The organism is Nocardia sp. NPDC004860 (assembly GCF_040609015.1).
In the GTDB taxonomy this organism is placed as follows: Bacteria; Actinomycetota; Actinomycetes; order Mycobacteriales; family Mycobacteriaceae; genus Nocardia.
This window is the reverse complement of sequence record NZ_JBEXJI010000005.1, coordinates 230,198-287,868: the sequence shown is the minus strand read 5'-3', so window position 1 is coordinate 287,868 and position 57,671 is coordinate 230,198. Positions and strand designations below refer to the sequence as shown.

The 57,671-nt window shown below is 68.6% G+C and carries 45 protein-coding genes (2 of these 45 running past the window's edge); 25 read left to right on the top strand and 20 right to left on the bottom strand.

The genetic code is table 11. From position 1 onward, the window contains the following. The 3 genes in view from ABZV44_RS14015 to ABZV44_RS14005 are tightly spaced (each overlapping or abutting the next) and all read right to left on the bottom strand, a layout consistent with a single transcriptional unit that may run on beyond the window. Positions 1-227 carry the 5' end (the start) of a polysaccharide deacetylase gene (locus ABZV44_RS14015; protein WP_354835824.1) on the bottom strand. It extends 643 nt beyond the left edge of the window, so only the first 227 of its 870 coding nucleotides appear in the window; the start codon lies at positions 225-227; its stop codon lies off the left edge, out of view. Next, positions 224-1,345 (bottom strand): NADH:flavin oxidoreductase, encoded by a 1,122-nt coding sequence (locus ABZV44_RS14010; protein ID WP_354835822.1) that lies wholly within the window; start codon positions 1,343-1,345, stop codon positions 224-226. Before ABZV44_RS14010 ends, ABZV44_RS14015 begins: the two co-directional genes overlap by 4 nt. Continuing rightward, positions 1,342-1,974: an urea carboxylase-associated family protein gene (locus tag ABZV44_RS14005; protein WP_354835820.1), complete on the bottom strand. Its 633-nt coding sequence runs from the start codon at positions 1,972-1,974 to the stop codon at positions 1,342-1,344. Before ABZV44_RS14005 ends, ABZV44_RS14010 begins: the two co-directional genes overlap by 4 nt. A 119-nt stretch (positions 1,975-2,093) precedes the next feature. Between ABZV44_RS14005 and ABZV44_RS14000 the strand changes: the two genes are divergently transcribed. From ABZV44_RS14000 to ABZV44_RS13985, 4 genes are all read left to right on the top strand, one after another. Then, on the top strand, positions 2,094-3,419 hold the full coding sequence (locus ABZV44_RS14000) for an amidase family protein (protein ID WP_354835818.1): 1,326 nt from the start codon (positions 2,094-2,096) through the stop codon (positions 3,417-3,419). A 255-nt stretch (positions 3,420-3,674) separates the two neighbouring features. Continuing rightward, positions 3,675-5,207, top strand: coding sequence for a GAF domain-containing protein (locus tag ABZV44_RS13995; RefSeq protein ID WP_354835816.1), 1,533 nt, complete (start codon positions 3,675-3,677; stop codon positions 5,205-5,207). A gap of 233 nt (positions 5,208-5,440) precedes the next feature. Then, complete coding sequence (locus ABZV44_RS13990; protein WP_354835814.1) at positions 5,441-5,671, top strand: hypothetical protein; 231 nt, start codon at positions 5,441-5,443, stop codon at positions 5,669-5,671. Beyond that, a complete protein-coding gene (locus tag ABZV44_RS13985) occupies positions 5,665-5,910 on the top strand; it encodes a hypothetical protein (protein ID WP_354835812.1) in 246 nt (81 codons plus the stop codon). Before ABZV44_RS13990 ends, ABZV44_RS13985 begins: the two co-directional genes overlap by 7 nt. 14 nt (positions 5,911-5,924) lie before the next feature. Here ABZV44_RS13985 and ABZV44_RS13980 read toward each other — a convergent pair whose 3' ends face one another. From ABZV44_RS13980 to ABZV44_RS13925, 12 genes are all read right to left on the bottom strand, one after another. Next, a complete protein-coding gene (locus ABZV44_RS13980) occupies positions 5,925-9,164 on the bottom strand; it encodes a protein kinase (protein WP_354835810.1) in 3,240 nt (1,079 codons plus the stop codon). 94 nt (positions 9,165-9,258) lie between these two features. Beyond that, positions 9,259-10,419 (bottom strand): zinc-binding dehydrogenase, encoded by a 1,161-nt coding sequence (locus ABZV44_RS13975; RefSeq protein ID WP_354835808.1) that lies wholly within the window; start codon positions 10,417-10,419, stop codon positions 9,259-9,261. Positions 10,420-10,594: 175 nt separating this feature from the next. Next, the gene (locus ABZV44_RS13970) at positions 10,595-11,587 is read right to left on the bottom strand and encodes an alpha/beta hydrolase (RefSeq protein WP_354835806.1); all 993 of its coding nucleotides are present in this window, start codon (positions 11,585-11,587) and stop codon (positions 10,595-10,597) included. Between the two features lie 78 nt (positions 11,588-11,665). After that, positions 11,666-12,718: a hypothetical protein gene (locus ABZV44_RS13965; RefSeq protein ID WP_354835804.1), complete on the bottom strand. Its 1,053-nt coding sequence runs from the start codon at positions 12,716-12,718 to the stop codon at positions 11,666-11,668. Continuing rightward, entirely contained in the window at positions 12,703-13,386 is a 684-nt protein-coding gene (locus ABZV44_RS13960; RefSeq protein ID WP_354835802.1) for a TetR family transcriptional regulator, read from the bottom strand. The genes ABZV44_RS13965 and ABZV44_RS13960 overlap by 16 nt, the downstream gene beginning before the upstream one ends. 165 nt (positions 13,387-13,551) lie before the next feature. Further along, the gene (locus ABZV44_RS13955; protein WP_354835800.1) at positions 13,552-14,058 is read right to left on the bottom strand and encodes a hypothetical protein; all 507 of its coding nucleotides are present in this window, start codon (positions 14,056-14,058) and stop codon (positions 13,552-13,554) included. A 129-nt stretch (positions 14,059-14,187) separates the two neighbouring features. Further along, complete coding sequence (locus ABZV44_RS13950) at positions 14,188-15,177, bottom strand: oxidoreductase (protein ID WP_354835798.1); 990 nt, start codon at positions 15,175-15,177, stop codon at positions 14,188-14,190. A 189-nt stretch (positions 15,178-15,366) separates the two neighbouring features. After that, positions 15,367-16,548, bottom strand: a complete 1,182-nt coding sequence (locus ABZV44_RS13945; RefSeq protein ID WP_354835796.1) for an acyl-CoA dehydrogenase family protein — start codon at positions 16,546-16,548, stop codon at positions 15,367-15,369. Then, positions 16,541-17,734 (bottom strand): acyl-CoA dehydrogenase family protein, encoded by a 1,194-nt coding sequence (locus ABZV44_RS13940; protein WP_354835794.1) that lies wholly within the window; start codon positions 17,732-17,734, stop codon positions 16,541-16,543. The genes ABZV44_RS13945 and ABZV44_RS13940 overlap by 8 nt, the downstream gene beginning before the upstream one ends. A 241-nt stretch (positions 17,735-17,975) precedes the next feature. Further along, entirely contained in the window at positions 17,976-18,230 is a 255-nt protein-coding gene (locus tag ABZV44_RS13935) for a hypothetical protein (protein WP_354835792.1), read from the bottom strand. 9 nt (positions 18,231-18,239) lie between these two features. Beyond that, positions 18,240-20,198: an acetate--CoA ligase gene (acs, locus tag ABZV44_RS13930; RefSeq protein ID WP_354835790.1), complete on the bottom strand. Its 1,959-nt coding sequence runs from the start codon at positions 20,196-20,198 to the stop codon at positions 18,240-18,242. A 29-nt stretch (positions 20,199-20,227) separates the two neighbouring features. Continuing rightward, complete coding sequence (locus ABZV44_RS13925) at positions 20,228-21,220, bottom strand: alpha/beta hydrolase (protein WP_354835788.1); 993 nt, start codon at positions 21,218-21,220, stop codon at positions 20,228-20,230. 388 nt (positions 21,221-21,608) lie between these two features. On the opposite strand from ABZV44_RS13925, the gene ABZV44_RS13920 reads away from it, so the two are divergent. Both ABZV44_RS13920 and ABZV44_RS13915 read left to right on the top strand, forming a co-directional pair. After that, on the top strand, positions 21,609-22,106 hold the full coding sequence (locus tag ABZV44_RS13920; protein WP_354836006.1) for a flavin reductase family protein: 498 nt from the start codon (positions 21,609-21,611) through the stop codon (positions 22,104-22,106). 51 nt (positions 22,107-22,157) lie between these two features. Continuing rightward, entirely contained in the window at positions 22,158-22,661 is a 504-nt protein-coding gene (locus ABZV44_RS13915; protein WP_354835786.1) for a hypothetical protein, read from the top strand. 63 nt (positions 22,662-22,724) lie between these two features. On the opposite strand, the gene ABZV44_RS13910 is transcribed toward ABZV44_RS13915, so the two are convergent. Both ABZV44_RS13910 and ABZV44_RS13905 read right to left on the bottom strand, forming a co-directional pair. Beyond that, complete coding sequence (locus tag ABZV44_RS13910; RefSeq protein WP_354835784.1) at positions 22,725-23,492, bottom strand: SDR family oxidoreductase; 768 nt, start codon at positions 23,490-23,492, stop codon at positions 22,725-22,727. A 30-nt stretch (positions 23,493-23,522) separates the two neighbouring features. Continuing rightward, positions 23,523-23,861 (bottom strand): NIPSNAP family protein, encoded by a 339-nt coding sequence (locus ABZV44_RS13905; protein ID WP_354835782.1) that lies wholly within the window; start codon positions 23,859-23,861, stop codon positions 23,523-23,525. 280 nt (positions 23,862-24,141) lie between these two features. Between ABZV44_RS13905 and ABZV44_RS13900 the strand changes: the two genes are divergently transcribed. After that, positions 24,142-24,783, top strand: a complete 642-nt coding sequence (locus ABZV44_RS13900; protein ID WP_354835780.1) for a TetR/AcrR family transcriptional regulator — start codon at positions 24,142-24,144, stop codon at positions 24,781-24,783. Positions 24,784-24,854: 71 nt separating this feature from the next. On the opposite strand, the gene ABZV44_RS13895 is transcribed toward ABZV44_RS13900, so the two are convergent. Then, the gene (locus tag ABZV44_RS13895) at positions 24,855-25,016 is read right to left on the bottom strand and encodes a hypothetical protein (protein WP_354835778.1); all 162 of its coding nucleotides are present in this window, start codon (positions 25,014-25,016) and stop codon (positions 24,855-24,857) included. A 523-nt stretch (positions 25,017-25,539) separates the two neighbouring features. Between ABZV44_RS13895 and ABZV44_RS13890 the strand changes: the two genes are divergently transcribed. From ABZV44_RS13890 to ABZV44_RS13835, 12 genes are all read left to right on the top strand, one after another. Beyond that, complete coding sequence (locus ABZV44_RS13890; protein WP_354835776.1) at positions 25,540-26,034, top strand: VOC family protein; 495 nt, start codon at positions 25,540-25,542, stop codon at positions 26,032-26,034. 93 nt (positions 26,035-26,127) lie between these two features. After that, the gene (locus tag ABZV44_RS13885; RefSeq protein WP_354835774.1) at positions 26,128-27,324 is read left to right on the top strand and encodes an amidohydrolase family protein; all 1,197 of its coding nucleotides are present in this window, start codon (positions 26,128-26,130) and stop codon (positions 27,322-27,324) included. Then, positions 27,321-28,253: a TIGR03620 family F420-dependent LLM class oxidoreductase gene (locus ABZV44_RS13880; protein WP_354835772.1), complete on the top strand. Its 933-nt coding sequence runs from the start codon at positions 27,321-27,323 to the stop codon at positions 28,251-28,253. The genes ABZV44_RS13885 and ABZV44_RS13880 overlap by 4 nt, the downstream gene beginning before the upstream one ends. Before the next feature lie 32 nt (positions 28,254-28,285). After that, a complete protein-coding gene (locus tag ABZV44_RS13875; protein ID WP_354835770.1) occupies positions 28,286-29,983 on the top strand; it encodes a thiamine pyrophosphate-requiring protein in 1,698 nt (565 codons plus the stop codon). A gap of 87 nt (positions 29,984-30,070) precedes the next feature. Further along, on the top strand, positions 30,071-31,741 hold the full coding sequence (locus tag ABZV44_RS13870) for an AMP-binding protein (RefSeq protein WP_354835768.1): 1,671 nt from the start codon (positions 30,071-30,073) through the stop codon (positions 31,739-31,741). Continuing rightward, the gene (locus ABZV44_RS13865) at positions 31,738-33,240 is read left to right on the top strand and encodes an aldehyde dehydrogenase family protein (protein WP_354835766.1); all 1,503 of its coding nucleotides are present in this window, start codon (positions 31,738-31,740) and stop codon (positions 33,238-33,240) included. Before ABZV44_RS13870 ends, ABZV44_RS13865 begins: the two co-directional genes overlap by 4 nt. Next, complete coding sequence (locus ABZV44_RS13860; protein WP_354835764.1) at positions 33,237-34,091, top strand: enoyl-CoA hydratase; 855 nt, start codon at positions 33,237-33,239, stop codon at positions 34,089-34,091. The genes ABZV44_RS13865 and ABZV44_RS13860 overlap by 4 nt, the downstream gene beginning before the upstream one ends. 30 nt (positions 34,092-34,121) lie before the next feature. After that, positions 34,122-35,216 (top strand): hypothetical protein, encoded by a 1,095-nt coding sequence (locus tag ABZV44_RS13855; protein ID WP_354835762.1) that lies wholly within the window; start codon positions 34,122-34,124, stop codon positions 35,214-35,216. Positions 35,217-35,358: 142 nt separating this feature from the next. Continuing rightward, on the top strand, positions 35,359-35,751 hold the full coding sequence (locus tag ABZV44_RS13850; RefSeq protein WP_354835760.1) for a hypothetical protein: 393 nt from the start codon (positions 35,359-35,361) through the stop codon (positions 35,749-35,751). Positions 35,752-35,804: 53 nt separating this feature from the next. Then, positions 35,805-37,016, top strand: a complete 1,212-nt coding sequence (locus ABZV44_RS13845) for an acetyl-CoA C-acetyltransferase (protein WP_354835758.1) — start codon at positions 35,805-35,807, stop codon at positions 37,014-37,016. 4 nt (positions 37,017-37,020) lie between these two features. Continuing rightward, complete coding sequence (locus ABZV44_RS13840; RefSeq protein WP_354835756.1) at positions 37,021-39,180, top strand: 3-hydroxyacyl-CoA dehydrogenase NAD-binding domain-containing protein; 2,160 nt, start codon at positions 37,021-37,023, stop codon at positions 39,178-39,180. Between the two features lie 34 nt (positions 39,181-39,214). Continuing rightward, positions 39,215-40,513 carry an acyl-CoA dehydrogenase gene (locus ABZV44_RS13835; RefSeq protein ID WP_354835754.1) on the top strand — a complete coding sequence of 433 codons (1,299 nt, stop codon included), beginning with the start codon at positions 39,215-39,217 and terminating at the stop codon, positions 40,511-40,513. Between the two features lie 12 nt (positions 40,514-40,525). Here ABZV44_RS13835 and ABZV44_RS13830 read toward each other — a convergent pair whose 3' ends face one another. Then, positions 40,526-41,530, bottom strand: a complete 1,005-nt coding sequence (locus tag ABZV44_RS13830; protein WP_354835752.1) for an ABC transporter substrate-binding protein — start codon at positions 41,528-41,530, stop codon at positions 40,526-40,528. A 498-nt stretch (positions 41,531-42,028) separates the two neighbouring features. Between ABZV44_RS13830 and ABZV44_RS13825 the strand changes: the two genes are divergently transcribed. Together ABZV44_RS13825 and ABZV44_RS13820 are read left to right on the top strand one after the other, a co-directional pair. Then, positions 42,029-43,087, top strand: a complete 1,059-nt coding sequence (locus tag ABZV44_RS13825) for an ATP-binding protein (RefSeq protein WP_354835750.1) — start codon at positions 42,029-42,031, stop codon at positions 43,085-43,087. Positions 43,088-43,104: 17 nt separating this feature from the next. After that, on the top strand, positions 43,105-43,743 hold the full coding sequence (locus ABZV44_RS13820) for a response regulator transcription factor (protein WP_354835747.1): 639 nt from the start codon (positions 43,105-43,107) through the stop codon (positions 43,741-43,743). On the opposite strand, the gene ABZV44_RS13815 is transcribed toward ABZV44_RS13820, so the two are convergent. Further along, positions 43,744-44,568: a UbiA family prenyltransferase gene (locus ABZV44_RS13815; protein WP_354835745.1), complete on the bottom strand. Its 825-nt coding sequence runs from the start codon at positions 44,566-44,568 to the stop codon at positions 43,744-43,746. A gap of 256 nt (positions 44,569-44,824) precedes the next feature. On the opposite strand from ABZV44_RS13815, the gene ABZV44_RS13810 reads away from it, so the two are divergent. The 4 genes in view from ABZV44_RS13810 to ABZV44_RS13795 are tightly spaced (at most 33 nt apart) and all read left to right on the top strand, a layout consistent with a single transcriptional unit that may run on beyond the window. Then, a complete protein-coding gene (locus tag ABZV44_RS13810) occupies positions 44,825-46,126 on the top strand; it encodes an FAD-dependent oxidoreductase (RefSeq protein ID WP_354835742.1) in 1,302 nt (433 codons plus the stop codon). A gap of 33 nt (positions 46,127-46,159) precedes the next feature. Then, positions 46,160-46,441: an acyl carrier protein gene (locus ABZV44_RS13805; protein WP_354835740.1), complete on the top strand. Its 282-nt coding sequence runs from the start codon at positions 46,160-46,162 to the stop codon at positions 46,439-46,441. 28 nt (positions 46,442-46,469) lie between these two features. Continuing rightward, on the top strand, positions 46,470-52,517 hold the full coding sequence (locus ABZV44_RS13800) for an SDR family NAD(P)-dependent oxidoreductase (RefSeq protein ID WP_354835738.1): 6,048 nt from the start codon (positions 46,470-46,472) through the stop codon (positions 52,515-52,517). Between the two features lie 31 nt (positions 52,518-52,548). Continuing rightward, positions 52,549-57,671: the 5' portion of a beta-ketoacyl synthase N-terminal-like domain-containing protein gene (locus ABZV44_RS13795; RefSeq protein WP_354835735.1), read on the top strand. 1,870 nt of this gene lie beyond the right edge of the window; 5,123 of the gene's 6,993 nt are visible here — the first part of the coding sequence; its start codon is at positions 52,549-52,551; its stop codon lies beyond the right edge, outside the window.

Here is a 57,671-nt window from a genome sequence, read left to right as displayed (position 1 = left end):
TGCTCGGCGACCCAACCGGGTACGAAGAACGTTGCGGGAACACCCATCTCGTCGAGCAGGTCGAGAATGCGCGGCACCCCCACATCCGGTCCGTAGGCCTGGTGTGACATCACCATGGGGTGCTCGGCGTAGTGCCGGCCCTCGGCGAGGATCGGCGTCTCGGCGTCCACGTCGAAGGTCAGCGTCGCCACCGCGGCCCCGCCGCGGGTCCAGGTCCGAGCGCTCATTCGCCGGTGCGCTCGCGCCAGGCCGCGGCACAGTCCAGGGTTGCCATGGGGTGCAGCATCTCATGGTCGAACGAGGAGAGTGCAGCGCCGGTCTCGACCCGGCGCGGCAGGTCCGGATTGGCCAGTGCGCCCGTACCCAGCGACAGGATGTCGGCGTGTCCGCCGGTCAGCACTTCGGCGGCCTGGGGCAGGTTGTGCATGCCCCCGTTGGCGATGACCGGGCGGCCGGACACCTCCCGAGCCAGCTGGGTGACGGTCGTGCCGCCGGGAAGTTTCGCGGTCTCGAGGAAGTCCCGGCCCTCGCTGGCGATGTGCAGGTACGTCGCCTCGGTCAAGGCCGCGAAGATGGTGCGCGCGTCGGCCTCACCCTCCGGCCAGCGGTAGGTGAAGTCGTTGACCTTGGTCTGCGACAGCCGGACTCCGATCGGGAAGTCGCCGAGGGCATCACGAATCGCACCCAGCACCCGCGCGGTGAGCCGGATGCGATTCCGCATCGGCCCGCCGTATTCGTCGGTGCGCCGGTTGGTGTAGTCGGTCAGGAACTGATCGAGCAGATAGCCGTTGGCCCCATGGATCTCGACGCCGTCGAAACCAGCCGCACGGGCATTCTCCGCCGCCGCGACGAAACCGGCCACGACATCGTCGATGTCGTGCGCGGTCATCTCCCGGGGCGCGTTCCACGCTCCGCCGACCCCGCCGTAATCGACCATCATCTGCCCGCGCGGCGCTACCGCGGACGGCCCGATGGTCTCGAAACCGTGCGCATTGCCCTGGGAAATGGCTCCGGCGTGCATCAGCTGCGCGACGATCGGAGTCCCGGCCGCGTGCACGGCGTCGACCACCGCGCGCCAGCCCGCGACGTGCTGTTCGGTGACCAGGCCGGGCTGATTGAAGTAACCCTGGCTGTGGGCGGCGTCCGGATAGATGCCCTCGGTGATGATCAGGCCGAATCCGCCCAGCGCGTATTCGCGGTAATACGCGGCCATCTGCTCGGTGGGAGTGCCGTCGGAGGTGGCCGAGACCCGGGTCATCGGCGCCACGGCGAATCGGTTGCGTAGTTTCAGGGTGTCCAGCCCGAACGGTTCGAGTGCGGGGTGGGCGAGTTCGGTGGTGGTCATCGGTGGTTCTCCTCGCTGGTCGGGGGAAGGACGGTCAGGGCCAGTGGCGTGGGCCGCGCCCCATTGATGGGGTTGTGGTCTTGCGGACAGGCGGAAACCACCACCAGGCAGTCCATTTCGGCGCGGAAGGTGATGGCGTCCCCGGGCGCGGTGGCGGCCTCGAGCCAGGTCAGGCTCTCGTCCGCGGCTACCGGAATGCGCATGAACACATTGATCGGTTGCGGAATGAACGGCGGCGCACCGTATCCCAGCTCGGTCAACAGGTGGCGCAGATTGTCGGCGCAGTTTGCGTGTCCCGGATCCCCGTACGCCGCATAGCGTTCCGGGTCGCAGGCGGCGATCAGCATGTCGTGCACACCCGGCGAGGTGTCGTCGGCATACGTGAGGATCGGTCGCCGCCGGTTGGTCACGAATGACTCGCCGAGCGCGGGAAACAGTCGCGCGGTGTGGGTGCGCGTGTGAGAGGCGCTGTGGTGCTCGGTGAGGTCGTGGGCGTTGTAGGCGAACACATCACCCACCTGGCCGCCATCGACGTCGGTGATCCGCAACCGCTCACCGGCGCTCAGGGTCACCGCTCGGGCTCGCCTCGCCGGCACGGTAATCGGCTCCAGATGGCTCAACACTGTCATGGAGGTCAGTCAACCGAACGACCGGGCGCTGTTGAAATGGATGATCACACAGCATCATTGGAATTCGGTGGATCTTCCTACATACCGAAGCGGAAATACTGCTGGGTAGCGTCCTGTCCATGACCACCGCCACCGCCATGGCTCAGGCACTCGCAGCGGGCGGCACGACCGCGGCCCACCTGGCCGCCGTCGCCGTCGACCGGGCCCAGCAATCGGATTCGACCGCGGTACTCATCACCGTCATCGCCGAGCGCGCCGGATACCAGGCCGCGGCTGCCGATCGCCGCCGCCTGCGCGGTACCCGGCGCGGTCCGCTCGACGGAGTCCCGATCGCGTGGAAGGACGTCTTCGATATCCAGGGCACGGTCACGACCAGCGGCTCGGCCGGCCACCTGCACGACGAACCCGCCGCGGTGGACAGCCGCCTCGTCCGGCGCGCCCATGACAGCGGGCTGGTCACCATCGGCAAGACCAACCTCAGCGAGTTCGCCTTCTCCGGTCTCGGGATCAACCTCCACTTCGGCACCCCGGCCAATCCCGTCGACCCGGAGCTGGTCCCCGGCGGCTCCTCATCCGGATCCGCGGTGGCGGTCGCGCGCGGCATCGTCCCGCTGGCGGTCGGCACCGACACCTCGGGATCGGTACGGGTGCCCGCCGCCTACTGCGGAATCGTCGGGTATCGCGCCAGCCCGGGACGCTACGGTGCGAACGACTTCGCGCCCCTGTCCAGCACACTCGACAGCACCGGCATCCTCGCCACCAGCGTGAACGACATCATCGCTCTCGACCGGATTTTCGCGCCCATTCGACACGGCGAGCACACGCCGCTTCGTCGATTCGTCGTTCCCGGCGGCGAGTGGACAGAAGACGTCACGCCTGGGATCGCCGCCGATTTCGAGGCCGCACTTGCCGAAATCCGCCGCGCCGGAGCTGATATTCGCAGGCGCGACATGGCATCGCTGAGTGCTGCACAGGAATTGATGGACGGTGGCGGCACCATCGTGGGCGCGGAGGCATACCGTCTGCACCGTCACCGTCTCGGCTCCGGCCTGCCGATCGAGCCCGCCACCCGGCGAAGGCTCGAAAGCAACTCGCACACAGCGGATTCCATCGCCCCGGTGTACGCCAGGATGCGCGCCCTGCGCGCGGAATTCGCCGCTGAACTCGACGGAGCGGCACTGCTGTGCCCCACCGTGCGTCACCCACCGCCACGCCTGGCCGATCTCCGCGACCCGGCCGGCTACGACAGCGCGAATGCCGCCACTCTGCGCACCACGATGGTCCTCAGCTACCTGGGCACCTGCGGAATTACGCTGCCTGTCGGGACTTCGGCAGGCGGGCCCGCGTGTGGGCTGCTGCTGTCGCTGCCGTCTGGGCGCGACGACGACCTGCTGGCGCACGCCGAGTGGGCGCGGCGCATCTTCGTGAATGCGCGGACGCCGTGACGGCCGTGCGTGCCGTCCCGGACCGCGTCGCGAGCCGCTGACCCGCCACTCCGATGTCCATCGCCGAACAGGTGCCGGGCGGTGCGTAGGCTGCAAGGTGACGATCGAGATCCAATTCGAGGACCTTGTCCGAGCCCGTCGGCTTGACGTGAACGCTGGGTGATGATGTGGAAACGGTCTGAGGTGCACGGCTGGCCAACTTCCACGCCAGGTGCAGAATCCGCGCGCCACCAACCCGATAAGCCGCTCTTCTCGATGCGTGCGCATGTGCTGTCGTGGTCGATGCGCCCGACGACCCCGCTCCTGCCGTTGGGCGTCGCGGTGGCCGCGTTCTTCATTGCGGCGGAGTCGGTTCTCGTCCTCTGGCTCGGGCAGATCGCTCCCGGCAATGCCTTCGGTGTCGTCTATCTGCTGGGTGTTCTGGTGGTGTCGACGGTGTGGGGACTCGGCCTGGCGGTGACGACATCGGTCGCCAGCGCCATCGCCTTCGGCTATTTCCAGAACTGGCCGGGGCAATCCAGCCCGACCGCAGTCCAGAACGGCGTCACCATCGCGGTCTTTCTCTGCGTGGCGCTGCTGGCCAATACCCTTGCGGCAGTGGCCCGATCGCATGCCTCGGAGGCGAATCGCCGTCGCCGTGCCGCCGACCTCGTCGCCCAGCAGCAAGCCGCGTTGCGGCGGGTCGCCACCCTGGTCGCGCGCGGTGCGACATCGTCGGAGGTGTTCTCCGCGGTGGCGTACGAGTCGGCCAGGTGTCTGGGCGTGGTCAACGCCTCCCTGTTCCGCTACGCACCCGATGGCTCGGGCAGGTTCGTCGCGGCACGCGACGAACCCGGACTGCCCAGGATGCCGGTCGGCGAGCGGTTCACACTCGAGGGCGAGAACATCGCGGCGATGGTGCTGCGCACCGGCGGCACCGCCCGGATGGACAGCCACGACCAGGCGACTGGTTCCGCCGCCGCGCGCATCCGTGAGCTGGGTCTGCGCTCGGGCGTCGGGGCGCCGATCGTCGTCGACGGCCACCTCTGGGGCTCGATCGTCGCCGGATCGTCGCGCCGCGGGCCCCTGCCGGCCGACACCGAGGAGCGCCTCGCCGAATTCGCGGACCTCGTCGCGACCGCGATCGCGAATACCGAGGCCCGGGCCGAACTCACCGCATCCCGCGCCCGCATCGTCGCGGCCGCCGACGAGGCACGGCGCCGGATCGAACGTGATCTGCACGACGGCGCGCAACAACGCCTCGTCTCGCTGGGACTCGCGCTCCGCACCGCCGAGGCATCGGTGCCACCCGAGCTGACCACGCTCGAAGCGCAACTTTCCGACGTCGTGCAGGGCCTGGTCGGCGTCTCGGACGAACTCCGCGAGATCTGCCGCGGGATCCATCCGGCGATCCTGTCGAAGGGCGGACTCGGCCCGGCGCTGAAGGCGCTCGCCCGCCGCTGCACCGTTCCGGTGAACCTCGACCTGAACCTCGGCACGCCCATGCCCGAATCCACCGAAACAGCCGCCTATTACATCGCGGCAGAGGCGCTGACGAACACCGCCAAACACGCTCAGGCCACCGAAGTGACCGTGCGCATCACCACCGTCGGTCACCAGCTCCAGCTTTCGATCCGAGACGACGGAATCGGCGGCGCCGACCCGGCCAAGGGCTCCGGGCTGGTCGGTCTGCGAGATCGCATCGAAGCCCTCGGCGGCCGGATGGAGCTGACCAGCCATCCGGGCGAGGGGACGTCGCTGCAGGCCGGCATCCCGTTCGCGACCTCGGCTGCGATATCCGAGGAATAGCCTCGTCTGGGCCCGATCGTGCAGAAAACAGGTATGGGGGTAGGTAGATATCCCGTCGTCCGAGCGGCGCTTCCCGAAGAAGGTGGTGGGGGACAGGTCAGCCACTACCGCTCGGGAACATCATGGATGGACGGAATCAGCAGCGAGGTCGCGACGCGTTCTGGGTTCGGTCGGCGCTGAGTCAGCTGGCGTTTCTCACGTCCGGCAGATCGATCGAACCGGACGCGAGGTCGGTGATCGAATTCGCGATCCGGTGGGCGCCGTTCGGTGGTGCGAGCGCGGGCGAGCTGTTGGTGGCATTCGGTGTCGACCGGCGGCGGTTCATGACGCTGCTCGAGGAAGGGCTGCGGACCCGGCGATCCGACAATTCGGAGCAGCGGTGGTTCAAGCAGCGATTGTCGGACGCGTTGACATCGGCGTGGCGCGTTGATGGCCGCATCAGGGCTGGTGATCTTCGATGCTGACCCGTGCGGAGGAAGCCCGGTTGTCGGCCCAGGGCGATGTGCACGTGCGGATCTGGTTGGGCGGAACGGTGTTCGACTACCGGGCAACCTTGGCCGCCGCGCGGAATCTGATTCATGATTGTCGCCGAAAGTGCTGGTGTGCAATCGAATTGATCATGCAGGAGCTCGAGGAATCGCTGCCGGAAACGCGCCTGCCGAATGAGCGATTGTTCCTCGATCCGCAACCTGTCGGGTGGTAACCGAGTGAGCGGATTCAGGATTCGGGCTGCTCGGCCGCCCATGTCGCGATCTGCAAGCGCGAAGTGAAGCCGAGCTTGGTCAGGATATGTTCGACGTGACCTTCCGCGGTGCGCTGTGAGATCACGAGCTGGGCGGCGATCGCCCTGTTGGACAAACCTCGGGCAACGAGCTCGGCGACCTGGCGCTCCCGTTTCGTCAGGGTCGCACCGGGACCCTGGGCGGGTGCGGCGGCGCTGGATTGCTCGCCGAGCGCAAAGGCCACAGCGGAATCGAACGTCATGGCGGCGCCTTCCTGGCGGGCCGCCTCGAATGCTCTCGCACCGAGCGCCTCCCGGGTGGTGCGCACGCAGTCGTCGCGGTGAACGCGCAGAACGGGAAACACGAATGCGGAGCTGCCGGCAACGCTCACCAGCGAATCGGCGGCACCCATCAGCACAGCTGCGCGTCGATCAGGGTGTTGCCCGGCCGTGACCCAGGCCAGTGCCTCCATACAGGCCGCGGCGACGAGTGGATCCGCCGCCAGCCGGGCCAGCCGAATGCCCTCCTCCAGCAAGCGCGCAGCGCGGTCGGGCTCGCCCCCGCGCCAAGCGGTGTACCCCGCTGCCCACAATGCCCAGGACCGGAGCATCGTTTCGTGGGCGGATTCGGTGATTGCGAGCACCCGCTCGAAGCATTGGATGGCCCGCGACATGTCACCCAGGAGCGCGCAAGACCATCCGAGGGAGATCAGCGCATCCAATTGCAGGCTGAGCTCACCGAATGCTTCGTAGATCTCGACGGCTTCGGCCACGAGCTTGTGCGCGTGATCCACGTCGGCGTCGCCCCTCATCAGAACGGTGTTTCCGGCGGAGTGAGCGAGCAGAGCCCCCACCACGGGTTCGGTGGTCTGTTCGGCCACGTGCCTGAGTTGTGCCAGTTTGTCGGTGGCGTCGGCGAAATCGCCCTGCAGCGTGGCCATTGCCTCGGCGGCATGGAGCGCCTTGGCCCGATCAATGGTCCGCGCCCCGGTCGTGTGGGTGAGTGCGCGAGCAGCCCAGCGGCGACCCTCGCTGAGCCGTCCGCGCATTATCCAGAACGGGTAGAGGGCCATGGTCATCCGCAACGCCGCCTCGTTCGCCTCGGACAGCGCGAATTCCAGTGCTTTGCGGAGATTCGGCAGTTCCCGCTCCAGCCTGGCAACCCACTGCATCTGGTGCGGTCCGATCCATTCCGCCTCTGCCCGCAGCGCCAGACCGAAGCACCAATCCTGGTGTCGCCGAACGGAATCCATGTACTCGCCGGCGTCCTCGGCCTGGTGCCTACCGTATTCCTGGACGGTCTCGAGCATCCGGAAGCGGACAGTTCGATCGACTTCCTCGCGGATCAGAATCGACTTGTCGACCAGTGCGGACAAGGAGTCGAGCAGCTCCGATTGCGTCAGATCGTCACCGCATATCTGTTCGGCGGCGTCGAGCTCGAAACCGCCTGCGAAGACCGACAATCGGGTCCACAACCGTTGTTCGTCCGGAGTGCACAGGTCATAGCTCCAGCCGATGCACCAGGCCAGAGTCTGCTGCCGCATCGGGGCGCCGCGACGTCCGCGAGTCAGCAGACCGTAGCGGTCGTCGAGCCGGGTCAGAATCTGGTCGAGTGACATCGTGCGCAGCCGGGCCGCCGCAAGTTCGATCGCCAGCGGGAGTCCGTCCAAGCGAGCACAGATCCGGGTCACGCTGGCTCTGTTGTCGTCGTCGACTTCGAAGCCGGGTACCACCGCGGCGGCTCGTTCGGCGAACAGGGCCACGGCGTCTTCACGAGCAACTCTCGATGCCGACTTGACCGCTGGATCGGGAATCGTCAACGGGGGCACCGTGAGCACCGATTCTCCGCTGACATTGAGAGCCTCGCGGCTGGTCGCCAGAATCCGCACGTCCGGACAGGCCCGCAGCAGCGATTCGGTCAGTGCCGTAACCGCGTCGATCACCTGCTCGCAGTTGTCCAGCACCACCAGCACGTTGCGGGTGGACAGATATCCGACCAGCACGCCGAGCATCGGTCCGCCCCCTCTGCTGCGGAGGCCGAGCGCAGTGGCGACGATGTCGATCAGTAATGCCGGATCCCGCATATCGCCCAGCTCGACCAGCCACACGCCGTCGGTGAACTCTCCGGTCACCTTGTGCGCGACACGCAGTGCGAGCCGCGACTTACCGACCCCGCCGATCCCGGTCAGCGTCACCAGACGCGAACCGGCGAGCAGGTTCTTGACCTCGGTCACCTGGATGCGGCGATCCACGAAACTGGTCAACTCGAGCGGCAGATTCCCGGCGCCGTTCGGTGCCGTGTCCGCCGATGTCGCCACCGAGTAGGACTCGGCTCCAGGTTCGGCCAGCAGGGGCATGCGGTCGACCAGGAAACCGTACCGGCGCTGGAGCTCCCGGAGTTGGTCTCCCAGCTCCGCGGCGGTGGGGCGGTCGAGCGGGTTGCGCGCCATCGCACCCTCGATCAGCGTGCACACATCCTCGGGAATGTCGTTGTCGCGCAGATCCGGAATCGGTTGCTGGGTGATGCGCAGAAACTGAGCGACCACCTGTTCACCGCTGCGGCGCTCGAAGGCCGCGTGACCGGTCAGCGCGCAGAACAATGTGGCTCCCAGCCCGTAGACATCCGAGGCCCGGCTCGGAGCCTCCCCACTGAGCACCTCGGGTGCGGTGAAAGCCGGAGAAGCGGTGATCGTGCCGGTCGTGGTCTCGAAACCGCCGGTGATGTGCGCGATCCCGAAATCCGTCAACGCCGGCTCACCGTAGTCGGTCAGCAGAATGTTCCCCGGCTTGATATCGCGGTGCAGAACGCCGGTGCGATGCGACGTTTCGAGCGCACCGGCGATCTTCACCCCGAGGTGCAGGACCTCCGGCAGCGGCAACGGGCCGTCGCGCTGAATGCGCGTCTGCAGCGAGCCGAACGAGTGGTACGGCATCACCAGGTAGGGATGACCGCTGCCGGTGGCACCGACCTCCAGCATGCCGACGATGTTAGGGTGTCCGGTCAACCGACCCATCGCTCGCTGCTCGCGCAGGAACCGCTCGCGATTCTCGTCGAATTCCTCGGTCAGCACCTTCACCGCCACCGTGCGATCCACACCGACCTGGCGACACCGGTACACCGCTCCGAACCCGCCCCGCCCGATCTCCACCGCGTCCTCGAAACCGGCAGTTCTCAGCTCCGTGATGACATCGACACCGACATCACGCTGGGTCTTGCAGGGATCGTTCTCGACCATCGGATACTCGTGATCTACCAGCGGGCACCAGCCAGAATATCTCCGTCGGCGCTCGTCCGGACCGGATGTTCGTACGCTGCCGCCAGGCCCCCGGTCAGGGGAGGGTGGCCGCGCTCGCGGGATCGACGAGGATCTTGGCGTGTTCCTCGGGGTTACCGAGGGCGGTGAAGGCCGCGTCCACACCGGAGAGCCCGACCGTCCCGGTGATGAGGGGAGCCGGGTCGACCGCTCCGTCGGCGAGCATGTGCAGGGTGTCGCGGAATTCGCCCGGGTCGTAGCCGGTGGAGAAACGGATGTCGATCTCCTTGTTGATGGCCATCCCGGGGTGGAAGGTATCGGCCTCGAGGCAGGCGCCGACGACGATCAGCCGGCTCATCATGGGCACGCTCGTGAGCAGTCTGTCGATCATGCCCGGCACGCCCACACATTCGAAGACGATCGGGCCCGAGGGTGCGATGTTCAATGTGTGCGCCGCGCGAAAGGCATACCACCACGGCACATTCGGGACCCGGCGCAATTTCTCCATGGTGTCGAAGCCGAGGTTGAGCAGATCCGGGACATTGGTGAGCCGATTCGGGTACGGGGAGGAGGAGAACGGATCGGACTCGCGCGGATCGACCACCACGTCGGCGCCACAGCGGGCGGCCAGCTCCCGGCGCCGCGGGGAGTAGTCGGAGGCCACGACGGAGCGCACTCCCGCCGCCTTCAGCATCGCGATCACGGCCAGTCCGATCGGACCGCAGCCGATGACGTACGCGTTCTGCTTCTTACCGATTCGACTGCGGCGCACCGCATGCCAGGCGACCGCCATCGGTTCGGTCAGGGCCGCGTGCGCGGCCGGCAGTCCGTTCGGCACCGCGAACGTCATCGACTCCTGCACGACGATCTGCTCGGCGTACCCGCCCGGCACCTGCGTCGAGGTCCCGATGATCTGGACGTCCTTGCCGTCGCGGCACATGGGCATCGCCACCACCGGGGTACCCGGCTTCCAGCGGCGCCGGGTGTCGCGACCGTATTCGACGACCTCCCCGCAGAATTCGTGACCGAAAACGACCTTGTCCTCGTGGCGCGGCATTTGGTGGTAGCCGACGGTTGCGGCCATATCGGCGAGTTCGTCACTGTGGACGCGTGCGTGCAGATCCGAACCGCATATCCCGCAACGGGACACATTGATCAATACCTGCCCCGGCCCCGGTCGCGGATTCGGGACATCGGTGACTTCGAGTTTTCCAGCGCTACATACGACTGCCTTCATATCCGCAGCGTATTTCCTGCATGCTGACCGGATAACCCGCCATCCGGCGGGATATGGACGCCGTTCTCACCGGGTTTGGCGGGTGCCGTCACATTCCCCTGAATACGGCACGGCTGTGCCACCGGCGGAATCCGCCGGTGGCACAGCCGGGTCGGGTGAGAATTGTTGTGGGCGTTCAGCGTTTCAGCGCGCGGCGAAAGAACTCGGTACGGGTCGAGAACGAGGACTGGGCGATCGCCGCCGGCGCGATGTTCTCGAAGCCGTGGAAACCACCGCCCCACATGTGCAGGTCCACGCTCACCCCGGCCTGGCTCAGGCCCATCGCGTAGACGATGACCTCGTCGCGAAAGCCCTCCGCGGACCCGACGTCGATGAAGGTGCGTGGCAGCCCGGACAGATCCTTCGCGCGCGCGGGCGCCGCGTAGTAGGAGACGTCCTCGGTGCCGCGCCGGTCACCGAGCAGTGCGGTCCAGCCGTACAGGTTGCCGTTGCGGTCCCAGGTCCCGTCGTCGTCGAGCATGCGGGAACTGTGGGTTTCGAACCGGTCGTCGAGCATCGGGCAGACGAGCACCTGGTGGCTCACCGCCGGGAAGCCCGAGTCACGCGCCATCAGCGTGACGCCCGCGGCCAGTCCACCGCCGGCACTGGTCCCGGTGACGATGATGTGCGACGGGTCGATCCGCAGTTGCCGGGCGTTCTCGGCGCACCAGCGCAGGCCGTCATAGCAGTCCGTGATCGGGGCCGGGTCGGGATGTTCGGGCGCGAGCCGGTATTCGATCGACACCACGACCGCACTGCCGTCCGCCACGTGCGAGATGAGGTCGTCCAGACCCAGGTGGCGGCCGCCCGCGACCATTCCGCCGCCGTGCACGTAATAGATCAACGGCCACGGTCCCTGCCCCTCGGCCGGACTGAGCACGACGAGCGGGAGCTCGGCCTCCGCGGACGTGATGGTCAGCTCTTCGACCCGGACTCGGCCGCCCGCGGTCAGATCGATCGGGTCGCGTCCGGGCACCGCCGCCTTCGTGATCTCGCGCACGAGCTCCAGGGTGTCGTCGCTGAGCGCCGGCGTGGCGGCTCGAATCGCGGCGAGTCCGGGGACCAATTCGGGATCGTAGGGCGGCCGCACCGGTGCGGGGCCGAAAGTGAATGCGTCGTTCTGGGTCATGGGACCTCCTTCGGCATTCAGTGAACCGGCCTTATGAGGCGGGTCACAGCCGCCATCTCGACGCGACTACCGCCCCGATCACCGACAAACGGCGGGCACCGGCAGCAGCGAACTGCGCGGCCGCTCAGCGGCCCTCGCGATCCGCCACAGCATCAGCGTGGTGCTCGCGCGCGTGTATCCGCCGCTGCTGAGCGGGGTGTATCCGAGCTGGCGTTCGAGCCAGTCGATGCGCTGGCGCATGGTGGAGTGGTGCAGATTCTGCAGGCGGGCGGCCTCGCGAATGCTGCTGTGACTCAGTACCGCCTCGATCGTCGGAACCACCCACGGCCGCTGGGCCTGCAGCTCGACCACCCGGCGCACATCGGGTGCGCGCGCGGCGGTATCCGCATCGACGCTCTCCACGACGGTGGCGATGCAGCCGAGCTGGTCGTAGCGCACATGCGTGGGTTCGCCGGTGGTGAGATCGATGGCGATGCGCAGCGCGGTGCGGGCGTGCTGCCACGCCAGGTGGACCTCGGCGCCGGCACAGGCGTGGATTCCGGCGGCGATGTCGCGCGGGATCGTGTTCTGGGCCGGCGCTGCGGGGAAGAGATGGATCTGGTGCTCATCGAGGACGAGCCCCGGGGGCATCCGCCGCGCGTCGGACAGATGGGTGGCCACCACCGTGACCGTCGACCCCAGGCCCAGCTGCCGCAGCGCATTCTGACGGTCCGCGGGGGCGACGTCCGGATCACAGGCGATACGGGTCGCGGCCACCGCCGGCGAGGTGTCACGAGTCTTCTTGACCGCGTGCAGGCTCCGGGCGAATCGTTCGAGAATCAGGTGGTCCAGGGGCCAGAGCGGACCCTCCCGGTCCAGCCAGACGGTGATCTCCTCGAATCGCTCCGTCTGACGTGACGCCGTCCCGGCGCCGAGGTCGGAGATGGTCCGGCCGGCCGCATCCACACCGACCCGGAGGCCGCGTTCCGGATCCTCGAGCCCGACCGGGCAATCGGCCAGCGCCGCGGCCGCCCGCAGCATGGCCAGCGCCGAGGACCGCTGGTCGACCAGCGTGTCGAAATGCTCGATCACTCGCAGGGCTTCCGCCGCGCCGCCGTCGATCGTATTGAGCTTGACTATCCACTCCCGCACGAACGGACTCCTCGATCCTCATGCACAGCCGTCGGGCTCCGGCCGTCGATGTCAGGGCTGGTGGGTGACGCGGCCGCCGCGGGGAACAGGCCCGCCACGGCGGCGACGATCGCGGCGCGCCGCGCCGCATTGGAAGGGTCGCGAACCTGTCCCTCGGCGAGGTCGACGAGATCGGGCTGCTCGGCCCAGGACAGCGCGATCTGATTGACCACGACCATGACGTCGATCGGGTCCCACGCCGGATCCAGGTGCCCGGCCAGCTGTGCCCGCCGCACCTGCTCGACACCACGTCGCACGGTCTGCCGCACGGCCACCTGGAAGGGATCACCGGGAGTCTCGTTGCCGGCGACGTCCAACCGGCCCCAGTGCATCAGGCGCAGGTGGTCGGGATGGGCCATGAAGTAGTCGTGCACCCGCCCGGCATAGCCGGGCAGGTCGGTCGCGTCGAGGCGGGTGGCGGCGGTCATCGCGGCCAGCTCGCGTTCCGCGACGAACCGATAGAGCTCCTGCTTGCTGCGAAAGTACGCGTACAGCCGTTCCTTGCTCGACTTCGCCCGGCGGGCGATCCGATCGATGCGCGCACCCGCCACGCCGTACTGGGCGAACTCGTCCGTCGCGGCGGTGAGGATGCGGTCGAGAGTGGTATCGGCACCGGGGGGAGTGGTCACGCTCACATCATACCAAACCAAACTGTTTGGTTCGGTCCCATTGAGTGGAAAATCTGCGGGGAGGATGCTCTCGGGTCCACCACCCGGTCGTGGGTGACCCGAGAGACCGGCTCCGTGGCCGCGCGCCGATGTCCGGCGGCGCGCGGAGCCGTCAGAGCTGCCGGATCAGTGGTTCGGATTGGCGGCGTGCTCCGCCGCGCGATCCAGCCGCGGCACGGGCGGCGGACTCATGTCCTCCAGCCTCGACACTCCCGGGACGTCGCCGAAGTCGGGCCCGAGAATTTCGGTCATCGCCTTGGCGAAAGCGGTGTCCATGTACATCCGCTCGCCGGAAATCCGATTGCCCTCGAAAGCCATCACCACAAAGTATCGGCCGGTAACACGACCGTTTTCGGTGTCGAAGTACACGTAGGCTTCGCGGCACAGCTCGTTTTCGGAAACCGCATGCACTCGCTTGTCGGCCCAGATATTCCGCTTGTCACTGCCCGGGAGCATGCGCGCGTATGTCTCGCGAACGGCACTCTGCCCCTCGATGTGCCATCCGAGGGTTGGGAGCTCGTACACCGGATTATCGACGAGCGTCGCCATCGTTGCATCGAGATCGAGATTGAACTCGGCCATTTCATGAACCGCGAGCAACTCTTCCATCTGTTGCAGGGTGAATTTCTCCATTGATTTCAGTCCTCTCAACTGAGCTCGACACCGACCGAGACGACCTGGCCGGTCCGCGAGAATTCGTCGTAGCCGACGGCGTTTGCCACCCGAGGGGAGTCGTCACCGCGGTTACGGGGGTGCGAGTCGCTACAGCCGCACGATAGTGCGGCCCTTGACGGAACCTGCGAGGATCGCGCCGGTGACCGCCGGGACCTCGTCCAGGCCGATTTCGTGAGAAATGCTCTCCGCCAGGTTCTTCGGCTTCAGGTCCGTACCCAGGCGCAGCCACACCGCGGCGCGCACATCCGCCGGGCACATGACGGAGTCGATCCCGAGCAGGTTGACGCCGCGCAGAATGAAGGGGAGCACGGTGGTCGACAGCATCGGACCGCCGGTGAGGCCACAGTTCGCCACGGAGCCCCGATAGCGGGTGGTACGCAGCAGGTAAGCGAGGGTGTCTCCGCCCACCGGATCCACCCCGGCCGCCCACCGCTCGGCCTCCACCGGGGCGCCCTGCGCGGAAACCTCATCGCGGCCGAGGATCTCGGTCGCGCCCAGCCCGCGGAGAAAGTCGTGCTCCTCGGTCTTGCCGGTGCTGGCCGAGACCTCGTAGCCGAGGCCGGCGAGCATGTTCACCGCCGTGCTGCCCACGCCGCCGGTGGCGCCCGTGACGAGCACGCGGCCGTCGCCCGGCTTCAGGCCGTTCTCCTCCAGTCGCTGAATCGACAGCGCCGCAGTGAACCCGGCCGTGCCCAGCGCCATCGCCTCCTTCAGGGTGAGGCCCGACGGGAGCGGCTCCAGCCAATCGCCGGTCAGCCGCGCGTACTCGGCGAAGCCGCCGAAGTGCGAGATGCCCAGCTCGCGGCCGATCGCGACCACCTCTTGGCCGGGCGTGAAGCGCGGGTCGCTCGACTCGACGACGGTGCCGGCGAGGTCGATGCCCGGCACCATCGGGTAGGAGCCCACGACCGGGCTCTCGGGAAGGCAGGCGAGGCCGTCCTTGTAGTTGACGCTCGAGTACTGCACACGCACGGTGACGTCGCCCGCGGGCAGGTCGTCGAGCGTGAGTTCCTGCACGCCGGCGCTGAAGCCGGCGTCGCTCTTGTTGATGACGAAAGCGTTGAAGGACTTGGACATGACACCTTCCTGGATCGGATCACCCGCATTCAGAAACCTTGTTCGACAGCGGTGAGCTCCCGAACCGGCAATACGACCGATTTGATAGATTGATCTAATAGAGAGCGTAGACGCAGGTCTCCCGCCTCGTCAACGGCCGGAGGGCGATTGTGGAGCGGGGCGGGGAGTCCTCCCGCCCCACTCCGGGGCTCAACCGGTCGCGACCGGGACTTCGTATCGGGCCGGGGCGGCGTCGAGCACGAGTTCGGCGATCCGGGCCCGGTGTTCCTCGGCGCTGCCCAGGAGGACGGCATCGGTGAATGCGCGCTTGAAGTACAGGTGCGTCCGGTGTTCCCAGGTGAATCCGATGCCGCCGTGCACCTGGACGGTGTCGGCCGCGATGCGGGTGAAGGCGGTCGAGCAGGTCGCCTGCGCGATCGACGCCGCGAGCTCCCGGTCGTCGGTGCCGTCCTGCAGCGTCCAGGCGGCGTAATAGGCCGCGGTGCGGGCGTGCTCCTGATCGACGAGCATGTCGGCGAGCCGGTGTTTGACGGCCTGGAACGAACCGATGGGCCGGCCGAACTGCAGCCGCTCCTTCGCGTACGCGACGCTCAGGTCGAGCAGGTGCTGGGCGCCGCCGACCTGCTCGGCGGCCAGCAGCACCGCGCCGACCTGCAGCGCGTGCCGGCAGACGGGGGCCGTCTCCGCCGGGCCTGCGAGTAGCCGGGCCGGAGCGCCGGCGAAACGGACCGTGGCCTGCGGGCGGGTCAGGTCCAGAGTGGACAGCGGGGTGCGTTCCACCCCGGACCCGGTGGCGTCGACGACGAACAGGGCCACCCCGTCCGGTCCGGTCGCGGCGACGAGCAGGTCGTCCGCGGCGCCGGCGTCGACGACGCGCTCGACGGTCCCGGAGACGGTCCACTCGTCGCCCGAGCCGATGGCCCGTACGGTCACGGCGTCGGCGGCGAAGCGCCCGCCCCGGTCCGGGACGGCGAAGGCGGCGGTCCGGACACCCGCGACGAGCGGGCCCAGTGTCTCGGCGCGCACCGGTGTGTCCGGCGCGGCGACGAGAGCGGGGATCGACAGTGCGAGGGTGCCGAAGACCGGTCCGCAGAACAGGGCGGCGCCGAGCTCCTCGACGGCGATCGCGGCGTCGACGATGCCGCCGCCCGAGCCGTCGAGGTCCTCCGGTACGCCGAGCCCGAGCACGCCCAGTTCGGATCCGAGCCTGGCCCAAGCCTTTTGGTCGAACCGAGGCGTGGACTCCATCAGCCGCCGCACGGCCGCCTCGTCGGAGTGTTCGGCGCCGAAGCGGCGCACCGCGGTGCGCAGCTCCCCCTGCTCCGGTGTGAACACGAATTGCCCGCTCGGGGTCGGGTTCTGGTCAGCCACGGGGCACCTCACGCCAGGGTCGTCCGGAGTCGGCGCGCAGATCGCCGGGCAGCCCCAGAATCCGCTCGCCGAGAATGTTGCGCAGCACCTCGGAGGTGCCGCCCTCGATGGTGTTGGCGCGTGAGCGCAGGAAGCGCTGCTGCACCGGACCGAGTTCGTCCTCGCCGGGGCCCACGTCGCGCATGGTGTAGTCGCCGTAGAGGAGCCCCTCCGGTCCGAGCAGGTCCATGCAGAACTCGTAGATCTGCTTGTTCAGTTCGGCGCCGACGAGCTTGCCGATCGATCCCTCCGGGCCGGGGCCGCTGAGGGTCGTGGTGGCGCGGGAGCGCTCCGAGGTGAGCCGCTGTGCCTCCGAACGCAACCAGAGCTGGGTGAGGCGGTCGCGGCGCACCGGGGTGTGGCGATCCGGGCGCCGCGCCCACAGCGCGACGGCGTCCGCGATGGTGCCGTCACCGCGACGGGTACCACTCGCGCCGATCGAGCTGCGTTCGTTCATCAGCGTGGTCATCGCGACCTGCCAGCCCGCGCCGACCGCGCCCAGCCGGTGCGCGTCCGGGATCCGGACGTTCTCGAGATAGACCTCGTTGAACTCGGCCTGACCGGTCATCTGACGCAGCGGGCGGGTTTCGACACCAGGGGCGCGCATGTCGACCACGAAATAGGTGAGGCCCTTGTGCTTCGGGAGGTCCGGGTCGGTGCGGGCGAGCAGCAGCGCCCAGCTGGCGTGGTGGGCGAGGGTGGTCCACACCTTCTGCCCGTTCACCACCCAGTCGTCACCGTCGCGGACGGCCGAGGTCGCGAGCCCGGCCAGATCGGACCCGGCGCCCGGCTCGGAGAACAGCTGGCACCAGATGTTCTCGTTGGTGGCGAGCGGGCGCAACCACTTTCGCTTCAGCTCTGCTGTCTGCGCGTGCTCCTGCACGGTCGGCGCGGCCATGCCGTAGCCGATGGGGTTCAGGCCGAAGGGTGCGGGGGCGCCCGCCTCCTGGAAGATCGCGTCCGCCACGGCCTGCAGGCCGCGCGAGACGCCGAGCCCGCCGTGGCCCGCGGGGAAGTGCACCCAGGACAGGCCGGCGTCGAAGCAGGCCCCGAAGAACTCGGTGAGGGGAACGGAGCGAGGGTCGTGCTCCTGCACGACCGTGCGCGCGGCTTCCGCTACCCGTGCGGATTCGGCATCAATGCTCAACTTCGGCTCCGGTGATCACGGCGTGCTTGCCAAAAAATCGCATGGGTGTCCCCTTCGTCATGGAAAACATGTCGCCCTGGCAATCCAGGTGTGGGCCGGGGCATGGTGAGATCGCGGTAGATAGAATGATCTAATAGACCACGCTAAGGCCGTGCCCTCCCGCCTGTCAACGTGAGAACCGTGCACAGCAGCGCAGGCCGTGGGGAGGATGCCCCCACCCCGGCCCGCGCTGCAATTCGAGTCAGGATGCGATCGGATTCGTCCCGCTGACCAGCATTCGCGCCGAGATGTCGGGTCCGTGCCGGCCATCGAGTTCCACGGTGGTGACGACGCCCCCGGCGGCGGTCGGTTCGCTGGCGGCATCGGCGCGCCGCGCGCGGTCGATGTCCGCGAGTGCGACCCGCGCTCCCGCCGCGACCAGCGCCCGTGGGAGGTCGAGGCCGACGCGCGATGCGGCACCGGTGACGAATGCCGCTTCCCCTGCCGGTCGAACCATCGTGTGCTCCTATCGCTGTCCGAAAGCGCCCGAGCGCCGGACGGTTTCGAGGACGGCGGGGTCGACGAGGGTGGAGGTGTCGCCGAGTTCGCGGCCTTCGGCGGTGTCCCGCAGCAGCCGGCGCATGATCTTGCCGGAGCGGGTCTTGGGCAGCTCGGGCACGATGGTGATCTCGCGCGGTTTGGCGATCGGTGAGATCTCCAGGGTGACCAGGTTGCGCAGTTCGGCGACGAGATTGTCGACGGCGTGCTCGCTGCCGGTGCGGAGCACGACGAACGCGACGATCGCCTGCCCGGTGGTCTCGTCGGCGGTGCCGACAACCGCGGCTTCGGCGACCGCGGGGTGGCCGACCAGCGCGGATTCGACTTCGGCGGTGGAGATCCGGTGGCCGGAGACGTTCATGACGTCATCGACGCGGCCCAGCACGTGCAGTGCGTGATCGGCGTCGTAGCGGGCGCCGTCCCCGGCGAAATACCAGCCCTGTTCGGCGAACCGTGACCAGTAGGTGTCGCGGAATCGTTCGGCGTCGCCCCAGACTCCCCGCAGCATCGCCGGCCAGGGCTGGTCGAGGACCAGGTAACCCGCCTCGCCGGCGGCGACCGGTTCCCCGTGGTCGTCGACGATGGCGGCGCTGATCCCGGGCAGCGGTGCCATGGCCGCGCCCGGTTTGGTCGCGGTGACGCCGGGTAGCGGGGAGATCATGATGGCGCCGGTCTCGGTCTGCCACCAGGTGTCGACGATCGGGCAGCGGCCGCCGCCGATGACCTCGTGGTACCACCTCCAGGCTTCGGGGTTGATCGGTTCGCCGACCGAACCGAGCAGGCGCAGCGAACTCAGGTCGTGGCTGTCGGGGATCTCGCGGCCCCACTTCATGAAGGTGCGGATCAGCGTCGGCGCGATGTAATAGGTTGTGACGCCGTACTTTTCGATGATCTGGAAGTGGCGGTGTTCGTCCGGGGTGTTCGGTGTGCCCTCGTAGAGGACCGTGGTGGCGCCGTTGGACAGGGGTCCGTACACGAGGTAGGAGTGGCCGGTGATCCAGCCGATGTCCGCACCGCACCAGAAGACGTCGCGGCCCTCCTTGTGGTCGAACACGTAATGGAAGGTGTAGGCGGCCTGGGTCAGGTAGCCGCCGGACGAGTGCACGATGCCCTTGGGACTGCCGGTCGTGCCGGAGGTGTAGAGCAGGAACAGCGGATGCTCGGCGCCGAAGGCCACGGGTTCGTGGCTGTCGGGCGCCGCGCCGACGGTGTCGTCCCACCATGCGTCGCGGCCCTCGACCCAGTTCAGGTCCGGATCGTGGCCGGTGCGGCGCACGACCAGCACCTTGTCGACGGATGCGGCGGCGGTCGAGCCGCTGCCGAGCGCGGTGTCGACGTTCGCCTTCAATGCGGCCGGCAGGCCGCGGCGGTACTGCCCGTCGGTGGTGATGACGAGCTTGGCTTCGGCGTCGTCGATCCGCGAGCGCAGTGCGGCGGCCGAGAAGCCGGCGAACACCACCGAGTGGGTCAGGCCCAGCCGGGCGCACGCCAGCATGGCGACGATCGCCTCGGGCACCATCGGCATGTAGATGGCGACACGATCGCCGGCCGTCAGGCCGATCGAGGTGAAGTAGTTGGCGGCCCGGCACACCTCGCTGAGCAGCTGCCGATAGGTGAGGTCGCGGCTGTCGCCGGGTTCGCCGACCCAGTGGATCGCCACCCGATCACCCTTGCCGGCGGCGACGTGCCGGTCGAGGCAGTTGACCGCGACGTTCAGGGTGCCGTCGGCGAACCATGTCGCGAACGGGGCGTCCGACCAGTCCAACACCTCGGTGAAGTCGGTTGCCCAGTCCAGGCGCCGGGCCTGCTCGGCCCAGAACGCGAGCCGATCGGCCGCGGCCCGGTCGTACAGCGCCGCGTCGGAATTCGCCTGCGCGGCAAAGGCTTCGGACGGCGCGTACACCGCCGGTGACGAATTGCTGGTCATCGATGAATGCTCTTCCACGGTCCCGGTTGCTAGCGTTCCAAGGCCCGGCGGATGAATTCGTCCCGGACCGTGAGGGACGCCTGGGTGACCGCCGGCTGCCGGATGCCGATGTCGAATCCGTGGAATCCGCCACCCCACACATGGAGATCGACGTTGACTCCGGCCTGGGACAGGCGCTGGGCGTAGTCGATGGCTTCATCGCGGAAGCCCTCGACCGAGCCGACATCGATGAAGGTGCGCGGCAGGCCGGCCAGATTCTCCGCGCGCGCGGGTGCCGCGTACGGGCTGACGTCGTCGGTGCCCCGCCGGTCGCCGAGCAGGGCGGTCCACGCCCACAGGTTCTCGTTGCGATCCCACACACCTTCCCGGTCGAGCATCTGGGCGCTGTGGGTCTGCAGGCGGTCGTCGAGCATCGGGCAGCCGAGGATCTGATGGGTGAGCGCCGGGAAGCCGCGGTCACGGGCCAGCAATGCGACGCCCGCGGCGAGGTTCCCGCCGCCGCTGAACCCGATGGCGATGATGTGATCGGCATCGATGTGCAACAGGTTCGCGTTCTCGGCGGCCCAGCGCAGGCCGGCGTAGCAGTCCTCGACCGGCGCCGGGTGGGGGTGCTCGGGGGCGAGCCGATATTCGATCGACGCCACGACCGCGCTGCCCTCGGCGACATAGGGCAGCATCTCGTCGAGCGCGCTGAAACGGTTGCCGGAAACCACGCCACCACCGTGGATGTAGTACAGCAGCGGCCACGGGCCCGTCCCGGCCGCCGGGGTGAGCACCGTCAGGTTCAGCTCCTGATCCGGGCCGGGGATCGTCCGCTCGTCGACGTGCACCTTGCCCCCGACGGTCAGGTCGGGCGCGGGCCGGCCGGGCAGGCCCGTGGTCGACAGTTCGCGAACGCCGGCGAGGGTGTCGGCGGTGAGCCAGGGAATGTCGGAACGGAAGGCTTGCAACACGGGAGCCAACTCGGCGTCGAACGGCGGCCGGGCGGGGATGCTGCCGGTGAATGGGGTGGTCTGCGTCATGGATTCAGTCAATCCGCCGGCGGAGTGCGGTCGTAGCCACCAAACGACGTGATTGCCGCGCGGTACATCCGCCATATGGCGGTGTCCGGAAGCGACGTTCTCGCTGCCCTGGACTTCACCCGGCGACCTGGCGCTGGGTCTGCCTTTCAACTGTTGACGAGGTGGGAGACGCGCACCTAGTCTCGATATAGATCAATCAATCTAACATCAGTTGCGGCCCGCTGTGTGGCCCTGGCGTCGTAGATGAGCGATGCACCGCCGCGCCCGCTCGCGGCCCCAATGTCTTGGAGATCCCGTGAACCAGCCCGCCCCCGTTGTCGCCATGTCGCCCACAGTCCGGCAGCCGGTGAGTGCCGCGCCCAACCCGGACGAAAAGTCCACCGGAACGATGATCGCTTTCGAACCGATGACCGCCGACTCGAGTGTGCTGCGCCGGGCGTTCGGGTGCTTCCCTTCCGGGGTCACCGCCGTGTGCGCGATGGTCGGCGACGAACCGATCGGCATGGCCGCCAGCTCGTTCACGTCGGTGTCGGTCGCACCGCCACTGGTCTCGGTGTGCTTCCAGGCCTCCTCGTCCACCTGGCCGAGGCTGCGGGACGTTCCCCGGCTGGGCATCAGCGTGCTGGCGGAGGGACACGACGAGATCTGCATGAGCCTCGCCCGGAAGTCCGCCGACCGCTTCGCCGACATCGGCTGGGACCGTGCCTCCGGGGGAGGGGTTTTCGTGCACGGGGCCACCGCGTGGCTGGAATGTTCCCTGCACGCCGAGGTTCCGGCCGGCGACCATGCCGTCGCGCTGCTCGAGATCCACGGCCTGTGGGCGGATCCCGAGGCCGCGCCGCTCGTGTTCCACGGCAGCCGGTTCCGCCGGCTCGCCGCCATCTGATCAGGGGACCGCACGGCTCCAGGCATCCGCTCTCGACGAAGTGAGTACACAATGATTGATTCGCAACAGCTTTCGCACGTGCAGCGCAACACGAACGCGCTGCTGGTGATCAGCGCCGCCGCGATCTGGCTGGCATTGTTCGGCCCCGCGTGGACGTATTTGCCGGCCACCGCCACGACTCCCGCCACCACCTTGAACTTCGCGGATCTGGCAGCGTTGAACGCCGCCAACCCCAGTGGCCTGCAGGCCGCCTTCTACGACTGGGTCGCATGGGCTTTCGCGGCACTGACGACGGTCGCGGTCATCGTCGCCTTCCGGTCCGGTAGGCGAGTGACGGGTGCGGTATGCGCACTGATCGGCGTGCTGCAACTGCTGATCACCGTGGTCGTGACCGTGAAAGCAGCGCCGGATCTGTCCGTTCTGTTCTCGAGCCTGCCGAATACCCGGTTGGGCACGGTGCTGTTTCTCGGCTCCATGCTGGCTCTGATTCTCGCGGGCTTCCAGCGGCTGCGCTTCACGCGGCTCGACCGCCGAGCGGATCTGCTTGCGGCGTAAATGATTCGGCCTGTGGGGTGGTGACGGCCAGTTCGTCACCACCCCACAGGCCGGCGCGGGTGGTCAGAAGATGGAGTATCCGCCATCGATCACGATCTCGTCGCCGGTCTGGAACCCGCCGATGCCGCCGGCCAGATACACGGCGAGCCGCGCGAAGTCGCCAGGCTCGCCCCAGCGGCGCTGCGGCATCCGCTTCATGACGTGCTGCCCCCACACCGCGTTCTCCATCTCCCGGGAGATCAGCGGTGTCTCGGTCCAGCCGACCACGAGCGAGTGCGCGTTGATCCGGTGCCGCGCCAACTCCACCGCGCAACCCCGGATCAGGGCCGACAGGCCGGCCTTGCTCGCGGAGTAGGCCTGACCGCGGGGGGTGCCGTGCAGGGACGAGACACTCGACGTGCCCACGAGCACGCCCCCGCCGCCGCGCTCCACCATGTGCCTCGCCGCGGCGCGCAGGGTGAGGAACGCGCCCTCCAGATTCACCCGGGTGGCCGATCGGAAGTCCGCGAGACTCGTCTCGATGAACGCGATGTCGGGTGCGCGGGTGCCGGCGTTCGCGAAGCAGGAGTCGACCCGCCCGAAGTAGTCGAGCGTCTCCGCGAAGCTCGCCGTCACGGCGTCCTCGTCGCCCACGTCGCAGCGGATCGCCCGCACCCGCGTGCCGTATTTCGCGAGCTCCTGTGCGGCGGTCTCGTTGCGCTCGGTGTTGGTGCCCCAGATGCAGACGTCGGCGCCGCACTGGGCGAGCCCGTGCGCCATGCCCAGCCCGATCCCGGAATTACCTCCGGTGATCAGCGCGACGTGTCCGGTGAGGTCGAAGAGCGAGGTCATGCATGTCCTTCGAGTGGTCTGCAGCGCGCTTCAGCGCAGCTGGGAGAAATCCGTCGGGTCGAGGAACTTCGAGGTCGCGCTGGCCGTGACCTGTTCGCCGTCGGATCGCACGGCGATCCATTCGGGGTCCGCCCAGAAGGCCTCCCACGATTTGGCGGCGGCCTCGCGGCTGGCGTGGGACACCAGGTAGACCAGGGTCTCGGTGGGCTTGCCCTCCTCGTCGGAGGCCACCCAGAAACCGATGTTGGTCATTCCGTGCTTCTCGAACAGCGCCGCGGCGTGGTCGCGAAAACGGGTCAGGAGCAAGTCGAGCTTGCCGGGTACCGCCTCGTACGTACGGAGCTCGAAAATGGAGGTATTGGTAGTCACTAGATCAATCTATCACATCGCTGACCTGCTGCGACCGGGAGAAAACTCGTGAAATCGGTGGAAGCCGACTGGCCCTGGGGTGCGAACTTGCCCGATTGTCGGCCCGCGAACGGCCGCAACTCGTCGACGGTTGCGTGGAAAGAAGCTTCGTCGGCGTCAACGGTGTGGGACGATCGGCGATCGGATTGGTGACGCTCACTGTCGAAACCCATGCCGGCAGCAAGATCGCTGGGTCGAAGGTCACACGCGACAGATTGATCTAGCGCGGTACCCTAGACACATGTCTCCCACCTCGTCAACCCTTGGAAAACAGCCCGAAACCCGAACCCGTCTGGTGGAGTCCGCGGCGGAGCTGTTCAGCCGACAGGGCTTCGGGGCGACCGGAATCAAGGCCGTCCTCGCCGCCGCCGCCGCGCCCTACGGATCGCTGTACCACTTCTTCCCCGGCGGCAAGCAGGAACTCGGCGCGGCCGCACTCACCTACGGTGGCGCACGCTACCGGGAGCTGCTCGAGTCGGTGTACCCGCCCGGGGCCGACGTCGTCGAGGCGACGGCGGCCTCCTTCGTTCAGACGGCCGATCTGCTCGAAGAGACCGACTACGCCTACGCCTGCCCGATCGCGACGATCGCCCTGGAGGTGGCCAACAGCGACGAGCTGATGCGGACCGCCGCCGCCAATGCCTTCGAATCCTGGCTGGAGGTGCTCGAGCAGCGCTTCACGGCGGCCGGGATGACCGCCGAGCGCGCCCGCGAGGTAGCCGTCGAGGTCTTCTGCCTGATCGAAGGCGCGGTCCTGCTGGCACGCACCACGCGATCGACCGCGCCGCTGCACACCGCCGGGCGGGCGGCGACCAACTCCGTTGCCGCCGGGCTCGCCGCCGGCCGCTACGACCGCACCGGTCGGAGCAACGTCGGGAGCTGATCACTCCGATGCCGGCGCGGTGACGGCGACGACCGGGCGAGCGTCCCCGGTCCGCAGTCGGCGACTCATCATCACCGCGCCCGGCGGCGTGCACGCTGTGCGCCGCCACTGACGAATTCGATTCTGCGCATTCGGTTCTCACGCACCGCCGACGCGTCGACCCCGGCGCCGTTGTGCCCGCCGTAGTGGCCGGCCAGGTCGCCGGACACATTCCTTTCGTCAGCTTCCCTCACCGCGGGGCATGGTTCTCGAGACCGGTCCGCGGAGATGCTGCGACCCCCTGGATCAATCCACGGCCCGACGCCGACCTGCCCGAATCGAGACCTCGGTCCGCGCGATGACCGCCGCGAGGTTTGCGGGTCCTGCGCTGCTAATACTCTCGGGCGGCTGTTCTTCACCGCCTACTCCCGCGTTCCGGCACCGCTGGCAGGCTCCTCCGACCCTGTCGCCACACCGTTGCGGAAGACCCGCCTGTGGGCGTCCGACGGGCAAGCGCTCCCTGGTCGACCCGGCAATCGGCGGGCAAGAAGCGGCAACCGCGCGGCAGTTGGCGGGTACTGGGCCCTCGTCCCGCCGCAGAGACTCATCTCATTCGAAATCGTCCGCGCGGTGAGCAGAGGACGCGCAAACATGCCGCGTTTTCGAGTCGCCGGCCAAGGGTTGACGGAGTGGGAAAAATGCGTTTACGCTGAGCGTGTTAGATCAATCTATCTAGTCCACCGACCCGTAACGCCAGCGGCCACAACTTTGCCCGGCGTGGCGGATGTGATGCCGGTGGGCCCGAGGCCAGTGGAGGCAGATATGGGCATTAAACGCGTTGGGCACGTGGTGCTGAAAATGCGCGATCTGGAGGTGGCCAAGGCGTTTTACGGCGGGATCCTCGGCATGAAGATCTCGTCGGAGTCGCCTATCGCGATCTTTTTCCGCTTCGGCGATTACCACCACGACATCGGGGTTTTCAAGGTGAGCGAGGACGCCGAGCTGCCGAAGGAGAACCAGGTCGGCCTGCTGCATTTCGCGCTGGTGGTCGACAGCCAGGAAGCGCTGGTGCAGATGCATCAGCACCTGAAGGACCGGGGCGTCACGATCGAGGCGATGTTCGACCACGGCATGACGCGGAGTCTGTACATCTACGACCCCGAAGGCAATGCCATCGAGATCTATTGCGAGGTGCCGGAATACGACTGGCGCACAAATGACGACTTTGTCGGCTACCTCAAGCCGATCGATGTCGAGGCTCTCACCTCCTAGGGCGTATCGAACGCCATTTCGAGCGAGCTCCTCTTGGTGCTTGCTTTCCACCAGCCCGGTTTTCGTACCGGGAAATCACACCGAGAGGTTGCGATGAAGCTCCTTGCACATGATGTCGACAGCCACGAGATGATCCCCAGTCACCTGCTCGAGGATATCTTGGGTCAGCCCGGCCGAATTATGGGCAAAATTTTCGAATCCGCAGACCGGCTCCGTCCGGATCCGACCGCGACCAATATGCACCAGCTCGACGTGCTGGGTGACACGAAAGAGATCGATCCCGAAGGGATCTGGAAGATCAAGGGTCCGTCGGCCCCGAGCGCGATCGATCTCGGTCGGCGATCCGAGGTCTTGGATGTGATGGGGATCGATCGTCAGCTGGTCTTCCCGACCACGGCGATCGCGGCGATGATCATCGGTGAAATGACCGATCTCGCCTACGAAATGCGCTTCGGCGGCGAGCTTTCGGTGTTCGAGGGCGTGTCGAGGCCGGACTTCGCGAAGAGCTACGTGCGGTCCTACAACGAATGGGTAAAGGCCAACGCGGTCCTGGCCGACGGCCGCATCCGGGTGGTCGGGATCCTCAACACCAGCCCCGACGTGAACGAGATGATCTCCACGGCAAAGGATCTGATCGAAGCCGGTGTCCGCGCGGTCTATCTGCAGGCCGACGTGCCGCCCGGCGGGGTTTCGCCGGCGCACTCGGCGCTCGACCCGCTGTGGCGTCTGCTCGAGGCCAACGACATCGCCGTGACGCTCCACATCGGTACCGAATTCGCCTTCTTGGATCCCGGTTGGATGATCGCCGAGACCTTCGCGGATCTGTTCCAATCTCCAGAGATTCCGAATACCAATATCCAGCTCTTCTCGACCGTGCACATGGCCATCGACAACTACCTGTCCGCCTTGGTGCTCGGTGGTGTGTTCGAGCGGTTCCCGCGGCTGCGGTTGGGTCTTTTCGAAGTCGGTGCCCACTGGGTCGGAAACGCCGCCCGGCGAATGGATATGTATATCGACGTGTTCCCGGGAGCGGCCGCTGCCAAATTTCCGCTGAAGCCTTCGGAGTACATCGCACGGAACGTGCGGGTGTCGCCCTTCAATTTCGAGCCCGTCGACCGCTACTTCCAGGACGACCCGAACCTGGCCGACGTGTACTGCTATTCGACCGACTATCCGCACGTCGAAGGTACGAAGGACTCGATGAAGAACATGCTCGCGAAGGTCGAGCCGCTGGGTGAGGAGATCACCACGAAGTTCTTCCGGACGAATGCCGAGTGGCTGCTTCCGTGACAGTCGCTGACCAGGCCTCCGCCTCACACCCCGGTCCGCTCGGAATCTGGTCGTACCAGCTCGATGTGCAGCCGATGAGCCTCGCCCGCGAGGCGGCTGCCGAGCTCGACGAACTGGGCTTCGGGGCGCTGTGGGTGCCCGAGGCGGTGGCTCGCGAGCCGTTCGCCAACGCCGCGCTGCTGCTGTCGGCCACCGTCCGCATGACGGTGGCCACCGGCATCGCCAGCCTGCACGCCCGCAGCGCCATGACGATGAACGCGGGCTGGCGCACCTTGAGCGAGGCGTTCCCGGAGCGGTTCCTGCTGGGTGTGGGGGTGAGTCATCAGTCGATGGTCGACGGCGCTCATCAGGGCCGGTACGGCGACAAGCCGTACACCACGATGGTCGACTACCTCGACCGGATGGATGCCGGCGTCTTCTGGGGGGCGGTCTCGCCGATCGCCCCCCAGCGGGTGCTGGCGGCACTCGGGCCGCGGATGCTGCGGCTGGCCGCCGCCCGTGGCCTGGGTGCCCATACGTACTTCGTGCCGGTCGAGCACACCGCGGTCGCCCGCGCGGCGCTGGGCGGTGACGCACTGCTCGCCCCCGCGCAGACCGTCGTGTTCGAGACCGACCCGACCGTCGCGCGCGAGCTCGCCCGCCGGTTCATGAAGCGGTACCTCGCGTTGCCCAACTACACGAGCAACCTCCGGCGCCTGGGGTGGGGCGACGACGATCTGGGCGGCGGGGGCAGCGATCGGCTGGTCGACGCGATTGTCGCCTGGGGTTCCCTCGACCGGATCGCGGCCCGGGTCCAGGCCCACCTCGACGCCGGAGCCGACCACGTGTGCGTGCAGGTACTGACCCCGGACCTGCAGAGGTTGCCGGTGACCGAGTGGCGCGAGCTCGCGTCGATCATCCCCTCGCTGCGCACCCGGCCGGCCCCATGACACCCGTCCACGCACCGAACAGAAGGCTTTCCATGCCGCATACCGCTGCTTCCCGCTATCTCACCGCGCTCGCCGAACACGGCATCGAGTCGTTCTTCGTCAATGCGGGAACCGACTTCGCACCCATCGTCGAGGCCTACGCCGACAACAAGGAGGCCGGCGGTCCGCCGCTGCCGACGCCCGTCCTCTGCGCCCACGAGAACCTCGCCGGCGGCATGGCCCACGGCGCCGCCCTGGTGTCGGGACGACCGCAGGCGCTGATGCTCCACGTCAACGTCGGCACCGGGAACGCCGTGTGCTCGGTCGCCAACGCCGCCCGCGATCGCATTCCGCTGCTCGTCACCGCCGGACGCTCGCCGATCCTCGAGTTCGGCGCCACCGGGGCCCGTGACCTGCCGATCCACTGGTCCCAGGAGATGTTCGACCAGGCCAGTATGGTGCGCGAGTTCGTCAAGTGGGACTACGAGCTGCGTGATCCACGGCAGGCCGACGCCGTCGTGGACCGCGCGCTGAGCCTGGCCACCGCCCACCCTCGCGGGCCCGTGTACCTGTCCCTGCCCCGCGAGGTCCTCGCCGAACCGGCGGAGGAACCGGCGGACGCCGTGCGCCCGCGCACGCCCGTCCCGACCAGCGTGCAGCCCGACCCCGACGCCGTCGACGTGCTCGCCGACCGGCTCGCCACCGCCGAGTTCCCGGTCATCGTGGCGACCGCGGCCGGAGCCGAGCCCGACGCCGCCGAACTGCTCGGCGACCTGTGCGCCCGGTTCGGGATCGGCGTGGCGGATCCGTGGGCCCGCTATCTGAACGTCGCCTCCGACCATCCGCACCGCGTCGGGTCCGACGTGGCGGCCGTCTTCGAGCGGGCCGACGTCGTCGTGTTCGTGGAGTGCGATGTCCCGTGGATCCAGGCCCGCACGGCACCGCCCGCCGACTGCTTCGTCGCCCAGGTCGGCGTCGATCCGCTGTTCTCGGCCTACCCGATGCGGACGCACCGCTCCGACCTCACCATCAGCGCCACGCCCGCCGCGTTCCTGACCCGGTTGATCGCGGCCCTCGAGGATCGGGCCGACGGCATCGATCCGGCCCGGGCCGACCGCATCCGCGTGGTCGCCGCGGCGAGTCGTGCCGCCATCGACGAGCTCCGGCGGCAGGAGGCCGATCGCGACGCCGACGCGCCGATCACGACGGCGGCCATCTCGGCCGCCCTCGGCGATCTGCTCGACGACGACGACATCGTGTTCAACGAGTACGTGGCGTACCCCGACCTGCTGCGCCGGACGCGGCCCGGCACGTACTTCTTCCTTCCGGCGTCCGGTGGTCTCGGCTGGGGCCTGCCCGCGGCGCTCGGGGCCAAGCACGCCGCGCCGCATCGCACCGTGGTCGCCACGCTCGGTGACGGCGCCTACATGTTCGCCAATCCGGCGGCGTGCCATCACGCGGCGGCCAAGCACAACCTGCCGGTGCTGACGATCGTGGCCAACAACAGCAACTGGACCGCGGTCGACATGGCGACGTACCTCGTTTATCCCGACGGCACCGCGGCCACCACGGGCGAGGACCGGTTCTCCAACCTGTCGCCCTCGCCGGACCTGGCGTCCTACTGCATCGCGTCGGGCGGCTACGGCGCGACGGTCCACCACCGCAGCGAGCTCGCGGGCGCGCTCAAGGAGGCGCTCCGCGTCGTGCGTGAAGAGGGACGCCAGGCCCTCCTCGACATCCGCTGCACATAACCCCCTCGTCACCATGCCGAGTCGCAGGCCCGGGCCGATCCCGTCGCCGGGCCTGCGACTCTCGATCGCTCACCCGATGGAGATCTGATGCGTTACAACCACGCCGAGCTGTTCGCCGGCGTCGCCGCGGCGACACCCGAGCGCGACTGCATCGTGTTCCGGGACCGGCGGCTCACCTACCGCGACGTGGCGACGCGCGTCAACCGGCTGGCGAATCTTCTACTGTCGCACGGGATCTCGATCCAGCGGCCCCGTACCGACCTGCCGTTGTGGGAGTCGGGCCAGGACCATGTCGCGCTGTACCTGCACAACGGCAACGAGTACCTGGAAGGGATGCTGGGCGCCGCGGCCGCCCGCGCGGCATCGCTGAACGTCAACTATCGGTACGTCGAAGCCGAGCTCACCTACCTCCTCGACGACGCCTCGGCGCGCGCGATCATCTACCACGCCCGTTTCGCGCCGACGCTCGCCGCGGTCCTCGACTCGCTGCGCGAGCGGCCGGTGCTGCTGCTCCAGGTGGCGGACGAATCCGGCAACGCATTGCTGCCCGGCGCCCTCGACTACGAGGAAGCCCTGGCGGCCTCCAGCGCCGACGATCCCCGGACCGCGCCGCACGCCGACGACCTCTACCTGGTTTACACCGGCGGCACCACCGGGATGCCCAAGGGAACGATGTGGGCCCAGGCGGACATTCTCGAGAGCGCACTGGCCGCGTTCCTGCCGGCGGGCATGTTCGACGCGACCTCGCTCGCCGACGGTGTCGCCCGGGCCGTCGCCGGTGACCGCCGGGTCGTGCTGCCGCTGCCTCCGCTCATGCACGCCGCGGCCCAGTGGATCGCCCTGGCGGGTGTGCTGACCGGCGGCACCGTCGTCTTCCCCGACGTCGTGGACCGGCTCGATCCGGCCTCGGTGTGGGAGGTGATCGACCGGGAGGGCGTGCAGCTCATGAACCTGGTCGGGAACGCGTTCGCGACCCCGCTGTGCGACGAGTTCGAGCGCGGCGGCCACCACGGGCGTTCCCTGCAGCTGGTCGGCGTCGGCGGCGCGGTCACCAGCGCATCGGTGAAGGACCGCATTCTGCGGCTGCTGCCGCACGTCGCGATCGCGGACGTCGCGGGTTCCTCGGAGACCGGCTCCCAGCTGTCGAACCTGAGCACGAGCGCGGCGCCGGCGACCTCGGGTGTCTTCACACCGGCGCCCGGCACCTGCGTGGTGGACGAGGATCGCCGCCGGATCCTCGAGCCGGGCGACCCGGCGACCGGGTGGCTGGCCCGGCACGGCGCCATCCCGTTCGGGTATCTCGGCGACCGCGACAAGACCGAGCGCACGTTCCCCACCGTCGAGGGCCGCCGCGTGGCGCTGCCCGGCGATCGGGCCCGGCACCGGGCCGACGGCAGCATCGAGCTGCTCGGCCGCGACTCGGTGACGATCAACTCCGGCGGCGAGAAGATCTTCGCCGAGGAGGTCGAGGACGCGCTGATCGCCCATCCCGCGATCCGCGACGTCATCGTCGTGGGCCGGCCGAGCGAGCGCTGGGGCAGCGAGACCGTCGCGGTCGTGCAGCTGCTGCCCGGACACGACCCGACCGACAAGGAACTCCTGGCCGACGCCGAGCAGCGCCTCGCCCGGTACAAGCTGCCGAAGGCCATCGTCCGCGTGGACGCGGTGGTCCGCGGACCGGCGGGGAAGGCCGACTATCGCTGGGCCAGCGACATCGCCGCACAAGATTCACCTGCACACAAGGAAACAAGCAAATGACCATCACCACCGAACCGATCGTCGATGTCGCGCCCCAGGAACTGCGGCGTCTCCTCGATGCCCAGCGGGCCGCCCAGGCCCTGGACCCGATCCCCGACGCCGCGACCCGGCGCGACCGCATCGACCGCTTCGTCGCCGCCGTCCTCGAGCACAGTGCAGAACTCGCCGAAGCACTGCACGCCGACTTCGGCAGTCGTCCCGTGACCACCTCGATGGAGGTCGACATCCTCGGCGGCCTGGAGGGGATCGCCAACACCCGGGAGCACCTCGAAGAGTGGATGGCCCCGACCGAGGTACCCGCGGCGATGGGCGGGTTCATCCCGGCCACCGTGCAGAATCGCCCCAAGGGTGTGGTCGGCGTCATCGGCCCGTGGAACTTCCCGGTCGTGCTCGTCTTCGTGCCGGCTGTGGAAGCACTCGCCGCCGGCAATCGGGTGATGATCAAGTTCTCCGACATGGCCCCGCGGACCGGGGCGGTGTTCGCTCGTGCGGTGGCCTCGCGGATGAGCCCCGAGGAGGTCGTGGTCGTCAACGGTGGATTGGCAACCGCCACCGCATTTTCTGACCTGCGGTTCGACCACATCTTCTTCACCGGTTCCCCGAAGGTCGGCCGCCTCGTCGCCGTCGCCGCGGGCCGGAACCTGGTGCCGGTGACGCTCGAGCTGGGCGGCAAGAACCCCGCGATCGTCGCCCCCGACGCCGACGTCGCCGAGGCCGCGACGCGCGTGGCCGCCGCTCGCCTGTTCAACAACGGCCAGGTGTGTCTGTCGCCGGACTACGCCTTCGTCCCGGCATCGAAGCAGGACGCCTTCGTCGAGGCGTATCGGAAGGCGGTGCTCACGTACTTCCCGACCTTCCTCGACAACCCCGACGTGGTGTCGATGGTCGACGACGCGAACTACGCGCGGGTCGCCGGGCTCGTCGCGGATGCCAAGTCCAAGGGTGCGGTGGAGGTCGTGATCGTGCCGGAGGCGGAGCAGGACCGGCTGCCGGCCGCGGGTTCTCGCCGCCTGCCGCCGACGCTGCTGCTCGACACCCCGGCCGACGCCGAGATCAACACGGAGGAGATCTTCGGCCCGGTGCTGGTGTTGCACACCTACTCCGATGTCGACGAGGCCATCGCCTTCGTGGCGGCCGGCGAACATCCGCTGTCGGCCTATTGGTACGGCGGCGACACCGACGATTTCCAGCGGTTCCTGCTGAACACCACGTCGGGCGGGGTCTCGCGCAACGACTTCGGCCTGGCGTACGGCAACCACGCCGTGCCGTTCGGCGGTGTCGGGATGAGTGGTTCGGGCGCCTACCACGGCAAGGCCGGGTTCGACACGTTCTCCCACCAGCGTCCGATCGCCCACCACGACCTGCCGACCGGGTTGGCCGGTGCGCTTGTTCCGCCGCTGACACCCGAGCGGATCGCCGGTGTTGCCGCCGCGGCCGCCGCCGCGACCGCCGACACCGTCGCCCGGCTGGGGCGTCCCGACGAGCGAGGCCGGCTGTGAGCGAGTTCGAGACGATCCGCTACGAGCGCCCGGCCGAGAAGGTCGCCCGGATCGTGCTCGACCGCGCCGACGCCAGGAACGCGCAGAGCATGCAGCTGCTGTACGAGCTCAACGACGCGTTCGACCTTGCCGCGCAAGATGATTCGATCAGCGTGATCATCCTCGCCGCGAACGGTCCGCACTTCTCGGCCGGACACGATCTACGCGACGATGCGGGCCCGCGGGTGGTGGCCGATCACCGGCGGATCGGCACCTGGTGCGGCTTCGGTTGCGCCGGTGCCGAATCGCGGATGGCGATCGAGAAGGAGATGTACATCGGGCTGTCGGAGCGGTGGCGCAACCTGCCGAAGCCGACCATCGCCGCCGTGCAGGGCAAGGTCATCTCCGGTGGCCTCATGCTGGTGTGGCCCTGCGACCTGATCGTCGCCGCCGAGGATGCGCTGTTCCAGGACAACACCGTGTCGATGGGCGTGTCCGGCGCCGAGTTCTTCAACCACCCGTTCGAGGTCGGCGTCCGGAAGGCGAAGGAGATGCTGTTCACCTCCGACTTCCTGACGGCCGCGGAGGTCCATCGGCTGGGCATGGTGAACCACGTCGTGCCCCTCGACGAGCTGCAGTCGTTCACGCTGCGGCTGGCGTCGCGCATCGCCGAGAAGCCGCTCTTCGCGCTCAAGCTGGCGAAGGAGTCCGTCAACGTCGCCCAGGACAACCAGGGTCGCGTCAACGCGATGCAGACGTCCTTCGCGTACCACCAGTTGTGCCACAGCCACAACCAGCAGGTCCACGGCTTGCCGATCGATCCGGATTTCATGCGGCAGACGTTCGGGACGCAGGCCGGGGTGGGGTCGTGAACTGTCCCGCCGAGCGCTGAAGAGGCCACGATGACCAGCGTTGTGCTCATCGATGCGGGCCGGTCGGCAATCATCCCGGATGATCCCGACCTGCCCGAAACGCCCACCGGGCTGGCCGAGGACGTGATTCGTGCGCTGCTGCGCCGAACCTGCCTCGACCAGTCGGAACTCACCGAGCTGTTCCTGGCCGACCCCCGCTGCCTGTCGACGGGCCGCTCGGCCGGGCGGCCCGGCTGGGTCTTCGACCGGCCACCGCTCGACCTGACGACCACGGTCGGCACGAACAGTGCGTGGAGCCTGGCGCAGGCGGTCAGAACGATCGAGCAGAACCCGGAGATGATCGCGGTCGTCGCGGCGACCGACTTCGGACTGGGCTCCGGCCACAGCCATACCGGTGCCGAGCTCTATCTGAGGCAGCACACGGCTCGGGTGGTCGCCGCCTGGTGGGATGTCGCCTCCGACGAGATGGCGGGCTGGGCCCGTTCGTCGTACACCCGATCCGCCGAGTGCTCGGCAGCCGGCGACTTCGCGGCCGAGATCGTCTCCAGCACACCGGGATATCTCGCCGACTGCTTCCACAAGCCGGTCGCGAGCGACGCGTTCACCGGCTGGGCAGGTGCGGGCACGGTGCCGGAGCACGATTTCATCGACGATGGGCTGGTCGTCACGGCCCATCCGGCCCGCGGCGCGAGCGCGATCATCCTGGCCGGCGAGCAGAACGCGATCAGGCTGGGTCTGCGATACCGCGCCCGCCTGCAGGCGACCCGTGCGGTCCGCGCATCCAGCGAGTTCGGTATCGCCCCGCTCGGTCCGCACGCTGTCGACGAGCTCCTCGCCCCCTGTGGCCTCGACTTCGGCGGCCTCGACCAGCTCGAGGTCCCGGAGCAGTACGCCGTCACGCCGGTGGCCTGGATGAAGGAGACCGGGATCAGCGAGTTCCTGGTGAACCCGCGCGGCGGGGACCTCGCGTTCGGTCACCTTCCCCGTTCCGGCCGGCTGCGGTCGCTGGTCACGATGTTGAACTCGCTGGAAGACACCGGTGGCCGCGCCGGTGCGCTGGTCGCCTCCGATGCCCACCGAACCACCGCTTTCGTCCTCACCGTCCCCGACCACCATTGCTCATGAAAGGCACTCGTATGTCGCAATTGTCCAAGAAACAAATGGAAGAAATTCTCCTCGCTCACGAGATCGCTGAGCTGGAAATGGATGTCGAAGCCACCATGGCGACGCTGACCCCCAACCCGCATTACGAGCTCGCATCCCTCGGATGGGCGGTCGACGGAACGGATGCGAACGCGAGACGTATCGGCGCATCCTGCCCAATCGGGGGCGGGATGTCGCCGCCGAGAAGCGAGTGCACGCGGTAGCCGACAACACGCTGCTCCGTGAGGCGTTCATGTCGTTCAACACCCTCGAGGGCGAGCGGGTCACCGGCCTGTACCTGGTGGTGATGGCGTTCGATCCCGATCTGAAGCTGATCTCCGGTGAGCGGATGTACATGGACCCCAACTTCGGGAAGATGATGTCCGAACAGCTCGGTCCCGACTTCGGAGACCTGCCCGGCGTCTCGAGGATTTCCGCGTCGGCGCCCATGATCGAAAAGCACGACGCATACAGAGTGGCTGCTTCGCGCGGACTGACTATTTCTCCTCCCAAATAGGAATTCCCGTCGAAAGGGAGTTCATTACCTATGGCTGAAGAAGGGCCGTCAGTGTGAGTAACGAGGCATATATCTACGAGGCTATCCGCACGCCTCGGGGCAAGAACAAGGGCGGATCCCTGCACGGGACGAAACCGGTCGATCTGGTCGTCGGCCTGATCGAAGAGCTGAAGGCCCGCCATCCGGGGCTGGACCCCGCGGCGATCAACGACATCATTCTGGGCGTCGTTTCGCCGGTCGGGGACCAGGGCGGCGATATCGCCCGGGCCGCCGCGATGGGCGCCGGGCTGCCGGACACGGTCGCCGGAGTGCAGCTGAACCGGTTCTGTTCCTCGGGACTCGAGTCGGTCAACCAGGCGGCGGCCCGGGTGCGTTCGGGCTGGGAGAACCTGATCATCGCCGGTGGTGTCGAGTCGATGTCGCGGGTGCCGATGGGCGCCGACGGCGGCGCGATCTTCAACGACCCGGCTTTGACCTACGACAATTTCATCGCACCGCAGGGCATCGGCGCCGACCTGATCGCGACCATCGAGGGTTTCTCGCGCGAGGACGTCGACCGCTTCGCCGTGCGGTCGCAGGACCGCGCCGAGGCCGCGTGGTCCGGCGGGTATTTCGCGAAATCCGTTGTGCCGGTGAAGGACATCAACGGCGTGACGATCCTCGACCACGACGAGCATCGCCGTCCCGGCAGCACCGTCGAGACCCTCGGCAAGCTGAGGCCCGCCTTCGCGGGCATCGGCGAGGTGGGCGGTTTCGACGCGGTGGCGCTGCAGAAATACCACTGGGTCGAGCGGATCGACCACGTGCACACCGGCGGGAACTCCTCCGGCATCGTCGACGGCGCCGCCCTGGTGCTGATCGGGAACGAGCAGGTGGGCAAGGATCTCGGTCTCACCCCGCGCGCCCGCATCATGGCCGCCGCGATCACCGGGTCGGATCCGACGATCATGCTGACCGGTCCCACGCCGGCCACCCGGAAGGTGCTCGGCCTGGCCGGGCTGACCGTCGACGACATCGACCTCTTCGAGCTCAACGAGGCGTTCGCGTCGGTCGTGCTGAAGTGGATGAAGGATCTGGAACTGCCGGACGAGAAGGTCAATGTCAATGGCGGCGCGATCGCGATGGGGCACCCGCTGGGCGCCACCGGCGCGATGATCCTCGGGACCATGGTGGACGAGCTGGAGCGGCGGCAAGCCCGGCGCGCACTGCTGTCGTTGTGCGTCGGCGGCGGCATGGGTATCGCGACGATCATCGAGCGGGTGTGAGGACATGACCAACACGATTCGCTGGGACCGGGACGCCGACGGCATCGTCGTGCTGACCCTGGACGACCCGAACCAGCCCGCCAACACGATGAACGCCGACTTCCAGGAGTCCTTCGGGCAGGTCGTGGACCGGCTGGAGGCCGAGCGGGACTCGATCACCGGCGTGGTGATCGCGTCGGCGAAGAGCTCGTTCTTCGCGGGTGGTGATCTGCGGGACCTGATCCGGGCGACGCCGGAGCACACCGAGCACGTCACCGAGTCGACCACTGCGCTGAACGCGCGGCTGCGCCGCCTGGAGACGCTGGGCAAGCCGGTCGTGGCGGCCATCAACGGCCTCTGCCTGGGCGGCGGCTTCGAGATCGCGCTCGCGACGCACCACCGCATCGCGGCGAATATCGAGGGCGTCGTCGTCGGATCACCCGAGGTCACCTTCGGCCTGATGCCCGGTGCGGGCGGCGTCGTCCGCACCACGCGCCTGCTCGGGATCCAGCATGCGCTCCGCACTGTGCTGATGCGCGGCCAGCGGCATAATCCGGTGCAGGCCAAGGAATTCGGCCTGATCGACGAGCTGGTGTCCACCGTGGACGAACTGCTGCCGAAGGCCAAGGAGTGGATCAAGGCCAACCCCGGGGCCGTGCAGCCGTGGGACGCCGAGGGCTATCGGATGCCCGGTGGCTCGCTGTCGGACCCGGCGTTCGCGGCGAACCTGCCGGCCTTCACGGCCAATCTGCGCAAGCAGGTCAAGGGCGCGCCGATGCCCGCCCCGCGGGCGATCCTGGCCGCCGCGATCGAGGGCGCGCAGGTGGACTTCGAGACCGCCACGAAGATCGAGGCGCGCTATTTCGTCAGCATCGTCACCGGTCAGGTCGCGAAGAACATGACCAAGGCGTTCTTCTTCGACCTGCGGCGGATCAGTGCGGGCGGTTCGCGTCCCGAGGGTTTCGAGAAGTACGCCGCGCGGAAGGTCGGTGTGCTCGGCGCCGGGATGATGGGCGCTGCCATCGCCTATGTGTCGGCGCAGGCCGGCATCGACGTCGTGCTGAAGGACGTGTCGCCGGCGAACGCCGTCGCGGGCAAGGGCTACGCGGTCGAACTCGAGCGAAAGGCCCTGTCGCGGGGCGAGACCACGCAGGAGGCGTCGGATGCGCTGCTCGCGCGGATCACGCCGACGGCCGATCCGGCGGACTTCGCCGGCGTGGACTTCGTGATCGAGGCCGTGTTCGAGAGCCCGGAGCTCGAGCACAAGGTGTTCGGCGAGATCGAGCACATTGTCGAGCCGGACGCCGTGCTCGGTTCGAACACCTCGACGCTGCCGATCACGGGTCTCGCACAGGGCGTGCAGCGGCCGGAGGACTTCATCGGCATCCACTTCTTCTCGCCGGTGGACAAGATGCGGCTCGTGGAGATCATCCGCGGTGAGAAGACGTCCGACGCGACGCTCGCGAAGGTCTTCGACTACGTCCTGCAGATCGGGAAGACACCCATCGTCGTCAACGACAGCCGTGGTTTCTTCACCTCGCGCGTGATCGGCACCTTCCTCAACGAGGCGGTGGCCGCGGTCGGTGAGGGCGTCGAGCCGGCGACGATCGAGCAGGCCGGTGCGCAGGCGGGCTATCCGGCTCCGCCGCTGCAGTTGTGGGACGAGCTGACGTTGACGCTGCCGCGCAAGGTCCGGCAGGAGTCGCGTGCCGCGGTCGAGGCCGCGGGCGGCACCTGGGCCTCGCACAGCTCGGAAGCCGTCATCGACCGCATGATCGACGAGTTCGATCGCAAGGGCCGCTCCGCCGGCGCGGGCTTCTACGACTACGTCGACGGGAAGCGCACCCGCATCTGGCCGGGTCTGCGCGCGGCTTTCGGCAGCGGCGGCAAGCGGATCCCGTTCGAGGACCTGCGCGACCGCATGCTGTTCGCCGAGGCGCTCGAGACGGTCAAGTGTTTCGACGAGGGGGTGCTGAACTCCGTGCGGGACGCCAATATCGGTTCGCTGCTCGGCATCGGCTTCCCGGCCTGGACCGGCGGCGTCATCCAGTTCATCAACCAGTACGAGGGCGGTTTGCCGGGCTTCGTGGCCAGGGCCCGCGAGCTGGCCGATCGCTACGGTGACCACTTTCTGCCGCCGCAGTCCCTGGTGGAGAAGGCCGGCAAGGGCGAGATCTACGAGTAGATCTCGATCGGTACGAGTACAGGGAGGCATCCAGGTGGGCCACTACAAGAGCAATGTCCGCGACCTCGAGTTCAACCTCTTCGAGGTGCTGGCGATCGACCGGGTTCTCGACTCGGGAGCGTTCGGCGACCTGGATGCCCCCACGGTCCGCGCCATGCTGGGCGAAGCGGCGCGGCTGGCCGAGGGCCCGCTGGCGGAGTCGTTCGCCGACGCGGACCGCAATCCGCCGACGTTCGACGCGGCCGCGCACGCGGTATCGCTGCCCGCGTCGTTCATTCGCTCCACGCGGGCCTGGCAGCAGGCCGGCTGGCACAAGGTGGGGCTGAAGGAGGAGGTCGGTGGTACGGCGGCGCCGTCGGTCGTCAAATGGTCGATCTGGGAACTGATCCTCGGCGCCCAGCCCGCGGCGTTCGTCTACACGAGCGGACCGCAGAACGCCGAGATCCTGCACATTCTGGGCAACGCAACTCAGCGGCGGTGGGCCGAGATCGCGGCCGCGCGCGAGTGGAGCGGGACCATGGTGTTGACCGAGGCCGACGCCGGCTCCGATGTCGGCGCCTGCCGCACCACCGCGATGCGGCAGGCCGACGGCAGCTGGCGGCTCGAGGGTGTGAAGCGATTCATCACCGGCGGCGACTCCGACATCTCGGAGAACATCCTCCATCTGGTGCTGGCTCGGCCGGAGGGCGCTGGACCGGGGACGAAGGGACTGTCGCTGTTCGTGGTGCCGAAATTCCACTTCGACCCCGGCACCGGTGAGCTCGGCGCTCGCAACGGCGTCTTCGCCACGGGTCTGGAACGCAAGATGGGACTCGAGGCGTCGGCGACCTGTGAGCTCACCTTCGAGGGCACCACCGCGATCCAGGCGCAGGACTTCTTCTTCCGCAAGATCGGGCGTGACCGCGGTGCCGCGTTCGCGCACGTGACCGATCAGATCGCGAAGTTCCTCGCGGGCAGTGTCGGAGGCGGCCGCCTCGAGCGCGAGCGTGCTCTCCTGGCCACCGCACTCGAGGACGTCGAGGCGATGGTCGCGACCCTCACCGGCTTCCGCTCCGCTGCGCAGCAGGAGCCGGCCGAGCTGTACCGCATCCGACTGGTGTCGGTGCGCTTTCTGCTCGCCGTCGGTGACCTGCTGATCGGCTGGCTGCTGCTGCGCCAGGCCGGCGTCGCGCTCACCGCCATCGACACGTCGGGCAGCACCCCGTTCTACGAGGGGAAGGTCGCCGCCGCCTCGTTCTTCGCCAAAAATGTGCTCCCGCAACTCGGTACGGTGCGCACGATCATCACCGATGTCGACCTCGGGCCGATGGATCTCGACGAGGCGGCGTTCTGACGCCGACATCGATCAGCGGAATATCGCCGATCGCAGTGCGGCCAGCACTCTGCCGGTGTTGGGGCCGAAGCTGAGCAGGACGCTGTCGGACATGTCGATGATCCGGTGCGCGTGCCCGGCGGGGGTTTGTGCGATGCCCGGGATTTTGAGCAATCCCGTTGTGCCACCGATGGAATCGAGCCCGTCGGTCATGACCAGGAGGATGTCCGGGCGGGCCGCGATCATGGCCTCGCCGGTGATGGCGACGAAGGGTTCGCCGAGTCCGGCCGCCGTTCCGGCGTCTTCCGCGCCGAGGCCGGTGATCAGGGCGTCCGCGCCGGAGCCCGGGCCGGCGAGCATGGTGAGCGCCGTGCCGCGCAGATAGACGAATGCGATGCGCAACTTCGGATTCCGTGCGGGGAGAGCCGCAGTCGCGGTGGCGATTTCGGCGGTTGTGCGTTGCGCGAGAGCGACGCCCTGGTCGTGGACGCCCAGCGTATCGGCGATCGCCTGGATCTGTGGGCCGGTGCCGTTCAGCGTTCGTGCCGGGTCGAAGAAGACGATCGGCACCGCTGCGGCTCGCAGCTGTTCGAATACCGCAGGAGTTCCGGTGGTGGTGTCGGTCAGCAGTACGGTCGGGTGCAGGGCCAGAACGGCTTCCACGCTCATGGCCTCGCCGTCCGGGGTGACGTTGGGCAGGCCCGCGATCGCGGGGATCTTGGCAGCGGTGCTGCGCCCGACGAGACGGCTACCGAGGCCCAGCGCGTAGACGGTCTGTGCGAGGGTGCCGAACCGGTCGACGGCGATGATGCGACTCGAGTCCTGGATCGTCACGTCGGTGCCGTCGAAACTGTGCGCCGTGACCGGGAGCGTCGGGTGCGGGTCCGAGGCTATCGGTTGCGGGTTGGCGTCTCCCAGCGTAGCTGTGACATTGCCCTTGGCGGCGCTGTCGCCGGTATCGGTGGCCGAGCACGCCCCGAGCCCGAGTGAGACCACCAGTCCGAGGGTGAGTATTCCGAGCTTGCCGCAGCTGAACACGCACTCAGCGTATCGGCCGGCAGCTCATCCACCGCTACTCAATTCTCGTGCGACGGACGGTGCATGTTCCTTTCCCGCAACGGTTTTCCGGTGTTCAGGAGGCATTAATGTGAGCGCTCGGCCGCCCCTGTCGTCTGCCGAAGTGCTCCTGACAGGACAGGTTCGGCGTGCGCGCATGGTGAAATCGAGGGGGCTGGGGTGAACGCGGCGTGAACCACGCCGAAATGGGCAACTGACCAGGTATTTTGCCCGTTTTGCGAACCGCTCGGTAGCCCTGCGATGGGCGCCGGATCGGTCGATGAACGGGGGATCCTTGGGTACAGTACGGCGTGACTCCGGGATGTCTCCGAGGGGTAACCCGGTGCATCGTGTGTGGGAATCGTGAGGGAAATCGGCGATGGTAATCGTGGCGCGAACATGGCGTTGGCACTGGGCTTTTCGGCGAGTTAACGATAGCAACATAATAGCTGAAGCGGGGAAGTACGGCGGGACTGATGTATGAGGCCGAATCTGCCGGAGAGTGCGGCCGCGCGCTTGAGGGACCGACAGCAGTATCTGATCGATCGCTATCGCATGGAGTTGGAACACGCTGGGAGCGCGCTGGTTTCGGACGACGCGGTCTGGGAGGAATGTGTCGTTCAGGCGCGCCAGATCATCGGTGAATGCGCCGAGTCGATGGGATCCGGGCAGGCGAGCCGAGTCGAGGTCCCGGTCGAGCGGTTCGTGAACATGGCCGAGCGGCGGGGTATCCGGGGGATCCGTCCGGACTGCTCGGTGCGCGCGGCCGTGATCATGTTCGAACTGGTGATGGCCGAAGCGGTGGATGCGCTCGGTCCGGGCACCGGGGAGCGGGATCAGATCGTCACGCTGGCAACGGCTCTCAGCCGGAGCCTGTTCGCCCGGCTGGAGGCCGGGGCCAAGGGGTATGACGCCTTTCTGCTGGACCAGATCCGGATCGTGAACGATGCCGATCGGCGCAAGCTCGCGCGAGAGGTTCACGACCGGCTGGGGAACACGCTCAGCGTCGCCATGCATCAGCTGGAGATCGTTGCGGCCGGAGAACCGAAGGGCCGCAAGGGAATTGCCGCCGCCGTGGACGTCCTTTCGGATGCGATCGCGGAATTGGCGGCCATCACCACGGGTTTGCGGGCGGAGGAGGGCGGAAATTCCCTGCGGGACGCTCTGACGGCATTCGTGCGCTCGGTCGGGCGGACGACTCCGATGGTCGAGATCCGGGTCAACGGGTCGCAGTCCTGGGTCTCCACCGACGTCATGGACGAGACGTTCCTCATTCTGCGTGAGGCGCTGCGCAATGCCTTCGCCCATGCCCAGGCCACCCGTGTCGCCGTCGAGGTCGATATCGCGCCCCACGAGGTCTGGGCACAGGTGGTGGACAACGGGATCGGATTCGACCCGTCGCAGCCGAGGCGGTCGAACGGGCTCCATTCGATGCGGGAGCGGGCCGAGTTGCTGTCCGGATCGGTCACTCTCGGTTCGTCTCCCGGCCTCGGAACACGCGTCGCGGTGTGGATACCGCTGCCTATCGACGTGGAGTGAGGACCGCGATGATTACGGTGCTGGTCATCGACGATCACAACATGCTGCGCGGTGCGCTGTGCGAGATCCTCGACCGCGAAAGCGATATCACGGTCGTGGGCCAGGCGGCCGACGGCCGCGCCGGCGCGGAATACGCGGAGCGGCTGCACCCGAAGGTCGTGATCCTAGATGTCGAGATGCCCGGGAGCGACGTGGTGCAGAACCTCCTCACCCTGCGGGACGTGAGCCCCGAGTCGCGAGTGCTGATCGTGAGCATGCATCAGGACACGGCCTTGATCCGCGACCTCGTCGAGTACGGCATAGCCGGTTATCTGCACAAGAGCGCCAAGCGGGAGACGCTGCTGTCGGCGATTCGTGCCGCGGACGCGGGCGGCGAGGTGGTCGTCTACGTGTCGTGGCAGGAGGACAAGGGATTCGGTGGGGGGAACCGGGATCCGCTGCCGGACCAGACGCTCACCGACCGGGAACTGGAGGTGGTGGAACAGGTTGCCGGCGCGTTGAGCAACCGGCAGATCGCGAATGCCCTCGGTATCACCGAGGGCACCGTGAAGCGGCACTTGCGGAATATCTTCAGGAAGCTCGGCGCCGTGTCGCGACTGGACATGGTCAATCGCGCGACGGCGGCCAAGCTGATCTCTCCCTATCCGCCGGAGTGATCACACCGGCAGGCCGCTGATCAGCGCGCCGAGATTGGCGGCCAGCTGGGTGATCATGAAGGCGCGGTATGGTCGCCGGCTCACCGGCCGGGGATCGCGATAGCGGGTGGTGAGCGTGTAACCCACCACCAGGGCCGCGCCGAACATCATGGGGACGCAGGGGCATTCGAGGGTCGGAAGCCGGGAGGCGCCGACCGCGAGGCCGGTCGCCACCCCGAGGGCGGCCAGGGATACCCACCTGCGCAACGGCATCTCGCCGACCAGCAGGGTGAGCACCCGCCGCTGTGCCGCGCGATCACCGGCGACATCGGAGAAGTCCTTGACCACCGCGCCGATCAATCCCATCCACAGTGACATCACCACCGCGAAGACCACCAGGTCGGGCGTGAGCTGGGCGCGGATGGCCACGCCTCCCGCCAGATAGGTGCACAATCCGCCGACCGTGACGATCGCGCTGGAGCCGGCCCAGGTGTGGCTGAGCTGGATGGGGGGCATGGAGTAGAAGTAGCCGAGCGCGAGGAACACCAAAACGAGGACGGCCATGGTGATTCCGACGTGCAGTGCGAGGACGAGCGCGGCGATCGCGGCCAGCTGCGTGGCCGCCGCCGCGTCGCGTGGGTCGAGGTCGCCGCGGCCGATCGGCCGCCCGACTCCGTTGATCCGATCGTTCACGCCGTCGGCGATGCCGTTCATCAAATAGACGCACACCGTTGTGAGAAACCACGCCGCGACCGCCCAGGAGTAATCGATCCAGGCCGTGAGCGGTATCGAGGAGAACGGGGGCGCGGCGAGCGCCGACGCGGCGACGAAACGTAGTGCGAACATGAATTGAACGAATGGCCGTGCTTCCGCGAAACAGAGGCGGAGAATTCGTGCTAGATTAACAATTCGATAGGCTTCGGTTTTCCAATGGTGTCCAGACGTCGTTCTGTCGATCGCCATGGTCGCAGTCTCGCAGACTGCCACCGCGCCTCGAATACCTCTTTGGATACATGCGCGAGTGCTCCCTTCGTGGCGTTCTCCGCCGGCCGCCCCCTGTTTATGGTGATACCGGATCGTGATCAACCGTGAAGGGATGGGCATGGCAAAGGTTGCTGTGATCGGCGCCGGAATAGCAGGTATCTCGGCCGCTTATCATCTGCGTGGGCACGCCGATGTGACCGTATTCGAGAAGGAATCGAATGCCGGTGGGCATGCCAATTCGGTCGAGGTGACCGATGCCGGCCGGACCCTCGGGCTGGACACCGCATTCATCGTCTACAACGAGCCGCACTACCAGAAGATTACGAAGTTCTTCGCCGATCTCGGGGTCGCCGGTCAGGACCATCCGGGCCGCTTCAGTTTCAACAATGCCGACACCGGTATCTGCTACGTGTCGGACGATTTCGAACTGGACGAGGCCGCGATTCGCGCCAAATACCCCGAGGATTTCGTGCAGCTGTGGGCCGAGGCCGAGCGCTTCTACGAGGAGTCGCCGAAGCACTTCATCCGGAAGCAGGCCGAGATGCCGCTCGGTGAGTATCTGACCAGCAACGGCTACAGCGACACCTTCCGGTACGGGTTCGTGGTGCTGGTGGCGACCGCCGCCTGGTCGGTGCCCGCGGACCGGATCTGGGACATGCCCGCCGCGACCGTGATCGCCTTCTTCCTCGGCCACGGCCGCGAGGGCCTGGGCGGGCGGACCGCGCCCTGGCGGACGGTGACCGGCGGCAGCATCAACTACGTCCGTGCCGCGCTGGAACGCCTGGCCGAAGCCGGTCAGCAGGTGCGGCTGGGCACGAGCGCCGACCGGGTCGCCGAGGACGCGGAGGGTGTGATCGTCTCCACCGATGCCGGCACCGAGCGCTTCGACGAGGTGATCATCGCGGCGCACGCCGATGACGCGCTGGCCATGCTGGCCGAGCCGACGCCGGCGCAGCGCATGCTCGAGGCGATCCGCTACAACCACACCCGCGCCGCCCTGCACACCGACGCCGCGTGCATGCCGGTCGACCGCGAGAAGTGGCGCAGCTGGAATTACGCGCGCGCGGGCAGCAACGACGATATGAGCACCTGGGTCGTCTACTACCTCAACCAGTTGCACGACTTCACCAGTGCGACCGACTACTTCCTGACGCTGGACTATCCGTTCGAGGTCGCGCCGGAGAAGATGATCCGCGAATTCGACTATCGGCATCCGGTGTTCACCGTCGAGGCGCGGTCCTTGCAGTCCAGGATTCACACCATCAATGCCGGTGACTCCCGAGTGAAGTTCGCCGGTTCGTATTTCCACTCCCGGAAGATGGGCATCGACATCGTGGGCAGCCACGAGTCGGCCTTCGATTCCGGTGCGGCCGCCGCCGATGCGGTCGTCCGGAGCCTTTCCGTCGAGAACGCTCGCTGACCCGAATTACCTACAGTTTGTTGGAGTTTGATCATGACCGACAAGATTGACACCACCGATCTCACCGTCGAGCAGGTTCAGGACTGGCTGGCCGAGAAGATTGCTTTCAAATTGCAGGCAGAGCCGTCCGAGATTTCCTTCGACGACTTCTTCGATTCTTTCGGCCTGGATTCCACCGAGGCCCTGGTGCTGGGGAACGAACTGGAATCCTGGCTCGGTTTCGAACTGGAGACCACCGCGCTGTGGTACCACCCGACCATCGCCGAACTCGCCCGCTACATCGTCACCGAGAAGGACCGCCTCGCGGCGGCCTGACCGGACGCTCCAGCCAAGGAAAAGTGCAATGGACAATCGGATGAAGCTCGGCGATACGCCTATCGCCATCGTCGGCCTGGGCGCGCTGTTCCCGCGTTCCGCCGATCTCTCGGAATTCTGGTCGAATGTGGTCGAGGCCGCCGACTGCATCGAGGATGTGCCGGAATCGCATTGGCGGATCGAGGATTACTACGACCCGGATCCCAGCGCGCCGGACAAGACCTACGCCAAACGCGGCGGCTTCATTCCGACGATCGACTTCAACCCGCTCGAATTCGGCCTGCCGCCGAACCAGCTGGAGGTCACCGACGTCCTGCAGCTGCTGAGCCTGGTGGTGGCCAAGCAGACCCTCGCGGACGCGGGCGCCCTCGACTCGACGTGGTACGACTCGAGCCGTACCGGCGTGATTCTCGGTATCACCGGCGCGAACTCGCTCACCCAGCCGCTGGCCACGCGCCTGCAGACGCCGGTCCTGAAGGAGGTCGTGCGCAGCTGCGGGCTCAGTGACCAGGATGCCGAGGAGATCGCGGCGAAGTTCGTGAAGGCCTTCGCGCTGTGGGAGGAGAACTCCTTCCCGGGCATGCTCGGCAATGTCGTCGCCGGCCGCATCGCCAACCGTTTCGACCTGGGTGGCACCAACTGCACGGTGGACGCCGCCTGCGCGAGTTCGCTCGCCGCCGTGCACATGGCGGTCGCCGAATTGGTGTCCGGCCGTGCCGATCTGATGATCAGCGGTGGCTGCGACGCCGAGAACACCATCCTGATGTACCTGTGCTTCAGCAAGACCCCGGCGTTGTCCAAGTCCGGCATGATCCGCCCGTTCGACGAGAATTCGGACGGCACCATGATCGGCGAGGGCATGGGCATGCTGGCCCTCAAGCGACTGGCCGACGCCGAACGCGACGGCGACCGCATCTACTCCGTGCTGCGCGGTATCGGCAGTTCCAGCGACGGGCGTTTCAAGAGCATTTACGCGCCACGCAAGGAAGGCCAGATCGTCGCGCTGAAGCGCGCCTACGACGACGCCGGATTCGGGCCGGAGCAGATCGGCCTGCTGGAATGCCACGGCACCGGCACCGCGGTCGGTGACGTGACCGAATTGTCGGCGCTGCGTGAGGTTTTCACCGAGGCGAGCGACGACAAGCAGTTCTGCGCGGTCGGCAGCGTCAAATCGCAGATCGGCCACACCAAGGCGGCGGCCGGCGCGGCGGGTCTGATCAAGCTCTCGATGGCGTTGCACCAGAAGGTGCTGCCGCCGACGATCAATGTCGAGAAGCCCAAGGAATCCGTCGATTTCCCGAACTCGCCGTTCTGGGTGAACACCTCGACCCGGCCGTGGGTGCTGGAGCCGAATCGCGACCGGCGGCGGGCGGCGAGCTCGTCGTTCGGATTCGGTGGCACCAATTTCCACTGCGTGCTCGAGGAATACGACCCCGCCGGGGCGGATGCCCGTGCGCTGCACCGCGATTACCGGGTGCACGTGTGGCAGGGCGCGGACGCCGAGGCGCTGCTGGCCGCGGTCGCGGAGCGGCCGGCGGGCGGCGACGTGGACGCGCCGATCGAGGCCGCGCAGGCCCGCCTGGCGGTGGTCGCCCGGGACGCCGCCGAGCTGCATGCGTTGCGGGACAAGGTGATCGAGCGGTTGCGGGCCGAGCCGGACGCCGAAGCCTTCGAGCTGCCGGGTGGCGCCTGGTACCGCCGCCGGGCCGCGGTGCCCGGCAAGGTCGCCGCGCTGTTCGCCGGTCAGGGCAGCCAGTACGTCGGCATGGGCGTGCGGACCGCGCTGGCCGTGCCGCCGGTGCGTGCCACCCTCGATGCCGCCAGCCGGATCTCGGAACCCGCCGAGCCGCTCAGCCGTGTGATCTACCCGCCGCAGGCCTTCGATCCCGAGACCGCCGCGCGCCAGGAAGAGGCGTTGCGCCGCACGGACTTCGCGCAGCCCGCGATCGGCGCGCTGTCCTCCGGTCAGTACCGGTACCTGCTGGAGCTGGGTTTCGACGCGGAAGGCACCCTGGGGCACAGCTTCGGTGAGCTCACCGCCCTGTGGGCGGCCGGCGCCCTGGACGACGACACCTTCCACCGCCTGGCCCGGGCCCGTGGGCAGGCCATGGCCCAGCTGCCCGAAGGCGCGTCCGACCGGGGCACCATGGCGGCGCTCCGCTGTGGCGCCGAGCAGCTCACCGAGCTGCTGGCGGCCCACCCGGATGTGGTGATCTGCAACCTCAATGCCCCGGAGCAGACGGTCGTGGGCGGCGGCACCGACGCGGTGCGCGCCTTCGCCGAGGAGGCCGACCGGCTCGGTCTGGGTGCGAGCCTGCTGCCGGTGTCGGCGGCGTTCCACACCTCCTATGTCGCACACGGTGTTTCGGCCTTCCGCGCCGCGGTTGCCGAGGCGGTCTGCGCCGCCCCGTCGATTCCGGTGTTCGCGAACACCGCCGGCGCGGAGTACGGCACGGACCTCGACCGCAACCGAGCGGTCCTGGTCGAGCAGCTGTCGCAGCCGGTCTCGTTCGCGCCGCGCGTGCTCGAGATGTACGAGGCCGGGTACCGGGTGTTCGTCGAATTCGGTCCCAAGTCGGTGCTTTCCGGACTGGTGCGCAAGATCCTGGCCGACCGCGACGACGTCGTGGTGCTGGCCGCGGATGCCGGCCCCGCCACGGACGGCGACCGCTCGCTCAAGCAGCTCGCGGCACGCCTCGCGGTCCTCGGCCTGCCGCTCGCCGGATTCAACCGCTACAGCGTCACAGCCCCCGATGTAGTCGAAACCAAAGGAATGAGGATTCCCTTGAACGGCATCAACTACGTCTCCGAGGAGCGCCGCGGCGCTTATCGGGACGCACTCGAGAACGGCTATCAGGTGCCCCGGCCGGAGGCCGCTCCGGCCCCGGCCCCGGGGAACGGCAACGGGAACGGCAATGGCCACAGCACCCCGGCTCCGGCCGCGGCGCCGGCGGCGTCCGGGTCCGACACCATGGCCGGTGACCACCTCGCGCTGCACCGCGAGTACCTGAGCAGCCAGCTGCGGGTGGCCGAAAGGCTCAGCGGCATCCTGGAATACGACGCGCTGCAGGGCAACCTGACCGACCGCACGGTCGCCGGGCTCGCCTCGGTCAGCGACCACAGCGTCGCGATCGGCCAGGCGCACAGCCAGGCCAGCGAGGTGCTGCTGGGCTTCGCCTACCTGGAGGCCGGCATGGGCGGTGTCGCCCCGGCCGTGCGCCGTCCGGTCGAGCGCCTGCCGCGCCCCGAGCTGAACGTGGGCCAGTCCGCCAACACCCAGGCCATCGCCGCTCCGGCCCCCGCGCCCGCCCCGGTCGCGCAGCCGGTCGCGCAGCCGGTCGCCGTCGCCGCTCCCGCGGCCCCGGTCGCCGCCCCCGTCGCTCCGGTCGCCCCGGTCGCCCCCGCCGCTCCGGTCGCTCCGGTCGCCGCTCCCGTGGCTCCGGCCCCGGTTGCCGCCCCCGTCGCCGCTGCGCCGGCCCCCTCCCCGGCCGCCGCCCCCGCCGGTGACCCCACCGAGGTCGTCCAGCAGGCACTGCTGGAGGTCGTGGCCGAGAAGACCGGTTACCCGACCGACATGCTCGACATGGACATGGATGTCGAGGCCGACCTCGGCATCGACTCCATCAAGCGAGTCGAGATCATGGGCGCGCTCCAGGAGCGCTTCCCCGACAGCCCGCAGGCCGGACCCGAGCAGATGGGTGAGCTGCGGACCCTGGGCGGCATCGTCACCTTCATCAGCGGCGCGCTCGCCGGTGCCAATGGGGCGGAGGCGGTTCTCCCAAAAGCTGACGGCGCGTCCCGGATTGGCCGGATGCAGGCGCGCCTTGTCGAGATTCCTTCTGTCCTCACTCTGGTCGGGGCGTACGCCGAGCAGCCGGTGGCGCTGGTCGCCGGCGACGGTAGCGCCCTGACCGAGCCGATCTCCGCCGCCCTCGAGGCGGCGGGCTGGACCGTGCAGCGTGGCACGGAGGCGCCGGCCGATCGGGTGGATCTGGCGCTGTTCCTGGCTCCGGATGCCCCGGCCGGATGGTCGGAGTCCATCGTGACCCTCGAATCCGCACTGCTGACAGCGGCTTCCGTCCAGCGCCCCCTGGAACGGACGGCCGAACACGGGCGTGCGGCCTTCGTCACGGTCAGCCGGATCGATGGGCTCCTGGGCCTGTCCGGCGGCAGCGATGCCGCCGGACTCCTCGGCGGACTGCCGGGCCTGGTGAAAACGCTGGCGATCGAAGCACCTTCGCTGTTCTGCCGTGCTGTCGACCTGAGTCCGGAACTCACCGGCGAGCAGGCGGTGGCCCAGCTGATCGCGGAGATCGCCGATGCGGACACCGCGGCTGTCGAGGTCGGCGTGGCGGCGGACCTGAGCCGCCGCACGCTGGCCGCGACGATCGAGGACGGCACCGATCCACTGCTCCCGCAGGGTGATTCGGTCGCCGCACCGACCGAGGCCGATCTGCTCGTGGTCACCGGTGGCGGCCGCGGCGTCACCGCGGCGTGCGTCATCGGCCTGGCCCGGCGCTACCGCAGCGGCCTGCTGCTGCTGGGCCGCAGTGAACTCGCGGATGAACCCGCTTGGGCCGCAGGCGTTCCCGACGGCGCCCTCAAGGGCGCCATCGTGGGCGAGCTGCGGGCGGCGGGCACCAAGCCGACGCCGCGGGACGTGGAGCGGATCTACCGCGGGCTCATCGCGGGCCGGGAGATCCGGGAAACCCTGGCGGCCATCCGGGCGACCGGCGCGACCGCGGAGTACCTGGCCGTGGACGTGACCGACGCCGCCGCGACCGCGGCCGCGCTGGCTCCGCACCGGGACCGGATCACCGGCCTGGTGCACGGGGCGGGCGTGCTCGCGGACAAGGCGATCGTCGATCAGCGCAGCGCTGACGTCGGTCCGGTGCTGGCGACCAAACTGGCCGGGTTGCGCTCGGTGCTGGACGCCCTCGGCGAGGACCGCCTGAACCACGTGGTGCTGTTCTCCTCGATCGCCGGATTCTTCGGCAACCGCGGGCAGTCCAGCTACGCCAGTGCGAACGAGGCGCTCAACCGCGTCGCGGCCGCCCTGCGCCGCCGTCTTCCGGCCGCCCGCGTCACCTCGGTGAACTGGGGCGCCTGGGCCGGCGGCATGGTGACTCCGGAGCTCGAGCGGATGTTCGCCGAACGCGGTGTGACGCTGATTCCGCTGCCGACGGGCGTGGACTTCTTCGCCGAGCAGTTCAGCACGGACCGCTCCCACGACGTGGTGGTCGTGGTCGGGCCGAACCAGCCGCTGTCGGCGCAGCCGCCGCGTGAGATCGCGACCGGGACAACGGTACTGCGGTTGCCGATGACCGGTCTGGCGGACGACGAGGTGCTGTCCGATCATGCCATCGGCGGGATCCCGGTGCTGCCGGCCACGGCGGCGGTGGGTGCGATCCTGGGTGCGGCGCAGCGTCTGCGCGGCATCCCGGCCACCCGGCTGACCGGCTTCTCCGTCCTGAAGGGTGTGGTGCTCGACGCGGATGCGCCGCAGCACCTGGACCTGGCGGTGACGGGGGAGCAGGTGCTGGTCACCGACTCGGCCGGCCGCCCGCGTTTCCGCGCGCAGGTTCCGGCGGAATCGGCCGGCGCCGCACCGGTGCTCGCCCTGCCCGATCTGAGCGTCGTCGCACCGGTCACGGCCTACACCGACGGCGTGCTGTTCCACGGACCGTCCCTGGCCGCGATCACCGGCACGGTGGCGGCGGCGGACGGGCGGTTGGTGGCGGTGTGCCGCCCGGTCGAGTCACGGCTCGGCGCAGGCGAATTCGCCGCGGGGCAGTACTCCCCGGAGTCGGCCGATCTGCTGCTGCAAGCGGCGCTGGTGCAGGTGCACCGGACCGTCGGGCTGAACAGCCTGCCGACGGCGATCGGTGCGGTCGAGGTGTACGACGCCCTGCCCGGGACGGGTGAATTCCTGGTGGTCGTGGATGCCCTCCAGATCAACGGTTCAGTGGCCAGAGGCACGGTCACCGCCTGCGCTCGCGACGGCCGCGTGCTGTTGCGCTTCGAGGCGGTGCAGTTGGTGGCGGACGCCGCTCTGGGCGCGAAATTCCATTCCTGACGGATCAATCGGATCGGACAGTGTGACATCCATGTCGGACACATACAGCGGTACGCCGATCGCCATCGTCGGCATCGGCTGCCTGCTCCCGGGCGCGAATACGCCCCAGCAGTTCTGGGACAACCTGCTCGCCGGCGCCGACCTGCGCCGGGCGGGCACCGCCGACACCTTCGGCGCGGACCCGGCGACGCCGGGCGCGTGGGGTGACGAGGCCCACGGAATCACCTCCGTGCGTGGTGGTTTCGTGACCGGACCCGAAATGGACCACGACGGCCTGCGCATCGACGCGCAGACCATCGAGGGCCTCGGTGCGGTGGTCCAGTGGCCGCTGTATGCGATCCGGCAGGCGCTGGCCGATGCCGGGATCGCCGAGGACGATCCGGCGCTCGCCCGCACCGGACTCGTCCTCGGCAACTATTCCTTCCCGACGGAGCAGTCGGTCAGGCTGTGCCTGCCGATGTTCCACGAGGGCGTCAGCAGGGGACTGCGGCTGGCCGGACTTCCCGTGCCGGACAGCGGGTCCCGAGCATGGCAGCCGGACGCGCCGGTGCGGTCGCTCTGGCCGTCCGGGCTGCCCGCGACCGTCGTGAGCGATGCCCTCGGCCTGGGCGGTCCGCGCCTGGCGCTGGACGCCGCCTGCTCCTCGGCCCTGTACAGCATGAGCCTGGCCCGCGACTACCTCGCCACCGGCGCGGCCGACGTGGTCCTCGCCGGCGCGGTGTGCGCCCCGGATCCCTTGCTGATCCACCTGTCCTTCAGCGACCTGCACGCCTACCCGGGTAATGGCATCAGCCAGCCTTTCGACTCGGCCTCCACCGGCATCGTCACCGGCCAGGGCGCGGGCGTGCTGGTACTCAAGCGGCTCGCCGACGCGGTGCGCGACGGCGACCGCATCCACGCGGTGGTGGAAAACATCGCCCTCGGCAACGACGGCGCCGGCGCTCATCCGCTGGTGCCCAACATCTCCGGGCAGCTCGCCACCTACCGGCAGGCGTACGGCGCGGGCGTGAACCCCGAGACCGTCGACTACATCGAATGCCACGCGACCGGCACCCCGGTCGGCGATCCGATCGAACTGCGCGGGCTCACCGAATTCTTCGGCGCGGACCGCGTGCCGCTGCTCGGGTCGGTGAAGGGCAATGTGGGCCACCTGCTCACCGTCGCCGGATTCACCAGTGTCCTCAAGGCGATCCTCGCCATGCGGCACGGCATCATTCCCGCCACGCCGACCGCCACCGAGCCGATCCGGCCGGCCGGCGCGGAGCGCGCGGCCGATCGGCTCGTGACCGCCAACCAGCCGTGGCCCGGCACCGGTGACCAGCCGCGCCGAGCGGGTGTGTCCGCCTTCGGATTCGGCGGCACCAACGCCCATCTCGTCCTGACCGACGCGGTGGACGCGGATGCGGAAGCCGCTGCGCCACAGCCGATCCAGCTGGCGATCAGCGGCCTCGGCGTGCGCGTGGGTGACGTCGCGGGCGTGCCCGCACTGCGCCGCGCCCGCCGCGCGGGGCGTGCCGCGCTCGTGCGGCGCCCCGAAACACGGTGGTACGGAGCGGAATCGCTCGGCCTCGCCGAACTCGAGCCGGACTCGGACGCCGGCTACGTCGACAGCGTCGAGGTGGACGTGCGCGGCTACCGCATGCCGCCCGCCGAACTCGCCCAGGCCAATCCGCAGCACCTGCTGCTGTTCGAGGCCGCGGACGAGGCGCTGGCCGAGGCCGGACTCGCCGCCGCGTCGGCCAAGGACCGCACCGAGCGCCGCATCGGCGTGGTGATCGCCATGGAGATGGAGCCGCGCTCGCACGCGCACCGCGCCCGCTTCGACATCGGCGCCCACGTGCGGTCCGAATGTGCCCGCACCGGACTGGATCTCACCGCGGACGAGCTCGACCGGCTGGAGGCCGCGGTCCGCGCCGGCGTGCACGACCCGATCGGCGCGAACGAGGTGCTGAGCTATATCGGCAACGTGATGGCCGCGCGGATCGCCTCCGCGCACAACTTCACCGGTCCGGCCTTCACGGTGTCGGCCGACGCCACCGGCGGCGCTCGCGCGCTCGAGATCGCGGGCCTGCTGCTGCTCGACCCGAGCGTGGAGGCCGTGCTCGTCGGCGGTGTCGAGCTGGCCGCCGGATACGAGAACACCCTGGTGCGCACGGCTCTGGCCGAAGGCGCCCGCCCGGTGCTGGGGGATGGCGCGGCGGCCGTGGTGCTCACCCGGGCGGCGGCGGACTCTCCGCTCACCATCGACGCGGTGGTGACCGATGCCGCCGGCCCGGAATCGCTGGCGGACAAGGTGCGTTCGGCGCTCACCGCCCACGACTTGACGCTGGACGACATCGGCTATCTGGAACTGGCCGCCGACCTGGATGCCGAGCGGCTCGGCGAGCTCGCCCGGCTCTACGGTGACCGCGGCAGCGAGGTCCCCGGCTGCGCGTTGGCCGGCCACCCGCCGCTGTTCGGCGACACCCAGCAGGCGAGCGTGCTGGTGGGCGTGGTCGCCGCGGCGCTGAGCCTGCGGCACCGCGAACTGCCGCCCGCCGCGGCCGGGATCGGCGAGACCGCCGACGTGACGGACGGATTCACCGATTCCGCGCTGCGGCTGCTCGACGGCCCCGTCCCGTGGCTCGGCCGCCGTGTCGAGGACCGCCTCGTCGCCGCCGTGCACGCGGTCGACGGCTCCGCCGCGGCGCACGTCATCCTGTCCGCCCCGCCCGCGCGCCCCGCGGTCGAAACCCTCGACTGGTCCGGATCCGTCGCGCCGCTGCTGGTGCCGCTGTCCGGCGACAGCGGCCGGGAACTGGCCACGGCCGCCCAGGCGTGCCTGGACGCGCTCGACGCCGGGACCGCACCGCTGGACCTGGCCCGGCGGCAGGCCACGGCCGAACGGCGCGGACGCTATGTCGCGGCCATCGTCGCCGCCGACGCCGCGGCGCTGCGCCGCGAGCTGTCGGCGGCCGTGAAGCATCTTCCGGAAACGATTGCGGGGGAACGTGATTGGACGACGCCCGCGGGCAGCTACTGCACGCCGCGCCCGGCCGGGGCCGAGGGCAAGATCGCGTTCGTCTATCCGGGCGCCTTCACCGCCTACCCCGGCGCGGGCCGCGAGTTGTTCACGCTCTTCCCGGGCCTGCTGTCGGAATTCGAACGCGATGCCCGCACGCCCTGGGCGGAGTACAAGCACGCGGCGCTGTTCCCGACCGCTCCGCTGGGTGTCGACCGGGCCGCGCTGATGCGGCACGAGGGCGAGCTCATCGAGTCGATCCCGACCATGCTCGCCCTCGGCACCAACGCCGCCGTGCTGGCGACCCGGATGCTGCGGGACGCCATGGGCATTCGCCCGCACGGCGGTTTCGGCTACAGCCTGGGGGAGAGCAGCATGCTCTTCGCCATGGACGTGTGGGATGCCGCCGTCCGTGACGACACCCCGCTGACCCGGTCGCCGCTGTTCATCGACCAGCTGCGCGGACCCAAGCGCCTCATCCGTTCGGCGTGGGGACTGCCGGACGCGACGCCCGACCGCGAGGTGTGGACCACCCAGGTGCTGCTCGCCGGCGCCGAGCAGGTGCGCGCGGCGATGCCGGGTCTGGACCGGGTTTACCTGACCCACATCAACACGCCGCGCGAAGTGGTGGTGGCGGGTTTCGCGGAGCAGGTCCGTGAGCTCATCGCCCGCCTGGACTGCAAGTCCGCCAAGGCTCCCGCGAACCACGTCATGCACTGCGCCGTGGTGGAATCCGAGTTCGCCGAGTTCGCGTCCCTGAACGACCACCCGCTGGGCGCGCCCGCCCCGGACCTGGAGTTGCTGTCGAGCTTCGACTACGGCCTGGTCGAGGTGTCGGACCGCGCGGTGATTTCCCGCCGCATCGCCGACACGCTGTGCACCACGGTCGATTTCGCCAGACTCACCGAAACCGCCTACGACCGCGGATTCCGCGTGTTCATCGAGGTCGGCCCGGGCGCGACGTGCACCCGCTGGATCGGGGACACCCTCGGGGACCGTCCGCACGTCGCCGTCTCGGTGGACCGCCGGGGCATGTCCACCGGACAGTCGGTGTGCGCCGCCCTGGCCCGGCTGGTGAGCCACGGGGTCGAGGTCCGGCTCGACCGCCTGTTCCCCGCCGAGTCCGCGCCGGCCCGGCCCGCGTTCCGCGCCGCGGTCACCTGCGGCGGCGAATCGCTGGTCGAGCGGGTCCGCGAGCGCGCGGAACCCGTGCTGGCCGAGGCGAGTACACGCCGCGCCTTCGAGGCCGAGGTTCAGATTCTGCTTCCGATCACCGTCGAACCGGATGCCATCGTCATCGAGGGAGAACCGTTCGTGTTTCTACCGTCCCGTCGTCCCGCCGAGCTCGCCGTGGCACCCGCCGCCCCGGTGCCGCCGACGGCGATCCAGGTCCAGCCGGCAATGATCCAGCCGCAGCCGGCCATTGTCGCCACCCATGTGGTCGCGGCCCGCACCCGAGTCATCCAGCCGATGCGGCTCAGCGTCTCCGAGGCGCACGAATCCTTCCTGCGCGTGCAGAACGCCCTGGCGCTGGCCAGTCTCGACGCACTCGAGGCGAGCCGCGGCCCGGTCCCGCCGGCGCCTCCGGCCGTGCCGGATGCGCCCGTCCCGGCCGAGCCCGCCCGACCGGTGGTGTGGGATGAAGCGCAGCTGCTGGAGTTCGCCTCGGGCAAGGTCGTGAACGTCTTCGGTCCCGACTTCGCCGAGTACGACACCTATCCGGTCCGGGTGCGACTGCCCGAGCCGCCCTACCACTTCGTCACCCGCGTCACCGAGATCAACGGCACGCCGGGTGTTTACGAGCCCTCGTCGATCACCACGGAATACGACGTGCCGGTCGGCGCCTGGTACTCGGTGGACGGCCTGGTGCCCTGCGCGGTCACCATCGAGGCCGGCCAGTGCGACCTGCTGCTGATCAGCTACCTGGGCATCGACTTCCGGAACAAGGGCGAGCGCGTCTACCGGCTGCTCGACAGTGAACTGGTCTTCCACGGCGGTCTGCCGCGCGAGGGTCAGACGCTGCGCTACGAGATCAATATCGCGCGCTTCGTCTGGAACGGCGACAGCCTGCTGTTCTTCTTCAACTACCGCTGCTACGCCGACGGCGTGCTCATTCTCGAGCTGCTCAACGCCTGCGCGGGCTTCTTCTCCAG

What these genes read in the sequence shown, in the direction of transcription:
- ABZV44_RS14010 (WP_354835822.1), bottom strand. Translation starts at nt 1,345, where the DNA reads ATGACCACCACCGAACTCGCCCACCCCGCACTCGAACCGTTCGGGCTG.
- ABZV44_RS14005 (WP_354835820.1), bottom strand. Translation starts at nt 1,974, where the DNA reads ATGACAGTGTTGAGCCATCTGGAGCCGATTACCGTGCCGGCGAGGCGA.
- ABZV44_RS14000 (WP_354835818.1), top strand. Translation starts at nt 2,094, where the DNA reads ATGACCACCGCCACCGCCATGGCTCAGGCACTCGCAGCGGGCGGCACG.
- ABZV44_RS13995 (WP_354835816.1), top strand. Translation starts at nt 3,675, where the DNA reads ATGCGTGCGCATGTGCTGTCGTGGTCGATGCGCCCGACGACCCCGCTC.
- ABZV44_RS13985 (WP_354835812.1), top strand. Translation starts at nt 5,665, where the DNA reads ATGCTGACCCGTGCGGAGGAAGCCCGGTTGTCGGCCCAGGGCGATGTG.
- ABZV44_RS13980 (WP_354835810.1), bottom strand. Translation starts at nt 9,164, where the DNA reads ATGGTCGAGAACGATCCCTGCAAGACCCAGCGTGATGTCGGTGTCGAT.
- ABZV44_RS13975 (WP_354835808.1), bottom strand. Translation starts at nt 10,419, where the DNA reads ATGAAGGCAGTCGTATGTAGCGCTGGAAAACTCGAAGTCACCGATGTC.
- ABZV44_RS13970 (WP_354835806.1), bottom strand. Translation starts at nt 11,587, where the DNA reads ATGACCCAGAACGACGCATTCACTTTCGGCCCCGCACCGGTGCGGCCG.
- ABZV44_RS13955 (WP_354835800.1), bottom strand. Translation starts at nt 14,058, where the DNA reads ATGGAGAAATTCACCCTGCAACAGATGGAAGAGTTGCTCGCGGTTCAT.
- ABZV44_RS13950 (WP_354835798.1), bottom strand. Translation starts at nt 15,177, where the DNA reads ATGTCCAAGTCCTTCAACGCTTTCGTCATCAACAAGAGCGACGCCGGC.
- ABZV44_RS13935 (WP_354835792.1), bottom strand. Translation starts at nt 18,230, where the DNA reads ATGGTTCGACCGGCAGGGGAAGCGGCATTCGTCACCGGTGCCGCATCG.
- acs (WP_354835790.1), bottom strand. Translation starts at nt 20,198, where the DNA reads ATGACCAGCAATTCGTCACCGGCGGTGTACGCGCCGTCCGAAGCCTTT.
- ABZV44_RS13925 (WP_354835788.1), bottom strand. Translation starts at nt 21,220, where the DNA reads ATGACGCAGACCACCCCATTCACCGGCAGCATCCCCGCCCGGCCGCCG.
- ABZV44_RS13920 (WP_354836006.1), top strand. Translation starts at nt 21,609, where the DNA reads ATGATCGCTTTCGAACCGATGACCGCCGACTCGAGTGTGCTGCGCCGG.
- ABZV44_RS13915 (WP_354835786.1), top strand. Translation starts at nt 22,158, where the DNA reads ATGATTGATTCGCAACAGCTTTCGCACGTGCAGCGCAACACGAACGCG.
- ABZV44_RS13910 (WP_354835784.1), bottom strand. Translation starts at nt 23,492, where the DNA reads ATGACCTCGCTCTTCGACCTCACCGGACACGTCGCGCTGATCACCGGA.
- ABZV44_RS13900 (WP_354835780.1), top strand. Translation starts at nt 24,142, where the DNA reads ATGTCTCCCACCTCGTCAACCCTTGGAAAACAGCCCGAAACCCGAACC.
- ABZV44_RS13885 (WP_354835774.1), top strand. Translation starts at nt 26,128, where the DNA reads ATGAAGCTCCTTGCACATGATGTCGACAGCCACGAGATGATCCCCAGT.
- ABZV44_RS13875 (WP_354835770.1), top strand. Translation starts at nt 28,286, where the DNA reads ATGCCGCATACCGCTGCTTCCCGCTATCTCACCGCGCTCGCCGAACAC.
- ABZV44_RS13870 (WP_354835768.1), top strand. Translation starts at nt 30,071, where the DNA reads ATGCGTTACAACCACGCCGAGCTGTTCGCCGGCGTCGCCGCGGCGACA.
- ABZV44_RS13865 (WP_354835766.1), top strand. Translation starts at nt 31,738, where the DNA reads ATGACCATCACCACCGAACCGATCGTCGATGTCGCGCCCCAGGAACTG.
- ABZV44_RS13855 (WP_354835762.1), top strand. Translation starts at nt 34,122, where the DNA reads ATGACCAGCGTTGTGCTCATCGATGCGGGCCGGTCGGCAATCATCCCG.
- ABZV44_RS13850 (WP_354835760.1), top strand. Translation starts at nt 35,359, where the DNA reads ATGGGCGGTCGACGGAACGGATGCGAACGCGAGACGTATCGGCGCATC.
- ABZV44_RS13840 (WP_354835756.1), top strand. Translation starts at nt 37,021, where the DNA reads ATGACCAACACGATTCGCTGGGACCGGGACGCCGACGGCATCGTCGTG.
- ABZV44_RS13825 (WP_354835750.1), top strand. Translation starts at nt 42,029, where the DNA reads ATGAGGCCGAATCTGCCGGAGAGTGCGGCCGCGCGCTTGAGGGACCGA.
- ABZV44_RS13815 (WP_354835745.1), bottom strand. Translation starts at nt 44,568, where the DNA reads ATGTTCGCACTACGTTTCGTCGCCGCGTCGGCGCTCGCCGCGCCCCCG.
- ABZV44_RS13810 (WP_354835742.1), top strand. Translation starts at nt 44,825, where the DNA reads ATGGCAAAGGTTGCTGTGATCGGCGCCGGAATAGCAGGTATCTCGGCC.
- ABZV44_RS13805 (WP_354835740.1), top strand. Translation starts at nt 46,160, where the DNA reads ATGACCGACAAGATTGACACCACCGATCTCACCGTCGAGCAGGTTCAG.
- ABZV44_RS13800 (WP_354835738.1), top strand. Translation starts at nt 46,470, where the DNA reads ATGGACAATCGGATGAAGCTCGGCGATACGCCTATCGCCATCGTCGGC.